General features: G+C 46.8%; 32 protein-coding genes and 1 pseudogene (2 of these 33 running past the window's edge). 11 read left to right on the top strand and 22 right to left on the bottom strand.

The genetic code is table 11. The annotated features are described in order from the left end of the window. The 6 genes in view from asnB to CBR65_RS12980 are tightly spaced (at most 40 nt apart) and all read right to left on the bottom strand, a layout consistent with a single transcriptional unit that may run on beyond the window. Positions 1-1682 carry the 5' portion of an asparagine synthase (glutamine-hydrolyzing) gene (gene asnB, locus CBR65_RS13005; protein ID WP_087467245.1) on the bottom strand. Its footprint begins 265 nt before the window's first position, so 1682 of the gene's 1947 nt are visible here — the first part of the coding sequence; its start codon is at positions 1680-1682; its stop codon lies beyond the left edge, outside the window. An 11-nt stretch (positions 1683-1693) separates the two neighbouring features. Beyond that, positions 1694-2953 carry a glycosyltransferase gene (locus CBR65_RS13000; RefSeq protein WP_087467244.1) on the bottom strand — a complete coding sequence of 420 codons (1260 nt, stop codon included), beginning with the start codon at positions 2951-2953 and terminating at the stop codon, positions 1694-1696. Then, positions 2950-4293, bottom strand: a complete 1344-nt coding sequence (locus CBR65_RS12995) for a glycosyltransferase (RefSeq protein ID WP_087467243.1) — start codon at positions 4291-4293, stop codon at positions 2950-2952. Before CBR65_RS12995 ends, CBR65_RS13000 begins: the two co-directional genes overlap by 4 nt. Then, positions 4293-5567, bottom strand: a complete 1275-nt coding sequence (locus CBR65_RS12990) for an O-antigen ligase (protein WP_087467242.1) — start codon at positions 5565-5567, stop codon at positions 4293-4295. Before CBR65_RS12990 ends, CBR65_RS12995 begins: the two co-directional genes overlap by 1 nt. After that, positions 5554-6129 carry a low molecular weight phosphatase family protein gene (locus CBR65_RS12985; protein ID WP_157672069.1) on the bottom strand — a complete coding sequence of 192 codons (576 nt, stop codon included), beginning with the start codon at positions 6127-6129 and terminating at the stop codon, positions 5554-5556. Before CBR65_RS12985 ends, CBR65_RS12990 begins: the two co-directional genes overlap by 14 nt. Positions 6130-6169: 40 nt before the next feature. Then, positions 6170-7300: a glycosyltransferase family 4 protein gene (locus CBR65_RS12980; protein WP_087467240.1), complete on the bottom strand. Its 1131-nt coding sequence runs from the start codon at positions 7298-7300 to the stop codon at positions 6170-6172. Between the two features lie 135 nt (positions 7301-7435). Here CBR65_RS12980 and CBR65_RS12975 point away from each other — a divergent pair, with 135 nt between their 5' ends. The 4 genes from CBR65_RS12975 (at position 7436) to CBR65_RS12960 (ending at position 12201) form a co-directional block, all read left to right on the top strand. Continuing rightward, positions 7436-8626: an ATP-grasp domain-containing protein gene (locus CBR65_RS12975; protein ID WP_087467239.1), complete on the top strand. Its 1191-nt coding sequence runs from the start codon at positions 7436-7438 to the stop codon at positions 8624-8626. Between the two features lies 1 nt (position 8627). Then, a complete protein-coding gene (locus CBR65_RS12970; RefSeq protein WP_087467238.1) occupies positions 8628-9641 on the top strand; it encodes a polysaccharide deacetylase family protein in 1014 nt (337 codons plus the stop codon). Between the two features lie 132 nt (positions 9642-9773). Continuing rightward, complete coding sequence (locus tag CBR65_RS12965; protein ID WP_157672068.1) at positions 9774-10727, top strand: polysaccharide deacetylase family protein; 954 nt, start codon at positions 9774-9776, stop codon at positions 10725-10727. A 76-nt stretch (positions 10728-10803) separates the two neighbouring features. After that, complete coding sequence (locus tag CBR65_RS12960; protein WP_087467236.1) at positions 10804-12201, top strand: FemAB family XrtA/PEP-CTERM system-associated protein; 1398 nt, start codon at positions 10804-10806, stop codon at positions 12199-12201. 5 nt (positions 12202-12206) lie between these two features. Here CBR65_RS12960 and CBR65_RS12955 read toward each other — a convergent pair whose 3' ends face one another. From CBR65_RS12955 to prsK, 4 genes are all read right to left on the bottom strand, one after another. Further along, the gene (locus CBR65_RS12955; RefSeq protein ID WP_157672067.1) at positions 12207-13271 is read right to left on the bottom strand and encodes a GNAT family N-acetyltransferase; all 1065 of its coding nucleotides are present in this window, start codon (positions 13269-13271) and stop codon (positions 12207-12209) included. An 87-nt stretch (positions 13272-13358) separates the two neighbouring features. Continuing rightward, positions 13359-15977 carry a tetratricopeptide repeat protein gene (locus tag CBR65_RS12950; protein WP_198300737.1) on the bottom strand — a complete coding sequence of 873 codons (2619 nt, stop codon included), beginning with the start codon at positions 15975-15977 and terminating at the stop codon, positions 13359-13361. 69 nt (positions 15978-16046) lie between these two features. Further along, positions 16047-17432 carry a PEP-CTERM-box response regulator transcription factor gene (prsR, locus tag CBR65_RS12945; RefSeq protein ID WP_087467233.1) on the bottom strand — a complete coding sequence of 462 codons (1386 nt, stop codon included), beginning with the start codon at positions 17430-17432 and terminating at the stop codon, positions 16047-16049. After that, positions 17413-19500, bottom strand: coding sequence for an XrtA/PEP-CTERM system histidine kinase PrsK (prsK, locus tag CBR65_RS12940; RefSeq protein ID WP_087467232.1), 2088 nt, complete (start codon positions 19498-19500; stop codon positions 17413-17415). The genes prsR and prsK overlap by 20 nt, the downstream gene beginning before the upstream one ends. A 168-nt stretch (positions 19501-19668) precedes the next feature. On the opposite strand from prsK, the gene CBR65_RS12935 reads away from it, so the two are divergent. The 6 genes from CBR65_RS12935 to CBR65_RS12910 all read left to right on the top strand — a co-directional run bounded on the left by CBR65_RS12935 (position 19669) and on the right by CBR65_RS12910 (position 28634). Beyond that, positions 19669-20148 (top strand): cytochrome c5 family protein, encoded by a 480-nt coding sequence (locus CBR65_RS12935; RefSeq protein WP_232461443.1) that lies wholly within the window; start codon positions 19669-19671, stop codon positions 20146-20148. 496 nt (positions 20149-20644) lie between these two features. Continuing rightward, entirely contained in the window at positions 20645-23569 is a 2925-nt protein-coding gene (locus CBR65_RS12930; protein WP_087467231.1) for a TonB-dependent receptor, read from the top strand. A gap of 131 nt (positions 23570-23700) precedes the next feature. Continuing rightward, positions 23701-25269: a tryptophan halogenase family protein gene (locus CBR65_RS12925; protein ID WP_087467230.1), complete on the top strand. Its 1569-nt coding sequence runs from the start codon at positions 23701-23703 to the stop codon at positions 25267-25269. 35 nt (positions 25270-25304) lie between these two features. After that, entirely contained in the window at positions 25305-26045 is a 741-nt protein-coding gene (locus CBR65_RS12920; RefSeq protein WP_087467229.1) for a SapC family protein, read from the top strand. 33 nt (positions 26046-26078) lie between these two features. Further along, positions 26079-27092, top strand: a complete 1014-nt coding sequence (locus CBR65_RS12915) for a cupin-like domain-containing protein (protein WP_087467228.1) — start codon at positions 26079-26081, stop codon at positions 27090-27092. Positions 27093-27137: 45 nt separating this feature from the next. Further along, positions 27138-28634, top strand: coding sequence for a tryptophan halogenase family protein (locus CBR65_RS12910; protein WP_087467227.1), 1497 nt, complete (start codon positions 27138-27140; stop codon positions 28632-28634). 17 nt (positions 28635-28651) lie between these two features. Here CBR65_RS12910 and CBR65_RS12905 read toward each other — a convergent pair whose 3' ends face one another. Together CBR65_RS12905 and rep are read right to left on the bottom strand one after the other, a co-directional pair. Beyond that, positions 28652-29362 (bottom strand): DUF6445 family protein, encoded by a 711-nt coding sequence (locus CBR65_RS12905; RefSeq protein ID WP_087467226.1) that lies wholly within the window; start codon positions 29360-29362, stop codon positions 28652-28654. Positions 29363-29515: 153 nt separating this feature from the next. Then, a pseudogene (rep, locus tag CBR65_RS12900) lies at positions 29516-31533 on the bottom strand (DNA helicase Rep). A 297-nt stretch (positions 31534-31830) separates the two neighbouring features. Here rep and CBR65_RS12895 point away from each other — a divergent pair. Continuing rightward, positions 31831-33531, top strand: a complete 1701-nt coding sequence (locus CBR65_RS12895) for a bifunctional diguanylate cyclase/phosphodiesterase (RefSeq protein WP_087467225.1) — start codon at positions 31831-31833, stop codon at positions 33529-33531. A 48-nt stretch (positions 33532-33579) separates the two neighbouring features. On the opposite strand, the gene CBR65_RS12890 is transcribed toward CBR65_RS12895, so the two are convergent. From CBR65_RS12890 to CBR65_RS12845, 10 genes are all read right to left on the bottom strand, one after another. After that, the gene (locus tag CBR65_RS12890) at positions 33580-35349 is read right to left on the bottom strand and encodes an amidohydrolase (protein ID WP_087467224.1); all 1770 of its coding nucleotides are present in this window, start codon (positions 35347-35349) and stop codon (positions 33580-33582) included. Positions 35350-35436: 87 nt separating this feature from the next. Next, positions 35437-36030, bottom strand: coding sequence for a flavodoxin family protein (locus CBR65_RS12885; protein ID WP_157672066.1), 594 nt, complete (start codon positions 36028-36030; stop codon positions 35437-35439). A 29-nt stretch (positions 36031-36059) separates the two neighbouring features. Further along, on the bottom strand, positions 36060-36752 hold the full coding sequence (locus CBR65_RS12880) for an MBL fold metallo-hydrolase (protein ID WP_087467222.1): 693 nt from the start codon (positions 36750-36752) through the stop codon (positions 36060-36062). Between the two features lie 6 nt (positions 36753-36758). Then, positions 36759-40034, bottom strand: coding sequence for an ACP S-malonyltransferase (fabD, locus tag CBR65_RS12875; protein ID WP_198300736.1), 3276 nt, complete (start codon positions 40032-40034; stop codon positions 36759-36761). Positions 40035-40062: 28 nt separating this feature from the next. After that, positions 40063-41181, bottom strand: a complete 1119-nt coding sequence (locus tag CBR65_RS22115) for a phosphopantetheine-binding protein (RefSeq protein WP_157672065.1) — start codon at positions 41179-41181, stop codon at positions 40063-40065. Then, positions 41130-43760, bottom strand: coding sequence for a type I polyketide synthase (locus tag CBR65_RS12865; RefSeq protein ID WP_087467220.1), 2631 nt, complete (start codon positions 43758-43760; stop codon positions 41130-41132). The genes CBR65_RS22115 and CBR65_RS12865 overlap by 52 nt, the downstream gene beginning before the upstream one ends. A gap of 58 nt (positions 43761-43818) precedes the next feature. Next, the gene (locus tag CBR65_RS12860; RefSeq protein WP_087467219.1) at positions 43819-50076 is read right to left on the bottom strand and encodes an HAD-IIIC family phosphatase; all 6258 of its coding nucleotides are present in this window, start codon (positions 50074-50076) and stop codon (positions 43819-43821) included. Between the two features lie 111 nt (positions 50077-50187). Further along, positions 50188-51354: a hypothetical protein gene (locus tag CBR65_RS12855; protein WP_157672064.1), complete on the bottom strand. Its 1167-nt coding sequence runs from the start codon at positions 51352-51354 to the stop codon at positions 50188-50190. Positions 51355-51368: 14 nt separating this feature from the next. Beyond that, complete coding sequence (locus CBR65_RS12850; RefSeq protein WP_157672063.1) at positions 51369-54539, bottom strand: outer membrane lipoprotein-sorting protein; 3171 nt, start codon at positions 54537-54539, stop codon at positions 51369-51371. Between the two features lie 47 nt (positions 54540-54586). Further along, positions 54587-57671 carry the final stretch of an amino acid adenylation domain-containing protein gene (locus CBR65_RS12845; protein WP_087467217.1) on the bottom strand. Its footprint extends 8177 nt past the window's final position, so only the last 3085 of its 11262 coding nucleotides appear in the window; the start codon falls outside the window, past its right edge; its stop codon occupies positions 54587-54589.

Genomic DNA, 57671 nt, shown 5'->3' with positions numbered 1-57671 from the left:
CGTAATATCCATTTAGAAACGCCGTCTTTTATTTTCAGAGAGTTATCTACTTCCCAGGAAAATTCAATAAGTCTGGAGTCGAGGAGGGGTACACGCATCTCCAGGCTAACCCCCATACTTGCCCTATCAGTCTTAACAAGATTGTCTCCAGGCAGGTACCATTTTTGATCCCAAAGCATTGCAGACGTCAGGAAATCACCTTCGCACTCGAAGCCACTCATAAGATCAGGTTCATTTACGCTACCCGTAAGTAGCGCAGCAGGTGACTGCCAATAACTACAAAGATATTTGTATGCATCCGCATAATTGTCCATCTGCATAAGCGCCGCTAGCTTATGTAGCTTCATACCAGTATTCGCTCCACCCTTTCTTCCTGATAAGGAGTTAAAGCGATTATAAAGATGATCCCAACTTTGCGGAGAGATACCGGTTATCCCTTTTGCCAAAAGATATTTTATTGGGCCGGGAATGGCATTGCCTCTATCAATAGCATTCTTTGTGTAAAGGTATCGGTTGTAGCCACCAAATAATTCGTCTCCGCCATCTCCGGATAAACAAACAGTGACATGTTGCTTGGCTAATTTGCTGACGAGAAACATCGGAATTTGTGACGCGTCAGAGAAAGGCTCATCATAGAGTTCGGCTAATAATGGAACCGTATTTAATGTATCGGAGGAATTGATATAAAGTTCATGGTGTGAGGAGCCTATGTGTTTGGCCACATCTCGCGCATGAATAGCTTCGTCAAATGCTTTTTCATGAAAGCCGATAGTAAAGGTATCAATGGCTATATTGGATTGAGCCTGCAGAACACCTGCAACGACGGAGGAATCTATACCACCAGATAAAAATGCTCCAAGCGGAACATCCGCGATCGACTGTTCAGAAATAATTTGATTGAGTAAATTATCCAGACGGGTTTTGGCTGTGCGCGCGTCAACAACTAGCGCGTTGACATTGCTTTTGGAGATGCTATCCAGATTCCAATATTGATAAGTCTGGAGCTGATCAAGATGAAATGGAAATGCCTTGACATCAATCTTCAAGTAACTTCCAGGCTCAAGCTTTTTTATATCTTTATAAATAGAATAGGGTGCACTGACATATCCATATCGCAGATATGAGGCTAACGCCGATCGGTCGATATCGGGCTTGCCGCCGGATATTACAGCAAGCAAAGCTTTCAACTCGGAACCAAAGATTAATCTCCCGTTGTTGACTCCATAATATAAGGGTTTCTCACCTATTCTGTCCCGAACTAAGGTTAATGATGAATTGAGTCTATCAAACAAGGCAAAAGCAAACATCCCTTTGCATTCTGACAGTGTCTGGTCTAGTCCCCATTCATCAATGGCAGCTAATAGCACTTCTGTATCCGAATGACCCCGGAAAGAATGTCCCAGTTTCTTTAGACGATCCAGGATATCTTTATAGTTATATATCTCACCGTTAAACACGATTACAAAGCGGTTGGACGCTGACTCCATGGGTTGATGACCCAGCGGGCTCAAATCCAGAATGGCGAGTCTTCGATGTGCAAGAACCAGCGATAGATTTGGATCGCACCATATGCCGCTGCTATCCGGCCCCCTGTGGGTTAATGCATCAGACATCTTTTTGCCGTTTAACAACAATTCTGGCTCTGTTAAACCAATCCCGATTAGCCCGGATATACCACACATTGTTATAGTCCTTATTTAATTACTGTCATTTGCGTGTGAAGTAGGTCGAAATGCTCGGCAAGCTCCTTCCCAATAGCACTAAATGAGAAATGACTTTCAACATGTTTTCTTGCGTTGGTTTCAAGTTTATTCCTAAGGTCAGGGTTGTTGATGATCTTTTCAATTTGCGTGACAAATTCATCGGGTGTACTTGCGAAGAGAACGTTATGCTCATCCTGAACATTCAATCCCTCGCAAGCAATGGGATCTGCAATTACCGCCTTTCCTGAGGAAAAAGCGTCAAGAATTTTTAACTTGGTACCCCCACCGTCATTGATGGGACAGACGTACACTGTGGCACCATCCAAATATGTCTGAATCTCATCGACGAAACCATGGACTTTAAAGTTCGCGTCCATCCGGGAGATGTCTACAATGTCAGAAGGTGGTCTGGAACCTATGATATCGATTTGTATATCGGGTATCTTCGATCTAATACGGGGCCAAATTTCTCTGGCAATAAATCTGACTGCTCTGGTGTTAGGGTACCAATCAAGGGTCCCAATAAATATCAGGCGCTTTGATTCAGGTGGTGTATGTGATGGCTTGAAGAAATCTATATCTACGCCATTTGGAATGGATTTAAATCTAGCGTCTTTAATAAATTGTAAAAAGCGGACGCTGTCAAGTTCTGAGCAGGTGATGTTGCTATGAAACATTGGACAATATTTCTTCTCAACCCAAGCTAATCTCCAACCTTCTTGGTAAAAATAGAACTTCTTTAAAATATTAGCTTCTTGTTGCGCCCGGCGAATCAACATGTGAGATTCGACATTATGATGGTCCAGGGTTAATACCAACAGATTGCTCGAGGTCACATATTTAATATAGGGTGCCAGGCTAATCGTATCAAAGTGAATTGCGTCGTAATCAGTTTCCTTGCACATCTCAATAAGTGCTTGAGCAAAAGCTTTACTTTTTAACCAGTTTACTGAATAGGGGGTTCTGGAAAACAGGCTTGAAAGAGCACAGAAAAATTTGGATAGTTTATGCTTATCCGTAGGGCAATCAATAAAGCGAATTTTATTGCAAATGCTCGATAGAACTTTATAGGATTGCATGGTTCCTTGTTCATAGCTCTCAAAGTAAGGAGAGATTAGGCCCCTCTGGTTGAACGCCAACAAATCAACTTGGTGATGTTTGGAAAGCTCCTTAACCAAGTTGTGGCTACGTAGCAGAACCCCAGCTTTGGGTGGGTTAGGAACCAGGTGCGAGACCCACAGTATTTTCACTGCACTTTCTCCTGAAGATTATTATTTAATTCATTCTTCATTGTTAATAGGACACTGTTAACTTCTTCTGGAGCAGGCGTTTCGGCGCGTGAAAAAATATCTAGAAGATGGCGATTAAAGAACCTTAAATTAATCTTCGGCGCGTTCAGGTATTGAGCCTCAGGAGCATTAACCTTCACGTGCATTGTTTCACTTGATAAGTTTTGATAGGCCCTGGCTTTTGATACTTCAAATAAACAGTCAGTTGTTTTTTCAGCTGAGATATTCTCCAGGGCCCACTTTCTCGGATGAAACTCCTGATAACTGCTTTGCATCCACTGTAGCCCGTCCTCTAGTTGAGCATCAGGTATTAACAGACCGGTAAACTCATTGATATAGGCTTTATTGACACCAATATTTTCGCTCAGGCATATTACGGGTACATCGCAAAACATTGACTCGAACAGGCTTCTGTTGCTGCCCTCTTTATATGAAAGAAGGATATTGGTTTTGCTTTGTCCCACGAGATCTACAACTTCTTCTTTAGGAAGAGAAAATTTTAAAGTGATAAAAGCATCCATCCCAACAGATTGCACAAGTTGACGGATAATTTTTTCATTGTCACCCCAAGCTGCACATACAAGACAGCCCCGGTATTGATCATGACCTTTAGCAACGAGATTTTTTACCGCATCTACATATCTTTTGACCCGTTTGATCGGGTTGGTGTTTGCTATATATATTGAATCAAAAATTTTTTCTTTACTATGAGGCATGAATTCATGACTATTCACCCAGTTTCCTGATCCAAAGCTCACTGGAACAAAGGATTTGGGTAAGCAATTTAGAAAAACTCTATCCTGCAGTTCGGAAGATTGAACAATTACTCTTTCAGTCTTGCTCATCCAGGCCAGTATGTCAGGGTCCGCGTATCCAGCCCAGCTCGGTTCAAGAACAAAGATAAAATATTTTTGCATTTCTTCAATGTGAGTGTTGCGCAAAAAGTATGAAAAAGTTCTGGTAAACTTTAATAACACGATGCCCTTTTTTACCTCATTGTGAGTGATTTCAGGCCATAACAGAATGATAGTTCTGCTAGCAGCTTCTTCAATAGTTACGCCTTGTGAAACCAGCTGGGTCAAACCATATGCATCAGTGACAACATACTTATTAAAGAAAGCAACTCCTGAAGAAGATAACCTATAGCGGAGAGATGCTAGACAACAACTCATCATAAGGCGTTTAGCACCCAAAAATCTGCAAAAATGGCTCGCCAAAAGCAGGAAAAGGGATATAAAGCTGCGGCAGTGTATGAACCAGAAATCATTAATCCATGCTTTAAACAGGTATTTGTAATACATCAACGTGGTCCTTGATTTAGAGGGTTGTTTCCATCGTCCAAAACTCTATGAAGGCTTACAATGAATGCCAAGCTGATCCACAAAAAAGGATAATACGTGACAGTCACAAATTGTCCTGCCAGCACAAATCCCAGTACGCCATAGCCAAGTCCAGCGGCAATACTGGGCCATGTTTTTTCAAGATGCTTTGCTCTAATAATTTTTCTTACAGTGAAAAAACAGTTTCCAATTATCATAATAAAAAAGAAAAGGCCAATGAATCCTGTGTCGGTCCCAACTTGAATAAAGATATTGTGAGGTAATTCGGCGCGGGGATATAACATGTCTTGTGGGTAATGGATTTCATAATAGGGAATAAAATTAAAATAACCGACGCCTAAAAAGGGGTGCTCTTTCATCATCTCCCAGCCGTTTTCCCAGTATAACAACCGTTGCTGTGATGTTTTGTCGTTGCCGGCTGATGAAAAGCGATTTTTTTGCTCTTCTGGAAGTAAGAAAAATAGCCCAAAACAAAGTACTAAAATTCCGATTAATTGTTTCGGCTTAAATAAGTTCTTTCGAAAAATAAAGGCCAGCTGGATGGCGAGTGCTAGCTGTGCCCCACGACTGCTTGCCCCGAGGATGGTTAATATAGGGCATACCCAGCAAATTATGAGAAAAAACCTCTCCCATTTTTTGATTCGATCTTTTAGGGCTGTGTACAAGAAAAATGACAGGGGAAACAGGACTAGCATCAGGATGGCAAGCTCTCCAGAGTTTTGGAAATATCCACGAGGTCCCATAAGTCCCCAGCCAGTAAATGTAAACCCACGCAAAGCCCAGGTTTTGGATGTTCCTATTGCAATCTTGGCAGCTGCAAAAAGAAGAACAAGAAGAAAAATATAGAATCTTTCTTTCGTGTTAATAATATTGATTATTAAAAAATAAATAACGAACCAGCCAAAAAAATCCATAAAAAAACGTTTTGAGAAAGCCGGGTCAAAAGCAGTATAAATGGAGGCTATTATGGCTATTAAAAAGAATATTAACCATTTATTAACAGGGCTCGAAGTCCACTTTACTGTCGGGTCAAGAATTGCGCCTATTAGTGAAAGAATTAGTAGAAGCTGTGCCCAAGGTAGAAAGTCTATGATAGGAAATATTGCTTGGGGGCGGACAAACTCGAAAAAAAGGTAGCTACAGATCATCCAGAAAGAAAAGTGTTCTGTCTTAAAATGTTGCCACAGAGCTCCGATTCTGAATGCAAAAAAGTCATCAACCTTATGTGGTTTCATAGCCTTGTCTTAGTTGCTTAATTAAGTTTTCTGTTGCTTCGGCCACTTCAGTTTCGCAGAAGTCGAAGAAAATTTCATTTGTATTAAATGGGTCATGTATATAAGCCGTTTGCTTGTTGAGCCAAAGACCAGAAAGCGTAATCATTATTTGACGGCTAAGTATCCTTTTCAATTCTTTTAGATGACTGGGTTCCATTCCAATTAAGAGATCGCCTGGGCGGGCCTCGTAATCCTTTATATTTCTCGTTCTATGTTGCTCTAGGGAAATACCTTTTCTTCGTCCAAAAGCTATTGCTCTGGGATCGGCCTTATCTCCGCCTCTACAATGCAGTCCATAGGAAGTGCTCAGTATCCCTCGTTGAGTAGCAACAGCCTCTGCTAACGGGCTTCGGCATATGTTTCCGGAACAAATAAAAACTAATCTCTTAACGGCTTGAGTGTCGATATTTCGGTAAGATTTGAACACGCCAAGTTGACTAATAACTAAATACCTGTAGCGGTTAATGAGTCCAGTCTTGGAGCCATAATTGTCTTTAATGTAAGTAGAAATTCGACGAAGCACAAATTCAACCTTTATTGATTCTTGAGATTATGAATGGATTCTATTGATAGGCTTCAACCAATAATTCTTCATATAAGGTTTGATACTGTTTAATAAGAAAATCTAATGAAAAATTTTCGGTGATGTGTAGTTGTCCTTTTTGGGCTAAGCTGCATTGCAAATTGGGATCATTGAGTACTGTTAAGATGCCTGATGCCAGCGCCTGCGGATCATTAACAGGCACAAGCCAACCAGTTGTTTTGTGAGTAATTATCTCCTCCGGTCCTCCACAGCACGTCACAACAGCTGCCAGTCCGGTTGCCATAGCTTCTATTGTCGAAATGGAAAATCCTTCAGAGCTGGAGGATAGGGTAAACAGGTCCATCTGACTGAAGAATGCTGCGCTTGGCTGTTGGAATCCAATGAAATGTACATGTTGGCTGACTCCAACTTTATCCATCAGGTCTTCCAACTGCTGCATCAGTTCAGGTTTTTTATGGCCAGCGATAACAAAATGAATGTTTCGATTATGGGTAATAACTTCTTTTGCAGCTTTTATCAGGACATCATATGCTTTTGCCGGACGTATGTTGCCGACACTTCCTACGAGGATAGCCTGCTTGTCCAGTTTAAGTAATAGTCGAATTTCGTTTAAATTGCTCTTTCTATAGTCTTTAACGTCGACGCCGTTATATATCACGCGAATGTTGCCTTTGTTAAAGAGTCCACGTGTTTCAATATAATTGGCGAGATCCCGGCTTACGGCTATCAATCGTTTGACCCCCAGCTTCATAATCAGGTTCTTTATAAAGATCAGGCGTTCGTTCGGATTAACGTCAACCTTTCCGTGCAGGGTGGCTACCAACGGAATGCGCAGAAGCAAGGCAATAATAGAATAAGTCAGTGTAGAGCCAAGCAGGTGTGCCTGAATGAGTTTTACATTGTTCTCCCGGATGATGCGAAATAATTTCCGATAGTAGGAGAATGAAAAGCTGCCTTTGGGTTTAACAATGTAATACTGCATACCACGAGCTTTGAGTTGGTCCTCGACCCAGCCCGGCCCCTTAATAACAGCGAAAGAACGATAACCCTCAAGTGTTAAATTTTCCGTCAGGTCGAGAAAGACTGTTTCCGCCCCACCGGGTCCGGTGGTATCGATTGCGTGTAAAATACTAGGCAAGCTGGTGTCCATTTGTGCGAACCTGGAGAGAGAAATTGGGCTGCGACAATCTACTAAAATCAACGCGTTATTACCAGTTTAAAAGCGGCATAATTCATATGATCGCGGTATCATCGGTGGTAGAAAATTATGGTAAGGAATGACTAAATGGCTTTTCATATCCTGGTATTGGATGCACATCAACGCAGTGCGCTAGCCGTAACGCGTGCGCTGGGGTCGTTGCCCGATGTGACGGTGACAACAGCTGATTCCGCAGTCGATACTCTTGCCGGTTCTTCAAAATTCTCAAGTGGGAATTTGCTTAGCCCTAGTTCAGAGTTGGAACCTGGAAAATATCTCGACTGGTTGGCGCAGTATCTTGAGGCGCAGCGGGTTGATCTGGTCGTGCCGGTAACTGAAATTACCAGCCAGTTACTGTTGATGAATCAACACCGTTTTGCGCATTTACCTTTGCCTTTTGCTGATTACTTGACTGTCATGTCTTTGGCGGACAAAGGAAAACTGGTTGCACTGGCTGAACAAAACAATGTGCCCTGTCCCGCATCGCAATGGTTCGCGTCGTCGGCGGAGCTGGATGTCGACACGCAGAGCTTCCCGATCGTGCTTAAGCCTTGTTTATCAAAAATTTACACGGGTACAGCTTGGGTGGCTACCCGTGTGAGAGTACTCTACTCAAAAGAAGAATTGATGGAAGAATTGCAACAATCGCAATACTTGCATAAAACACCTTTCATGCTGCAGGAATTTATCCCGGGCCACGGTGCAGGCATTTTTTGCTTATACGATCATGGCAAACCCCACGTATTTTTTGCGCATCGTCGGTTGCGTGAAAAGCCCCCCCAAGGCGGCGTGAGTGTATTAAGCGAAAGTGTAATGGTAGACCCTGTATTAAGAGATTACGCCGATAGGCTATTAAGTGCTGTCCAATGGCATGGTGTGGCAATGGTGGAATTTCGCATTAATCCGGAGAGTGGTCAGGCTTATCTAATGGAGGTCAATACTCGTTTCTGGGGCTCTTTGCAATTGGCGATAGACGCGGGGGTGAACTTCCCCCGTTTGTTGTGGTTGGCGGAGCTGGCTCGAAGCGGACAGGGTGAGCCTGCACTGCCGATAGACAGTTATCGCATTGGGCAGCGGTTGCGCTGGCTGTTGGGTGATCTGGATAGTTTGTATTTGTATCTCAAGGGAAGTTACTCCTGGGCACAAAAACTGCAAAGGATTTGTCAGTTCCTTACCCCCAGCCTGGGTTATACCCGGCATGAAATCAATCGCTGGGGAGATTTGGGGCCAGCACGCCATGAGTTATCGCTGTACATTAAACATTTAACGAGACGTTGAGATGAAGGCGGTCTTAAAACAATTCATCAAGCCGGCACTGGTTTCTTTGGCTAGCCGTGTTGGGCCGCATGCCAGAACAGGTAAGCATCCACGGTTATGGTTGCTGATGTACCACCGCATCCTGCCCAATCATGACGAACGGTATGGTCAGGAAGAGCCGGGCATGCTGGTCCGGCCCGAAACGCTTGAAATGCATATTCAAGAAATGAAACGGCAGTTTGATCTCATGCCTTTTGCAGAATGGGTAGGTTTGAGTCAAGCAGGTTTACCTGTTCCGAAACGAGCCTGCGCCATTACGTTTGATGATGGATGGCTCGATAATTATGAATACGCTTTCCCTGTCTTGCGCGCGCACTCGGCACCAGCAACCCTCTTCGCCGTAGCAGAAAAAATCGGAACAGATTTTCAGTTTTGGCCCAATATCCTCGCTGTCTTGTTGCTTCATGGCGCTAAAAAAGAGCTGGAACTACACCCCTTGTTGCAAGCCTATGTCCAAAACTTGACGGACAAGGTTACCGCAGATCAAGTAGCTGAAGTCATTAAACATTTAAAAGACCACAGCGATGTAGACATTTTTGCTGCGCTAGAGCAAATAGGCTGGCGAGACTTGTGTGAAAAATATGCTGGAGGTATGTCGCCAGCACTGATGAGTTGGGATCAGCTGCGCGAAATGCAGCAATCTGGTCTGGTCGATATTGGTTCACACACCTGTACGCATCGGCGTTTAACCGACGCGCTTTCTCCAGCTGAATTGGAATATGAAATTATTCACAGTAAAGATGTATTGGAACGGCGTTTGCAGTCATCGGTAGACTTATTCTGCTTTCCCAACGGCGACTATAATGACCTTGCGTTATCATTGGTGAAGCAGCACTATCGTGCTTCTGTGACGACCCAACGCGGAATCAACCGGACTGACAACCTGAACATCCATGAGCTAACGCGTATTGGCCTGCACGATGAGGTGAGTTCCAGCCGACGGTTATTCCGCGCACGGTTGTCCGGCTGGGTTTGATAAAAATAACTGCCGATAAAAAGATTACAAACAGTTGAACGCGAAAGATTTTCCCCTAGAGTTGCAGAAGACAGAGGTGCGATGAACCACTTATTGTTACAGGCAATGACCAATAGATACGTTGATCGTTGGATGACGAAGCTCGTAGGGCCGTTTGTGACGATTTATACTTTGCATCGCCCTAACCCTGCCAATCATTCCTTTCATGGTGTAGATGAAGAGTTGCTGGATCGAAGCCTGCAATTTGCCGTTGAGCGTGGTTATCAGTTCGCATCAATAGATGAGTTGGTCGAGTCCGCCGTCAAACAACAGGAGCTATCCCATCCCACCTTATGTTTTACCCTGGATGATGGTTATGCTGATCAGGTAGCTCGGCTGGTGCCTGTGCTCCTTAAGCACCAGGCAAAGCCGACCCTATTTACCATTACAGATTTTGTTGACCGGGTGGATTGGCCATGGGATGCAAAAGTATCCTATGTTATCTGGAACACGCATGTAACCCGGTTCACATTGGAAAGTGCTGGTAAACGGCTTGAGTTAAATTGCTCCAGTCCAGGTCACCGGGTCAATACTCGAAGGGCATTGTCGCAACATGCCAAAACACTTAATAAACAAGCCTTACATAACTTCCTGCAAGAGTTGCAATATGTATGCGGCGTGAATGTTCCCGAAAGCGCTCCCGAGGAGTATGCACCGGCAACCTGGGAGGAGCTGCGTACCTGTGAGCAACGAGGCCTACGCGTGGGTGCACACTCTCGTTCACACCTGGTTTTAAGTGCGTTAAGCGACGAAGAAATTTTACAAGAGCTGACATATTCCAAACATCGTATCGAGAGTGAGCTCAATAACCCATCGCGGGTGTTTTGTTATCCTTCCGGTACCGCTCGAGATTTTTCAGCTACGCACCCGCGTCTGGTGGAGCAAGTTGGTTTTTCATCGGCTATTACGACAATATCCAAACCTACAAATCTGCACATGATTCGCAATAATCTCTACCGGATTGATAGAATTGGCTTTCCGGAAACTTTTGATAAATTCGTTCGCTATTCATCCTGGATCGAAGTGCTCAGGAACAAGCTGTCCTGAGTCCAACGCTTATTAACATCACCTTCTTATCTCTGCATATCAATACCGAGCAAGGTGTATTGATTAAGGTAAAACAATGGATGTAAAAACATTTATAGCTGCGCCGGAGTCGGGCCTGACTTCACTTGGTATTTCAATCCTGGATACCCGGGGGCGTGAGCTGTTGACACTTGCCGAACAATTGACAGAGCTAAAATCCTGCTTAAAAGAAGCAAAAAAAAACAAGGCCGAGGTTGCGCGTCAGTTCAAGACACTGGAGCAATCATCAGATCAGCGCGAACCTTTAATTGCTGCTATGCAGTCGGTATCTGCTGACATTAAAGATATAGAGGAAAAGCTCAAGAAAACTGAAAAGTCTTTGGCGAGTGCGTTACTGACAGGTCAGGCGCAAGAGGTACCAATACCCTCTTTTGTAACCATTCCTCCGGAACAATCTTATGCTGGGAGCTACACCGTTCGTGAGCTAGAGATGGCGGAGTGGCAACTGTGGCTGAATTTTTTATCGACTAGGTGTACTTCGGCATATCATCAACCTGTATGGGCCGAGCTCATAAGAAAATCCTTCTCTCACCCGACCCGCGTATGGATTGCTGTAGCATCTGATGGAAAAGTTATCGGTGGCATACCATTGACCTTTTTTTCCAGCCGATTGTTTGGACGATTTGCTGTCTCTATTCCTTACTTTAATTACGGCGGCGTCATTACGAATTGGATTAATGTGGCCCGAGAGATTATCAAGCATCTGGAAACTGTATGCATTAATGAAAAGTTAACGCACATAGAGATTCGTAGTATGCAGCCGGAGCTTGCGGAACAGTGCTCCAACAAAAAAGCATCCATGATATTGGCCTTGCCTGACAGCGAAGAGACGCTTGACGAGCAGCTGGGGGCAAAGGTGCGGGCGCAATATAAGAAAACAGAAGAATATCGGCCAAACGTACTGTTTGGGAAGCTGGAACTGCTAGACGATTTTTATAAAGTCTTCGCTCAAAATATGCGTGATCTCGGTACGCCAGTTTATGCCAAACAGTGGTTTGCTAATATCTTGTCCGAAGCAAAAATAAACGCACTTCTTGTTGTTGTATATGTAGACCAAAAGCCTGTAGCTACCGGCTTTTTAGTCGGTTATAAGGGGATGCTGGAAATTCCCTGGGCGTCCACTATCAAACAAGCCAACACCATGAATGCCAACATGTGGATGTATCGGCAGATTTTAGGTTATGCCATTCGTGAAGGTTATCAATTTTTTGACTTTGGTCGCTCTACTCGCGATGCGGGTACCTATAAATTCAAGAAACAGTGGGGTGCTAAACCCCACACGCATTACTGGTATTATCTGTTTCCAGAAGGCGGCGCTATACCGGAATTAAATCCCGATAATCCTAAATATAAATTGATGATCAATGTATGGAAGAGGATGCCTGTTTGGTTGACCAAAATTATTGGCCCGCCGATCGTGGCCAATCTTCCCTGATCCAATCAGGTTCTTCTGAGTAGCGACTGCAATTTATAAGCCTGTTTCAGCCAGTGGCTTCTCACCAACAGCAAGGTCGCAAATTCATCGGTCCGATTAACCAGTTTTTTCTTATAGTCGCAGTTCTTCCCTTTGCCGGCCATAAAATCATAGAACTGAATAGCGGGATTATTGAATGCTGCTTCAATCTGATAGCCAAAATGTAAGGTTCCCAACGCAACAGATTTACAGTAGTTTTCCTGATAGCCGCTTTGAAAATTATATTGCCTTCCCTGATAACGAATGTCGAAGACAACAGAAACAGGTGTGTCAGATACACTCATGACGGAGAAATCTACTTCATAGCCTTGGGCTGTTGAGCGATCTAAAAGCAAGTTAATAAAGTCACGGTTTCTGCCACGATAGCAAGCTTTCCCCCAGCGTCGTTGATGAAAGTCATTAAGCAGTTGAAAAAAAGCCGTGCGATCAGGCCAGATATTCTGAACTTTCACGGGGCCTTGTTTTTTAAGGTGTTGTCGACGATTGAATAATCGCAAGCGAGTATGCTTGCCCAGGTTACCTAAGTAAGTTGTGAAATCCTGCTGGCGTAAATCAATTGCATAGGTGGGTTCAATTTCTGCATGGATGATACCTAGCTGCCGGGCCTTCGCTGCCTGTAGTAATAAATGATAAGTAGGTGATGAGCGCAATACATCGGCAATGTAGAATTGATCCCAGGATTGTTGGAGAGCATTATCCAGGTAGCGTGTAATAGTTTTGGATAAATGATCATCTTCGTTGCAAAAAAAGAAATACTCGCTGCGAATACTGGGCATTTCTCTTGTGGAAAGTCCTAAGGGAAACGCAGTGGTAATTGGCAGAATACTACCTTTGTAAGTGCGCGTGCGAACGATCATTTCTTCAAGCGTTGTGCCAGAGCTCAATGAAACAGCATCGCCGGATGGTCGTGTAGAGGGATGTGTGCCCCAGGTTTCGTTCCACGCCGTTAGCCAGGCGGATGAACGAAACAATCCGGGCTGATGACTGGCAGGGAAAAAATCGGAAGGAGCTTGCTTCATATGGATATCCACAGGTTATTGCTCAATTGCCATCAGCTTGCATATTAGTAAGAGCAACAACACCTTGATTCTGTTTATCCAGATCGACCCCCAAGACAGTTAACGTCGCGCTTTAGCCTCCGCAAGATGCCCCTGAATCTCCTGGTTATCCGGTGCCGCCTGCGCAGCCTTTTCCAGAATATCGTGGCCTTGTTGCACATCACCACTCTCAACCAATAACCATCCGTAAGTATCGAGAATGGCGGCGCTATTAGGTGCAAGTTCATAGGCGCGCTTGGCTAGTTCGAGAGCCCGAGGATCTTTTTTTTCGTAATAAATCCAGGCGAGGTTGTTGAGTGCGGCGGGCATTTGCGGGGCCAGTTCCAGGGTTTTTTCATACCATTTGACTGCGTCGGCCATATTTTTAGTGCGCTGTGCGGCCATGGCTTTGATTAATGTGGGCTTGGCACTCTCCGGGAGTTTTTGTAGCCATTCGTCTACAAACGTATCGGCTTGTTGAGGTTCACTTTTTTGGTAGTGATTAAACAGTGCTTCAGCGGCGGTGTCGTTAGGTGCAGATTGCCAGGATTGTCGATAGAGCTGTAGCGCTTCTTCAGGTTTTTTTTCTGCAATGCGAATCATGGCTTGTAAATTAAAACGCTGAGCCTGGTTGGTTTGTGTTGCCGCCAGTTGATCTAATAATTTTTGTGCTTCAGAGATATCTCCAGTAACCAATTCAGCTTGAACCATACTGGCCACATAGCGAATGTTGTCAGGAAACAATTTCAACGCACGTAACAAAAAGGTTTTGGCTTCATCAAAACGCTTTTGTGCCATTAAGCTTGCGCCTTGCTGGTGATATAAATTGGCAGCCAGTTGTTTGACCGGCATGCTGTTGCCGCTACGCGCCAGGGCAGTTTCTATATGGGTAATGGCCTGTTGAATATTATTTTGCGCTACATGAATGCGCGCCAGCATTACCGACGGTTGCCATTGCTGGCTTCCTTCTTCGAGTTCATTCAGAAACGTAATCGCCTCCCGGTTACGTTTTAGCGCTTGCATTAACTTCAACCAGTGACCATAGGCGGGGATCATGGCCGGGTCGGCCTTCAAGGCGGACTGCCAGGATTCCGCTGCTTGCTGTGGTTGTTGTTGATCGGTGTAGATCTGCGCGAGGCCCGCGTAGGCGAATTGTTTTTCGCGGTTGTCCGGGTGGGCAATGGCTTTTTCGAAAGCGCGCTGTGCTTCGGTGAAGTTTTTCTCTTCATAGGCTAACCAGCCGGCGAGAAAATCGCCGCGCGGGTTGTCAGGAAATTGCTGTTGAAACGCGTTGATTAAGCGCTTGACTTCCGCTTGTTGACCATTGGCGATCAATGCATGGAAATAACTTTGTTGGATGATGATATCGAGCGGCATTTCGGCATAGGCTTTTTGTAATTGCGCCAGCGCCTGTTCCGTATTTTCCAGAGCGAAGTAACGTTTGGCCAAAGCGATGCGCAAGCGTTGTTGCGAGGTATCCAGAGCCAGGCTCTTTTCCAGTGCCAATGCGCCTTCATTACTTTTGGCATCCCGATCCAGCAAGGCAAGGCCGTAACTGGCAAGGAGTGCAGGATTTTGTGGCTGATTATCGCTGGCCATCTTGAGCAAGGTCAGCGCTTCGTCGTCCTGATCGGCGCGCAGTTTCGTCAGTACAGCGGTTTGGATCAAGCTGGTCGACGCGGTCTCAGGATCAATGTACTGATCAAATAATTCTGCGGCACTTTCATCGCGGCCAAGCTGATGGTGGACCAGGCCCAACAGTGTTCCGGTGGTGGAGTTCTGTGGGAATTCTTCGTGCAGTTTTGTTAAAACGGCTTCGGCGTCCGCATAATTACCGTCTTGATAAAGTGCCAGTGCTTCATTAAAGCGCTGTTGTGCGGAATGACTTTCGGGATTGGCTTCGGATAATAATTTTTGATAAGCATAAGCCTCACTGGTGCGTCCTTCGCGAATCAACACATCGGTTAATTGATTCAATACCATGATGCGTTGCGCTGTCATGATATCGGTATTGCCAAGGGTCGTCAGGGCGCGCGTGAAATGCTTTTCGGCTTTTGGCAGGTCGTTCTGGTAAAGCGCGATTTCGCCTTGCAAAATCAATGCGTCGAAATGATCGGGGTTTTGATTGAGCAGTTGGGTAAGGCTTTTTTCTGCAGTTTCACTTTCTCCGTTAGCTAACGCCCAACGCGCCCGCAACAGTTCTACATCGAGTTGGCTATTTTCATGTTGTGCCAGCTGCGTGAGTGTGGTGTCAAAGCCGCTGCGATCACCGAGCGGGATTTGCGCGCGCCCACGCAGTATCCACTGCTGATATTGCTCGGCCGGGTCTTGTGCCGTGTGCTTGTTCAGGACATCAAGCGTTGAACGATATTTTTGGGTATTCAGATAAGCTTCAGCAAGTAAGGTGCTGGTTTCCGGATGGCGGGCCACGACGTTTTCAAGCAAGTCCTGGGTCGCACCATAAGCGCCCATGTGATTGTAGATGCGAGCCAGCGCCTTATAGCCGGCAGCATTCTCCGGCTGTAATTGGATAGCGTTCTTGGCTTCGATCATAGCTGCGCGCAATTGACCTTGTTGGGTATAGGCATCGGCCGCGCGTAAATGTCGCTCAACATTAGCGGCCTGTTCGGCCTCTTTGTTTCCACAGCCGGCTATTAATAAAGCCAACCCTATGCCGGCGATGATGTTGAGACATTTCATGATGATTCTGTTCCGTGATGAGGTTCGCAGTAACGGCTGCAGTCGCGAATACATGAGGCGCTAAACCGCTTAATCGTTGTCGTGATTGTTCTGATTATGCGCTACCGGTATGTCATATTTTTTAATCAGATCGTAAAAGGTGGGGCGCGTGATGCCTAGCAGTTTGGCTGCTGCAGAGATATTGTTATCGGTCATCACCAGCGCGCGCATGATGGCGGATTGCTCCGCTGCCTGGCGCACATGGCGTAGATTGAGCGACAGTTCGCCGGCATCGGCAAGGCCCATATCTTCGCGGGTAATATATTTCCCCTCAGCCATGATGACCGCGCGTTTAACTTTATTTTCCATCTCGCGAATATTGCCTGGCCAGTTATAACTTTCAATCGCAGCGATGGCATCCGGTGTAAAACCACTGATGTTTTGTGAATGTTCCGCCGCATACTTCAACTTGAAGTGACGCGCGAGCAATACCTTGTCGCCGTGACGCATCCGCAGCGGTGGAATATCCACCGTCATCTCACAGATGCGATAAAAAAGATCCTCACGAAACGTACCTTCGCTCACCATCTTTTGCAGATCTTTGTTGGTGGCGCAGATGACGCGCACATCGACCGGAATTTCACTGCGGCCACCCACGCGTTCAATCACCCGCTCTTGCAGGAAACGCAACAATTTGGATTGCAGGTTGAGCGGCATATCGCCGATTTCATCCAGGAACAAGGTACCTTCGTTAGCCGTTTCCACCTTGCCGATGGTTGTTTTATTAGCGCCGGTGAAAGCGCCTTTTTCGTAACCGAATAATTCACTTTCAATTAAATTCTCGGGCACTGCAGCGCAGTTAATCGCAACGAAGCGTTTGTTGCGTCGCGGGCTTAATTGATGAATGGCACGCGCCATGACTTCCTTACCAGTGCCGCTTTCGCCTAACAAGGTGCAGGTCACGGTGGTAGGAGAAATTTTTTCCAGCTGCCGACAAATTTTTAACATCTTCGGGTCGTTGGTAATCAGACCTTCCAGAGGTTCCTGCTGGGTAATGTGCAGCCGGCGATTATCTTCTTCCAGCTCATAAATATGAAACGCGCGCTGCACAATCAGATCGAGCGTGCCGGGATCAACGGGCTTCTGGTAATAATCGTAAGCGCCCATGGCAATCGCACTGATTGCGTGCTCGTGACCGGTTTTGCCGGTCATGACAATAATCTTGCTGGTGGGGGAGATACGCAGAATATCCTGGATACATTTGAAGCCTTCATCAACACCGTCTTCATCCGGCGGAAGCCCTAAATCCTGAATGATTACCGAGGCTTCGTGTAAGCGTAACGCGGCAATAGCGTCCTGACGATTTTCCGCAATGATGGTTTCATATTGGTCGAAGTGCCAACGCAATTGGCTTTGTAGGCCGCGATCATCTTCGATAATGAGAAGTGTAGGTTTGTTACTGGACTGTCTGCTCATGGAAGCTCATAAATCCTTGTTGATGTGTCTCGTTGAGGGGCAAGGTCATGGTGATCGTTGTGCCTTCGCCGACGGCGCTGATCACATTCAATGTGCCGCCCAGTTCACTGATATATTCGCGCGAGAGGTAAACACCGATACCCATCCCTTTACCGGATTTGGTGGTGTCAAAAGGCTTAAATAAACGATTGTGAATAAAATCCCAGTCCATGCCGGAACCATTATCTTCGATGGTTATAGTGGCATTGTTGCCTGAGCAGCGCAATGTAAGGTGTACGCGGCCATCGTCCGGTGTGGCTTCCTGGGCGTTTTTGATGAAGTTGGTAATGGTCATCACCAATCGGACCTGGTCAGCATTGATGGTTTTGTCTGTGTCCTGGATATCGGCTGTCAACAGCGGTGTGCTGCGATGGCTCTCTGCCAATGCCTGTTCGATCACATCTTTTACATGCAATCGCTTAATCAAATCGCTCTCATCGCGGCGCAATTTTCTCAACAGATTGTTCATGCGATCCACTGAGTTGCTGATGGTTTCGATGGCATCTTCAATAAACGCGGGATTGTCCTTATGGCGTTCAGCATTGCGCACCACTAACGCCTGTTGCGCAATCAGGTTGTTGAGATCGTGAATGATAAAGGCCACCAATTTGTTATAGGTGTCAAACTGACGCACTTCGACCAACTGTTCCGCTTGCTGATGACGTTTCAGGTAGCTCGCCAGCTGTCGTCCCATAGTTTTCAGCATATCCAGATCCTCCCAGGTAAGCGAGGCATCAGAGGTGGGCTTGGTCAATGCCATAAAACCGACCAGCTCATCGGCCACGATCAACGGAAAGATCAGCCAGAGTTCGGGAATATTACGCGCCCAATGTGGCAGGAGTTCGTTGTTCTGACTCAAGGCTTCGTTGTCGCCGGAATCGGGAAAGAAAACCCATTCGGATTGCAGGAAGGTATCGCAGAAAGGACTGTCCACCGCTTCTTCTTGCAGGTCGACAAAACCCGGAATACCCGATTGAAATACCGGTTCGTAGTAGCCCTGTTTACGCAGCCAGATGGCACCGCCGGGTGCCTTGGTGATGGAGGCCACCGCGTAAAACGCCCGCTGATTCACTTCATTATTTTCCGCCGGTTGGGCGAGGTAATTGATCAGCCCCAGCCATTCGCTGCGGTAATCATATTTGTGGCGGAAAAGGTGTTTGTTGATCAATACCGACAACTGCGAACGGATGCTGCTGGAGAGAAACACCGTTGCGATTGCGAGGATGGCGCCGATCAAAACAAAGCTGTAAACCACCGTGCCCCAGTTGCCGCCATACAGGCGGACATAATAGCCGCCCAGTGCCAGAGCGCTGATGAGCACGCCGACGCCGACCAGCGAGGTGGTATAGAACGCGATAGGGCGAGAGAGGTTGAAATGGGCCGGGCGGTCATTCTGTTGCATCAACAACAGGCCGCCCAACGCCATAAACAGACAGGTGCCAATCGATACCGCCGCCCTGGATTGCCATAGCAAAGGGTCAAGCCCCTGAAAGATCAGGCTGTGGGTATAAAGATAGATGTCATAGAGAAACAGCACGCCCAGATTCATACACATCAGTTTGATCTGGCGATCATTGGCGGCGGCGTAACGAAATAGTTGCTCAATACTCACCAGCCCGATGACGGCCAGCGTCAAGGCAAACCAGGAAGACAGGCGCAATAGCGGTTCAAAATTCGCCAGGCTGGCGACCAGGGCAACAGCGGTTAGCGGCCAGCCGATATTGAACAGGATCTTCAGGCTGCGGGGCAGGCGCTGTTTATTGGTCGCTGCCAGCAGGATCAGGGCAATGCACAGCACCCACACGTTGTAATGCAGGCATTCATAGACCAGCAGCGTAAGCGCAGAATAATCCCGCTCGCCAAAGGAAAGCGCAATGATCAGCAGGTTCAGTGTGTGGGTCGCAGCTGCAATAGCAAAAACATAGGTGCGCTGTTGCTTGAAGAATTGATAACAGTAGGTAACCGTCAACAGGGCCGCCACGATGGCAGCGCTCAGATAAGCGGTAAAGGTGACACTGTTATATTCCATGGTTTATGGATTTTTCCGAAAAAATTGAGGTTTAAGCATAACAGCAGATGGGAGCAGAGCAAATCAACGGCTGTGACCCAAGCATAAATTTAACCGCGCGAGTCTGCTATTACATGATCTTGCAGGCGGTAGAGCGTCAGTTCACGTTGGTGCATATTTGTGGCTATAATGGCCGCCGACTTTGCCCAGCGGGGCGCTATGTATAAAGAAGAGGAAAAAACCGTGAGCCAAATGAAGAAGATATTCAGTCTGGTGCTGGTCGTGGGCCTTGGTGCTGTTTCCGGTCTCGCCTACAGCCAGTCAGCAGCCCTGACTGAAGAGATGAAAGCGCGCATCGCCCCGGTCGGCAGTGTTTGTAAATCCGGTGAAAGCTGTGCCGCCGCCCCGGTAGCCGTCAGCAGCGGCCCCAAGTCCGGTGAAGATGTGTACAAGAGCGCCTGTACGACATGTCACTCTATCGGTGTGGCCGGCGCGCCCAAAACCGGTAGTGCGGATGACTGGGCTCCGCGTATCGCCAAAGGTATCGACACCCTTTATACCCACGCTATCGATGGCTTCAACGGCATGCCAGCTATGGGGTTGTGTGGCAGCTGTTCCGAAGATGAAGTTAAAGCGGCGGTTGATTACCTCGTCGAAGGTGCCCAGTAATCCCGTTGTGGGCTAATTGATTCACTGTCAGTTAGCCCACCGGTTCTCTCCTCGCTCCACCCTGCATCGCTTCCCCCATTTTCATTTTTTATCGCTTCCCTGGCGGGAGGGTGTCTTTGTATTTCCTTGCCGGTAATCTTCCGTTCCAGTGCCTTGATCCACGAGTTGTTGAAAGTGGGACAGGCGCAAAATTGCTGATTTTTTTCTTCTTCGCTCTCCCAGCCGAAAATCCATAACTTATTGTTTTTAAATAAAAAATAGTGCGGCCGAGTAAAGCTCTTCCATTCGAACGTACGGCACAGCCGTGCCTGACCCTACTCGGACGCCCACCTCAATGGTTTTTGTGAATATGCATTCGGATCAACAGCTTCCGCCGAGGCTTTTGATCTGTGAGGCAAGGCCACTCGGGCAATGCGGTAAGGGTTGCAGTGTTCCTTCGGAGTGCGGCTTCTCTTATAGCAGTCACGATAACAATAACGTTTGAGGAAAAACCATCATGAACAAAACCACTATATTTAGAAAAAAACTCCTGGCGAGTGCGATCGCCGCATCCGCCTTGGCGGGACTTGGCAGCAATACCGTTCTGGCGCAGGACGAAGGTGTTGTTGAAGAAGTCGTCGTTACCGGTATCCGCGCGAGTTTGACGCGGTCGATGGACGTCAAGCGCAATGCGGTCGGCGTGGTCGACGCCATCTCCGCTGAAGATATCGGCAAGATGCCGGATACCAACCTGGCTGAATCCCTGCAACGTATCCCCGGTGTCTCTATCGACCGTGTAAACGGTGAAGGTAGTAAGGTCACCGTGCGCGGTTTGGCCGGTGATTACAACCTGGTGACCTTGAATAACCGTCAGATGCCCGCTTCATCGTTTGGCACCAGCCGCTCTTTCGACTTTGCCAACCTGGCCTCTGAAGGCGTTGCAGGCGTAGAAGTTTATAAAAGTGGCCGTGCCGACCTGCAATCGGGCGGTATGGGTGCATTGATCAACATCATCACCCCGCGCCCGCTTAAAAACCCGGGCCTGAAAGCCGTCGTAGGGGCCAAAGCGGTCTACGATGATTCTTCGGTGATGGAAGATGACCTGACGCCGGAAGTGTCTGGTCTGTTCAGTAATACCTTTGCTGATGACACTATCGGGGTTGCTTTAACCGGTAGCTACCAGGAGCGTAACAGTGGTGACCGCAATGCCAGTGTCAGCGACTGGTTTGTTCATGCGCCGGATGGTGGTGATTGGGCGAATATCCCGGAAGAAAATCAACCGGGCGATGGCAGAACCTACGGTATTCCGTCAGAGGTTATGTACTCAGTTAATGAAGTAAACCGCAAGCGCTTGAACGGCCAGCTGACCCTTCAATACCAACCGGTAGAACAACTCACGGTTACGGCGGATTACCTGTACGTACAGCAAGAGAATGAAACCAATAACTTTGGTACCGGTATGTGGTTTACCCGCACCAGTGGTCTGGATATTGAGTGGAGTGACACCAACCCGGCGTATCCACTGTCCTACACGGAAAACACCGGTTGGCATGAAATTAACGGCATCATCAAGTACAACAAAACCAAATCCGACCTGAAATCCGCCGGCTTGAATATCAAGTGGGATGCGACAGATAACCTGGCGTTGGAACTGGATGCGCACAACTCGGATTCCTACTCCGGGCCGGACGGTAAGTGGGGCGGCAACAATCAATTCAACATTGGTACTATCGATAACTATCGTGCATCGATGGATTTCTCCGGGGAGTTCCCGATCCTGCACGTGGGTTACGAAGATGGTCGCACCACGCCAACACCGGATGTTGCTATCCAGCAACTGACCAACAACATCTTCCGTATTCAGGAGCAGGATTCGTCAGTTGATGAATACCAGTTAAAAGGTACCTATACCTTTGATGACAGTTTCATCCACAACATTAAAGCCGGTATAGGCACCAACGAAATCACCAACGAATACTTCTTCCTCGGCCTTCAACAGCAAAACCAGGGTAGCTGGAGTGGTGTGCAGGGTGAAGATGGTGTTGGCGATATTCCGCAGTCTTACTGGATTGTTGATCAACTATCCAACTACTTTGATCACGGTGCGGTAAACAACCCGAACTTCCAGAATACGTTTGTGCGCGGCAACTGGAACGAGCTGTTGGCGATCGGTGCCGAGCTTTACGGTTCTGATACCGGCTTCTGCCCAAGGGCCTACTGTACCACCAGAGATCCAGCCCGAGCGAATGACGGGTTCGATGAGCAGGTAACGGTAGAAACCTCTGATTTTGCTTATTTGCAATTTGGTTTCAAACCTGAGATTGCCGGTAGGCCAGCTAACCTGGCGGTAGGTGTTCGCCATGAATCAACCGAGGTAGAGTCAACCGCTAACGTTTCTGCTTACACACCGTATATCCGTTGGAATAGCGGAAATGAATACTCTTTGCTGTCCACGGGCGGATTTGAATATGCCACAACTACGGGTAGTTACTCAAAAACCCTACCAAGTGTGGATTTTGATATCGCCCTGACCGATGACATTAAACTCCGTGCGTCTTTCAGCAAAACGATTGCCCGCCCGAACTACAATGACCTTAAAGGCGGCTTTATCTGGGGCACAGCGCCGCGTATCAGCATGGGTTCTGCCTCGGCTGGTGATCCGGACCTGAACCCCATGGAGTCAACCAACTACGATATATCGGCAGAGTGGTACTACGCGGATTCCAGTTATGTGTCGGTCGGCTACTTCAAGAAAGACGTGGTTGATTTCGTCGGCAGCAGTGCGCCTCAAGTGATCGAAGACAGTGGTTTCCATACCCCGGTTAACGGCCCAAGATGGCAGGCTGCTGTTGCCGCAGTAGGCAACGACTTGGTGGCAATCAACCAATACATTGTTGACAACTATCCGGATAGCTCAGACGCTGCAACAGGCTTTGTTTATGCGCTGCCTGAAGATCCAATCCTGCCCTTTGAAGTGACTCGGCCAATAAACAACGAGGACGTATCGATTGATGGTATTGAGCTCATTGTGCAGCACACCTTTGGTGAGTCGGGTTTTGGTTTCCAGGCTAATGCAACCAAAGCAGATTCCGATACCGAGTACAACAACATCTCCAAGGCTGCTCAATTTGCTATTTATGGGTTGAGCGACTCAGCTAACTTTATCGGTTTCTATGATAAAGATGGCTTGCAGGTGCGTATTGCTTACAACTGGCGTGATGACTTCCTGGCCAGTGGCGGTGGGAACCCACGTTACACCGAAGCCTATGGCCAGGTGGATGCGAGTGTAAGTTACGAGCTCACTGACAACCTGACGGTTTCACTTGAGGGGCTGAATATTACCGATGAAACCACCCGTCAATACGGTCGTCACAAGGATATGACGTTTAACTACATTGAAACCGGTGCTCGGTACAACCTGGGTGTTCGTTACAACTTCTAATTTGCGTTAGTTGTTGTGCTACAACTAAAAAGCCGCTGGAGACAGCGGCTTTTTAGGCGCTTTACGCTAGCGTTGTTTTCTGTTCATACTGCGTGTTAATCAAATAATTATTAGAAATCTGTAGGTCGTTTATGACAGATCAAATAACCCGGGTTGTCATCGTGGGTGGTGGTTCCGCAGGTTGGTTATCGGCAGGTATTATTGCGGCATCAGGTCCTGCCCATGTTCAGGTTACGCTTATCGAATCGCCCGATGTACATCCTATCGGTGTAGGCGAGGGTACCTGGCCTACCATGCGTGCAACCTTACAAACTATCGGTGTATCGGAAACGGATTTTTTTAGCGAGTGTGATGCCAGTTTCAAACAAGGCTCCAAATTTTCCTGTTGGACAAGCGTGTCAAAAGAAGATGATTATTACCATCCGTTTACGCCACCGGTTAAATATCACGACATAAATCTGGCGCCTTTCTGGTTGCCCTTCAAAGACAAAATTCCTTTTGCCAATGCTGTTTGCCCGCAAGCGGCGATATGCGATTTGGGTTACGCGCCCAAACAAATTACAACGGCTGAATTCGGTGCGGTATTAAATTATGGCTACCATCTGGATGCCGGAAAATTTGCCCCGTTTTTACACAAACATTGTGTAGAAAAACTCGATGTAAACTACATCAGTGCGAATGTGGTCCACATAAACTCGCAAGACAATGGTGATATAGCATCAGTAATGACTGATAGCCACGGCGAGGTTTCCGGCGATTTATTTATCGATTGTACGGGTTTGTCATCCTTGCTAATGGAAAAACATTACAAGATTCCTTTTGTTTCCCAGAAGGCTATTTTATTTAATGACTCTGCCCTTGCTGTGCAAATTCCCTATGCAGAGGATCAAACGGCTATTGCCTCGCACACACTCTCCACCGCGCAAACGAATGGTTGGATCTGGGATATTGGTTTGCAATCCCGACGTGGCATTGGCCATGTATTTTCCAGCGCTTACACGACAGATGAAGCTGCCGAACGCGAGCTGCGTAGTTACCTTGTCCCTTCGGTGGGCAATAAATCAGTTGAAGACCTGGCTGTCAGAAAAATTACGTTCAACCCCGGGCACAGGAAAACCTTCTGGCATAAAAACTGTGTCGCCATTGGTTTGTCCGCCGGCTTTATCGAGCCACTTGAGGCAACGGCGCTGGTATTGATTGAGCTCTCGGCAAAGATGATTGCGCAACAGTTTCCGGCTAATCGCACTGCTATGGATACAATAGCCAAACGCTTTAATAAGGCGTTGACTCATCACTGGGAGCAGATTATCGACTTTCTAAAATTACACTATGTGCTGACCAAGCGAACCGATTCAGCCTACTGGCGTGATAACTGCTCTGCCAATACCACTCCTGATAGCTTGAATGAGTTGCTGGAATTATGGAAAGTACAGTCTCCCTGGTTGCATGATGAAATCTTGCGGGAAGAGATGTTTCCCTCTGCCAGTTATCAGTATGTCTATTACGGTATGAAAGGTACCACCAATATTGCCGTTAGCAGTGGTACCCATAATCGAAAAAATCTGTATGAAAAACAATGGAAAAAAGCAGAAACACTGTTTATGGAAAATGTGCAGCATATCCAGCAACTGAAAAAAATATTGCAACCTAATCGCGAGCTGATAGAAAAAATAAAGCAGCATGGGATGCAGACGATTTAATTTCCCTATTGGAGGCATTTCCTCCAGGAGACTATATGCCTAATTTTGCCCTGTTAAATAATATTGCCCATAAAGCATTGCGCGTTATTCGGGAACACTCAATGCGCTACGGCGATAACGATATGTCAGTGGTGACCTTTCCACAGGAATTTCGTGCAATACAAAATGAATACCCCATTTTTTTCCAGAAAAATGCAGAGACAGGTAAATTTATTCCTATTGCGCTAATGGGCTTGCGCCAGAATGAAAACCTGTTTCTGTCAGAGCAGGGATGGGATGCACAATATATTCCTGTGTCAGTAAAAAGAAGACCTTTCCTGATCGGTATCCAACCGCCACAGCCCGGCCAGGAATCCAGTCAGCCCACCAAGATGGTGTATGTGGATATGGATAGCCCGCGTGTCAGCGAGACCCAGGGCGAGCCGGTCTTTTTACCCCATGGCGGCTATTCGCCCTATCTGGAATCGGTGGTGGATTTGCTGGAGTACATCCAATACGGTACAGAGTTGAATGAACAATTTGTTGATGCGTTGTTAGCTCAGGAGTTATTGGAGGTGGTAGTGCTGGAAATTACTCTTAAAAATGGTGAGCGTCATAACCTGGCAGGGCTTTATACCATCAACGAAGATAAACTGGCTGCTTTACAAGGTAGCGCAGTAACAGCATTACACAGTAAAGGTTTTATGGAATGCATCTACATGGTGTTGGCGTCTCATGCCAACGTTGTGAAGTTGATCGCCCGCGTTGAGAAAAAATTAGCAAATCAGGCATCCTGAGTTATTTCCAACAAATGAACACTAGCGGCATTTATGATCAGCGTTGATAAAAAAGTTAAAGTGATTGATGGCTGTACGCCAGGCCAGATTCCTGATGAGGTCTTGTCCTCACCTGAACCATTGATCCTGAAGGGGTTGGTGTCGTCCTGGCCGATCGTGCAAGCGGGTCTGGCTTCAGATGAAGATGCAGTGCGTTATTTATTGCAATTCTATCAAGGTCAGGAGGTGGCGGCCTTTTTAGGTAAGCCGGAGAACAATGGGCGTATTTTTTACGATGAGAATCTGACAGGATTTAACTACGATACTGTCAGCACCAAGCTGGATTTCGCGCTACGGCAATTTGCTACCCAGGCTGACAACCCTCAACCACCGACGATTTATATTGGCTCTACAGTGATCGATAATTATTTGCCAGGCTTTCGTGCAGATAATGATCTTGATTTGAGTCAGCATAATCCGCTCGTCAGTATCTGGTTGTCCAATAAATGCCGTATCGCCGCACATTGGGACAGTCCGTTGAATATTGCCTGTTCGGTCGTCGGACACAGGCGCTTTACCTTGTTTCCCTTTGAGCAAATGGAAAATCTCTATGTTGGCCCGCTGGATAAAACCCCGGCCGGACAAGCGATCAGCCTGGTGGATTTTTATAATCCCGATTTTGAAAAATTCCCCAAATTTAAACAGGCTTTAGAACACGCCCAGGTTGCTGATCTGGAAGCGGGTGATGGCATCTTTATTCCCAGCATGTGGTGGCACCATGTGGAAAGCCTGAGCCCGCTGAATATCCTGGTGAATTATTGGTTTAAAGGTTCGCCCGCATTGTATGGTAAGCCGGTCAATGCATTGCTTCATTCGCTCTTGTCCATTCGCGATTTGCCACCCGCGCAGCGGGCAGCCTGGAAGATGATGTTTGATCATTATATTTTTGACTATTGCAAAGATAATTTTTCGCATATCCCGGAACAAGCTCAAGGTGCGATTGGTGAATTGACGGACGATAGCGCGCGGAAAATTCGGGCGAAGCTACTGAACCAGTTAAACCGCTAGGCGCATTAACCAGGCAGCCTGATAATAAAAACTCTTGGTATCAATATGATCGGCAATCAAACCGTTAAACATCTGGTCATCGTGGGTGGCGGCACGGCGGGCTGGATGGCCGCAGCGGCTTTTTCCAAACTATTGGGCAAAAGTATTTCTGTGACCCTGGTTGAATCCGATGAAATTTCCACTGTCGGTGTTGGCGAAGCGACGGTACCGCCATTGATCCTGTTTAATCGTTACCTTGGGATTAACGAGCAAGAATTGATGGCCTTTGTGAAAGGAACCATCAAGTTAGGCATATCGTTTGAAAACTGGAAAAATATAAACGAAAGCTACATCCACCCCTTTGGTCAAACGGGTAAGGATACCTGGGCAGCCAGTTTCCAACATTTCTGGCGTAAAGGTCTGGAGTTAGGCGTGGACTACCCGCTGGGTGAATACACTGTTGAGTATCAAGCTGCGGTGCAGAGTAAATTCTCTCATATGCCGGGATCACCTTTGACTTATGCATACCATATCGACGCCGGTCTCTATGCAAAATTTTTACGCGGCATTGCTGAAAAAGCCGGTGCGACACGTATAGAAGGAACAGTGCAGGATGTAGTTCTCGATGACGGCGGGTACATCAGGTCGATTCAACTGGCTTCCGGCGAAATTATTGATGGCGATTTTTTTATCGATTGCTCCGGTTTCCGCGCGCTACTCATCGAGCAGGCATTGCACAGCGGTTTTGAGGACTGGTCACACTGGTTGCCTTGCGATAGTGCGCTGGCGGTGCAAACGGAATCGGTTCGTGAGCCGGTGCCCTATACCCGATCCATCGCACACACGGCTGGCTGGCGCTGGCAAATTCCTTTACAGCACCGGGTCGGTAATGGCCTGGTGTATTGCAGCCGGTATATGTCCGATGATGAGGCCAGAAAAACCCTGCTAGACAACCTTGAGGGGCGTGTGATTTCCGAGCCAAAGATCATCCGCTTTAAAGCAGGTCAGCGCCTTAAGCATTGGAATAAAAATTGTGTCGCTTTAGGTTTGGCAAGTGGGTTTATTGAGCCACTGGAATCCACCAGTATTCATTTGATTCAGCGCGGTATAACGCGACTATTGCAAATGTTTCCTTCTAATGGAATTTTCAGCGGCGATATCGATGAATACAATGCGCAGATGAAAACGGAAATACTGTCCATAAGGGATTTCATTGTGATGCATTATCATTTGACCGAAAGGGAAGATAGCGATTTCTGGCGTTATTGTAAAAATATGCCGATACCGGCATCGCTTGTGCATCGCATTAATTTATTCAAGGAAACCGGAAAGCTCTTTGTGGAATCACCCTATAAGCTTTTTGCCGAACCATCCTGGCTGCATGTGATGGTAGGTCAGGGCGTTGTTCCTGAGCGTTATCATGCGGTGGCAAATGAAATGACCGATGCTGAATTGAAGCAGTTTCTGGAAGGTATCAGAAGCTCGGTACAGAAAGCGGTTCAGAAGATGCCGTCGCATCACGATTACTTGCAATATTATTGCAAGGCGCCAGAGTGGAGTTGACCTCCGGCTTTGCGAGGTTATTTTAAATAAATAAAACTGTTTAACGTCAGTCGCCCGATGATCGGATTGGGGACAAACTGGAATTTCTCAGGAATGGATGCGGAGTGCAATACATCACTGGGGTACATAATCAAACGGTTGAAATTCGCCTCGTAACGGGCTATCTCTTCATAATATTGATTGGAGCCATTGATGTATTTGTTATGCCAGCTGGTATCCAGCGCTTCTTTGGCAAGATGCTCTCCATACGCATCCATTCGCTCTGGTGAAAGCTGTTCAAAACCGGTTGCTCTATGGCGATAGATGGATGTGCCACCTTTGTCAGGCGTACAAAGATAATGTACACAGGCCAGCTTTTCTTTCTTGATGGTATCCACATGCGGTCGTGATTGCGGCAGCGCCAATCGTGCGGGCGGGGTAAGCACAAGAGAATAGGTGGACTGGGAATAATGTATGTTGTCTTTTGCGAGATTAAACGCTTTGCAAATAATATCGGGTAAGTAAGTTTGCAGTGCCTGGCTATAAAACTCCGGAACCTTTGATTGAATGCCGGGATAATAATCTGTCCCATCGCGGAATTCACCAAATTTTACGGCAAAGCCCAAGAGTGCTTCCGCTTCATGTAAAAAATTATCTATCACCAGCACGGGCGTTTTTTCTTTGCCCACAGTATCAACACGGTAGCGAAATTGAGGGTGTAGTGGTGGTAGAAAATTTTCACTCGACATGATGCTTTGCTCGGGAATTTTTATAGCATTTATTATTGCTTATTCTGAGGCCCGGTTCCATCTCCAACATTTGAAAGCCGAGGAATAGTACGACGTCATCCCCAAACTTTTTCAACGCAGTATAAGGCAGCCAGGTGATTTTTGAGACGGCATCTAGTCGAACAGGTTCATCAAAGAAGCCAGCGTCTCTTCACCTTTGGCAAAATTCTTTTCCGGACTGAGTTCGCCAAAGCCTTCTCGCTCGACATCTTCGGCCGGCAGTTCATCCAGAAAGCGGCTGGGGTGGTTTCGCTGATATCGCCGAATTGTTTGCGCTTGCCCGCGAGGGTCATGGTCAGTGTTTTTTGCGCGCGGGTAATCCCCACGTAGGTGAGCCGCCGCTCTTCTTCGATGTTGTTGTCTTCAATGCTGTTGCGGTGGGGTAACAGGTCTTCTTCCATGCCGACCATAAACACGTGAGGGAACTCCAGTCCTTTGGACGCGTGCAGTGTCATCAACTGCACCTGATCGCTCAGGTCTTCCTCTTCCTGCCGTTCCAGCAGGTCGCGCAATACCAGCTTGGCGATGGCATCTTCTATGCGCGCTTCTTCCTCTTCGTCATCGTTCGCGCTTTTATCCAGGGTTTTCTGTAAGGATTCCACCAGGTAAAACACGTTCTCCAGGCGCTTCTCGGCCGCTTTGCTGCTGGATGCATTTTGATGCAGCCAACCTTCGTAATCGATATCGTTGAGCATCTCGCGAATCGCCGACACAGGGTCAGCGGTGCGGCAGTTGTTTGCCACCTGATTCAGCCAGTGCGTAAAGCGTTGCAGACGCTCGAGATTTTTCTCGGGAATGTGACTTTGAATGCCCATTTCCTGAGCGGCAGCGAACAGACTGATGTGGCGCTCGCCTGCATAGTGACCGAGCGCTTCGAGGGTATTGGTGCCGATCTGGCGGCGGGGTGTGTTGATAATGCGCAAGAAGGCGTTGTCGTCATCCGGGTTGATAATCAGGCGCAGGTAGGCCATGACATCTTTGATTTCTGTCTTGGCGAAAAAGGAAGAGCCACCGCTGATCTTGTATGGAATCTGATGATGCTGCAGCTTGAGCTCCAGCAGTCGGGCCTGGTGATTGCCCCGATACAGAATGGCGTAATCGCGAAATTTATTCTGTTGGCGCAAACGTTGCGTGAGAATTTCAGTGGCAATGCGTTCGGCCTCGCCATCTTCATTAGGACAGCGCACCACGCGAATGGGATCGCCCAGACCCATTTCGCTCCAGAGCGCCTTGTCGAATTCGTGCGGGTTGTTGGCAATGAGATGGTTGGCCACGCGTAGAATACGGCTGGTTGAGCGATAATTCTGTTCGAGTTTAATGACTTTAAGTGATGGAAAGTCTTGCTTGAGCAGCGACATGTTTTCCGGGCGAGCCCCGCGCCAGGCGTAGATGGACTGGTCATCATCACCCACCACGGTCAGCGCGCAGCGGTCGCCGACCAGCAACTTTACCAGCAGGTATTGGCTGGAGTTGGTGTCCTGGTATTCGTCGACCAACAGGTAGCGGATCTTGCGTTGCCAGCGCGCCAGCACGTCTGCATGTTGCTGGAACAGGTGAACCGGGATCAAAATCAAATCATCGAAATCCACCGCGTTGTACGCGCGCAGCGCTTGATTGTAACGCTGGTAGATCAACGCGATGGCTTGTTCGCCCGGACTTTGGGCATGGCTCAGGGCATGTTCGGGTGAGGTGAGATCATTCTTCCAGTTGGAGATCTGATGCTGGGCCAGGTCGAGGTGATCGCTGTCCAGGTCGCCGTCGCGCAGCATCAACTCTTTCAGCAGGGAACGTGCATCTTCAGCATCGAAGATGGAGAAACCCGGTTTGAAACCCAGGGTCTTGTACTCGCGGCGAATGATATTGAGCCCGAGGTTGTGAAAGGTAGAGACGGTTAAACCCTTGGCGGCGGCACCCTTAACCAGGCCGGTGACCCGCTCTTTCATTTCGCGTGCGGCTTTGTTGGTAAAGGTTAACGCAGCGATGTGGCGCGCTGGCAGGTCGCACTGTTGGATCAGATAGGCAATCTTGCGTGTGATGACGCTGGTCTTGCCGCTCCCTGCGCCGGCCAGCACCAGACAGGGACCGTCGATGTAAAGCACGGCTTCGCGTTGGCGGGCATTGAGTTGCGTCACAGAACCTCGATGTTCGTCAGATCCGAACAGGAAACAATTGCGTAAAAAGCAGGTTACGGGAAAAGGGTGTGCATTGTAACAAGGGATAATTGCCTTGCAATGTGCAAAGGTGTTTTTTCACTGAGCTATAACTGTTCCAGTAACTAATAGCGATGAATAACGCGCCTGACTTTTGACTTGGTTATAAACCAACGATAGTTATTTATTCCGCTGTGCGGCTGGTGTAGAGTCTTCGCCCTAATGTGAAGGGGTTCTTCAAAAGTGGTCACACTCCTCGCATCCAGGGAGTCCGGTGGTATGGATAAAAAAATAAAGATCTTGTTTATTGATCGCGAGCATGGCGAGTATTTGCTTATCGCAGATATTCTCTCGCAAGTTCGTCATGTCGAATATCAGTTGACCTGGTGCAATCAACTGGAAGCCGCTTTACCCAAAATTCTCTCCCAGGATTACGATGTCGTACTGCTCGATTACTATTGGGGCGGTAGCAGTGCCCGTGACCTGCTCAATGCGGCGCGGGTGCAAGCCTGCCAAACCCCCATCGTGGTGATGACCGACGAGATGGAAACCGAAGTGGATCGCGAAGCTATCCGTGCCGGTGCATCTGACTATTTGATCAAGGGCCAGATCGATTGTGAACTCCTTGAGCGCACCTTGCGCTATGCCATCGAACGCAAACTGACAGAGCAACACCTCGCGCGGCTGGCCCACTATGATCCATTAACGGATATTCCCAACCGTATTTTATTTCGCGACCGCCTTGAACATGCGATTCGCCTGGCGGAGCGTGACAACACATTTTTTACCTTGATGTTCATCGACCTCAACGGCTTCAAGCAGGTTAATGATAATTTCGGCCATGATGCCGGTGATGCCGTTATCCGAATCTGTGCCGAGCGCCTGAGTAATTGCATGCGGCGCAGCGATTCGGTGGCGCGTATGGGCGGCGATGAATTTACCTTGCTGTTGCAAAATATCGAAAACAACACCGACGTGGCGCACATCGCGCAAAAGGTTATCGATTCCATCTCCATACCGTCCCAAATCGGCGGTTATGAAGTCGTGGTGGGGTGCAGCATCGGCATCGCCATGTACCCCCAGGCAGGTCGCGATGCGGATACCTTACTTAAAAATGCCGACCTCGCCATGTACAAGGCCAAACAGGAAGATGGCAGCAGCTACTGTTTCTTCACCGATGCGATGAACCAGGATGTGCGGCGCCAGTTGCGCCTTGAATCCGATTTGCGCAAAGCACTCAAGAAAGAGCAATTCTTTCTTGAATATCAGCCGCGTATCGACGTGAACACGGGGCGCATCATTGCGTTGGAATCCATGCTGCGTTGGGATCATCCAGAGCGCGGCGTACTCAGCGCGAACGAGTTCGTCGCCATCGCCGAAGACACCGGTTTGATAACTGCCATCGGCTATTGGGCCATTCGTCAGGCATGTTCTGATCTGAAAAAACTGCATGCCGTTTTCGGTGAAGAATTGGTGATGTCCATCAGCCTGTCGGTGCGTCAGTTCAAGGATGACCGGCTGGTGCAGGAGATCGCCACGATCTTTTCCGACACTGGTATCCAGGCTGGCGACATTGAGTTGGAATTGACCGAGACCTCATTTATGGAAAATATTGATTTGGTCAGTTTATGCATGCGGCCACTGTCGTTCTTCGGTATTAATTTTTCACTGGGTAATTTCGGTACGGGCAGCTCATCGTTTTTGCATTTGCAACGCTTACCAATAACGGCCGTGAAGATCGATTCGCGTTTTATGGCGGAACTGCAACGCAGCCGCAACGACCGCCGGTTGGTAACCGCGATGATTACCCTGGCACGGAATCTCGGCAAGATTGTGATCGCTGACGGTGTCGAAAACACCGAACAAAAGGAGTGGCTGGTACAGAGTGGCTGTGACCATATGCAGGGGAACTACTTTGCCGAGCCGCAACGATTGGACGATATATTTACGACGTTGCGTGATAATCTTGCGCCGAACTAGCAGGCTGTTTCCCAACAGCTTGCCAGTTTTGCGGTCCAGTGCTGCGCTTTATTGATGGTCCTTTTGGTTATAAACCTCCGCACCCTCAAAGATAGTGCGTAGCACTTGCGTGGAGTGAATTTCATCCTGGGCGATTTCAAGCAGGTTGTGATTCAGCACAATAAAATCGGCATCCTTCCCCGCTTCCAATGATCCGGTTCTGTCCTCATTGTTCATTGCGTAAGCGCCGCGTATGGTGAGTGCTCGAATGGCCTCCTCTATGGATAGACCCATATTCTCGCCCATCGAGTAATCAAATTCGGGATCTTTATTTGGATTTCGACGGGTCACCATGGCCTCAATAGCATTCCACCATTGCAGCCCGTGTACCGGCCAATCGCTACCGAAACAATAAAATGCGTTCTCGTCTTCTGCTTCGCGGAACGGCCAGTAACGATCCGCTTTTTCCTTATCATAGAGGCGCCATAACGCAGCGGTAATCTGGCTGGGCCACCACATCTGCGGTGAAAACTCGATAATCATATTTGCATCGCGTGCACGTTTGATGTCTTTGTTGAGAATACTGTTACTGTGAGCGATCTGATGTCGAGGTCCTTGATTTCCATTAATTTTTCGAGCGCGTTCAACGGCGCTCACGTACCAGTGGGCTGCCTGATCACCGATGGCATGAGCAACGACACGGATGCCGCGACGGTCCATATCTTCCACCATGACACACAGTTCTGCAAAGGTGAAATTCACCACACCGAAGCCACCGCTTAAACAGCATGAGCTGTGTTCACTCATGGCTGCATGATCATGATCACGATGGTCATGAACTTCAAATTTGTTGCCTTTAATCCTCGGAAGAGTTCCACCAAGATTGAACTGGGATTTTTCAAATGTAGTACGATTTGGAGGAATACCATCAAGATAAAATTTCACGCTATTTGCGTTAATGTGATCGCTCATAAATTCAAAGCGTTTTCCGGCCATAAGTTCCCATCTGTCTGGAACACAGACCACGTCGTCCTTCCAGCTAATACTGGCTTCAATCTTCAAATTTAAACGTTGTTGTCGGTCCAGCTCACGCAGGGCAGTGAGTCGCGGCGTGTTTAGATGAAGGAACTTGGCGGATGTAATACCTTGCGCATGTAATAATTTTGCACCCTTGGCAAACATTCCCATAAAATCTTTTACCGGAATTTCGGGCATCACAGCTTTAATTAATGTTTGTGCGCCTTCCTGAAACAGTCCGTTGGGTTTGCCGTCCTCAAAGCGGATAATGCAACCATTGGACGGGTCCAGGGAATCCTCAGTTATTCCCGCCAGCGTTAACGTTGTGGAGTTGGTAAGCAAGGTGTGATGACCGCCATCAATTAACGCAATTTTACGGTGAGGCAATAACTTGTCGAGCCAATGGCAATCCATGCCAAGTCCTTCCTGCTGGAAGGCAAAAGGATTTATGGGGCCAGCGTAGATCCAATCATCTTCAGGTAGCTCCTTGTCCAATGCCAGTAACTTATCTTCCATTTCCTTTACGGACTGGGGAAACTGAGGCCAGTGTTGGTAATAACTGAATTCACCAGCCAATGCCCAATCAGGATGGCAATGCATATCATGGATGCCCGGCATTACGAACGCGCCATTGAGATTAATAACTTTTGTTGTCTCACCTTGATACGCCAGGATGCTTTCCCCATCCCCAACAGCCAGGATTTTATTGCCTCTGATTGCAATAGCTTCCGCCCAGGGAGATTCGGTATTCACGGTATAAATAGTTGCATTGCGATAAATGAGATCTGCGGTCTCGTGGGGTGTTTGATGTGTCGTATTCATAATGAGTTATCCGCGAGAAAAATGGGCGGCGAGTGATATTACCCGCACGCACATTGGTCCTATCCAGTTAGTAATTGAGAGATGCTATTAACCAAAAACCGGGGCGCCCAGCAGGTTTTGGCCTTGAGCGAGCTTCTCACCGAAATCAGCCGCGATAATTTCGTGTCCTGCATTGCGGCCAGTAGTAAAAGGCATTTTAGAAGAACATTCGATGCCGCCCAGCCATTGCATACCCAGGAATTCTGCTGTGCTGTCCATCGCCAGCTGTAGGATATTAGAAGCGTTAATTGCATTAACACCGGTATGGGTAGAAACCAAAGCCAAGCCCTTGCCGCGTAAATCAGAAGAAAAATCCGGATTTATTGTGTCGGTCCAACGATCAACAAAGGTTTTTAATTTTCCAGATAATTGATACCAATATATAGGCGACGCAAGGAGGATGATATCAGCGGAAGCCATCTTATCCTTAAGTAGTGGCATATCATCATCTTCTGCTTTTTCGAATTTCTTATATAAGGCATCACCAAAGTAGTTCTCCCATACATCGGTGACTTTATAGTCATAGATATTGACATAATCTATTTGTGCCCCTTTAGCTTTGGCCGCATCAAGAAGAATGCGTGTCAAAGTGGCAGAATTACCATCACGATTTGGGCTACCGTTAACTGCAAAGATTCTCATAATTATCTCCTTAATTGATGTAATAACTATTAAATAAAAACAAAGGCATTTTTTATACTTTCCGCCCTCATTCGAAAGTTTATGAATGTTTCTTCGTCTTTGATGTTGAGGTAAATATTCATTTTCTTCAGTGTGTCCCATTGAGCTCCCAGCTCAGTTAAATAGCGATGTCCGGGATAGACTTTGACGGGATCACGAATCTCTCTTTTAAGTCGACGCAAACTGATAAACAATTGTGCAGCGTCAGCTCCGCGCCCGACACACATTCCGCAGCCTTCATTAAAAACCGTATCGCCGGTAAATAGCGCATCGTCAATCAGAAAACATGTACTTCCTGCGGTGTGGCCGGGAGTCAGGATCGCTCTTATCTCCATCCCTGCGATTGATAAAATCTGACCATCTGTAAACGTTATGAACCCCTCTTTTGGCAGCGCATAAAAATCCATTTCACTTTTTGATATAAAGGCGGGGATTCTATATAAAGCTGAAACAGAATCTGCCAAATTAATATGATCATGATGATGGTGTGTGACCAAAACAGCTTTTAATTGCAGCGAATACTTATGAATAATTTTCGTTATCGTGGTTAGCTCCCAGGCAGGATCAATAATCACTGCCTGGCGCGTTAGTTTGTCGGCAACAATCCAGGAATAGTTAATTGACCTGCCGCTTGATACGCGACACCAATACACATTCACTGTATTAAGGTTATCGACCCGCATGGGGTATTATCCGAAAGCCTGTGAAGAAACCAGTTTCATATTCTGGTTAGTTACAACGACCGCCGCATCAATTAGGTTATTGACCGCACTGTAAGCGCCTCGGTTATTCCATGGCGATTCTCCATTTTTGTTTAACCACTGATTTAAGTCAGCAATTTCGCGATCCAGCTCGTTCACATGTAAAGGTGACCTGTTCCGTAATTTTTTTAAGTAATGCTTGAATAACAACGTCATCTTAATGCGCGAATTGGTATTTGCCGCGGCGATCTCCTCATTACTGAAGTAAATATTTTCTGATACCAGATTGTTCCAGGCAATCGCTAAACCTTCATGAAAAAAGTGAGTTTCCAGATAAACTTTTCCAGCGTCACTCATGGCATCAAGCGAAGGCTCCTTTTTCCATAACGAATATAAGCTGGTGGCGGCATGGATATAATCGGATTGGCTATTTATGACCGACAATTTCCTACCGAACTCGAAAAGGTCCGCATCAGGAATCTGTATAAAATTTGAATTATCAGCACTTTGCAGTAAATTTTTGGCCGTGGTATCCAGGCCGGACTCTTGCGTACAAAGAAAAATATCACCAGCGCAAACAAAATCCGCTCCGCAATTCATAGCGCGAGCAATAGATATAGGGGATCCAATGGAGCCCGTACTACCAATGTAAGGCTTCCTTTGGCTGGAGGGACTATCAGGCTTGAATAGATCGTCACGCATTTGAACAAGCGATTGAAGCTCTCGCCAGTCACCGTTGTAAACAATGGCGTCAGCAAGGTTGATATCCAATGCTTGAGCGGCTTCCTGAGGTGTGATTTCGCCGGAAGACAATAAGTTTTCTACAATCTTTCTTTCTGGTGGGCGTAGAAAATTTCTGGCTTCTTCCAGACTACCAACTTCAACCATCAGTGTTCCACGATCTTTGTCGCGTAGCGCTGTCTTAACACGCAGTTTGGTTAAGGCGGCGGAAACGCGATAGTAATGTTTCGCATAAAAATGTCGGACGGTGGAACGCAATAGGCTATTTATCAGTGAAGTTTCACGCTCGGGATAAATAATGTCCGCTGTGATACCGACACCCAGATTGGGGTATATCTTATTGAGTGATAAAATTTTATTTAAAGCATCTGCGTCGTTCACAATAGCGTCGTGCGTTATTGCTGCGAACGTCAGTGATCCTGACTTACTTAACTCGCTGATTAACTCATGCTGCTGACAGTCCAAGGGTCTGATTACATAATTGGACCGAACGTTGAAGAAATCAGACAAACCCTGATCATCCCCAATGACCTTCTTTTCATCAGCTGTCGGACTGATTTCGCTGGTATCGTTATTTCGTGAGGATGACGATAGACCGTGCGCTGATGCGTGCATCGGAGGATATTTGTGCAGGGGCTCATCACTCTGAATCGGTTCGCAGTGCTGCACGATACTGGTGATCAATTTTGTTAATACATCACCAGGGCCCAGCTCCAGATAATTGAAGTCGCCCTGGCCCATCAGGTAGCAAATAGTTTCCGTCCAACGAACAGGGTGACTTATTTGCTGTGCAAGCAAGTTTTTGATTGTAGAAGGGTCATGTGGACGTGCTGTCACGTTTGATATAACGGGTACACGCGGTGGTTTAAATGAAAATTGTTGTAAATAGTCGGAAAACTCGACTTCTATAGATTTCATATAGCGAGAATGGAATGGTGCACTGACATTCAAGGGAATAAAATTGGCGCCCGCTCGCTCAAACAAACGAGCGGCGGTGGCCAACTGATCTTTGGGTCCGGCAATCACTGTTTGGGTTGGTTTATTGAAATTGGCTACGTCGATTCCGCTAAGGTTTCCTTTGCGGAGGATGCCGGTAATTCGTTCGCTATCAATGTTAAGGACTGCCGCCATGCCGCCATCAACCTTTGCCGTACTCATTAATTCCCCACGGCGTTTAACCAGCTTAAGACCGGTAGCAAAATCAAATACACCAGCGGCAAAGAGCGCAGAGTATTCCCCCAGACTGTGCCCGGCAACGACATGCGGCTCACCGTGTTCGCGTGCCGCCTTCAGGTAAGACATGGCTTCAACTACATACAGTGCTGGCTGAGTATACTGGGTCAGGTTCAGCTTTTTTTCCTGATCTTGGGTGCACAAATTTTCTATGGAGTAGCCAAGGATCTGGTCTGCCGTGGCAACGATATCGGGGAATTCACGAAATAGATCTTTTCCCATACTAATAAACTGAGAGCCTTGACCAGGGAAAACATAAGCGTTCATAGGGCCACTACCTTGTTGTGTGTTGTGATTCAGGGCAGCTAACTCTTTCCCGAAATAGCCAAGTAGTTTTTCAAGGCGGTTAAGGTCGCTGCCAAAGGGGTCCATGACGGAAAAAAATTTGGATTGTGAATCATTGCCGATATTCATTTTGGCGAAATTGGTCAATGTGGAGGATGGGCCAAGATCCAGATAAATACAGGGACCTTCCCTTTCAATAAGTTGAATTGTCGAGCGAAAGTAAATAGGCTCGCGGATAACTCTCCAGAAGTGATCCTGGGGAATAGAAAGCATTTTTTCTTTTGTGGCGCACGAAAACAGAGGTTTGTTTAAGCCTGCATAATGATGCGCCAGGATAAATGGCAACAGCTTGTTCTTCTCTGTGTCCAGAAGGCTGCAATGAAATGCCTGGTTTACCGTAAGTGGTTGAAAGGGAATGTCTTCGGACTTAAATACTGCGTGACACATATCCAAAGCAGCTTTATAGCCGGCGATAACAAAGTGTGATGCACTGTGCTCGCCTGCAACTTCGCATCCGTATTTTTCTATGATGGGCAGTAGCCGATGTGCCTCTATTAATACAGATGTCATGCCCAGATTGCTCTTTTCTGTACCCAACTGCTCGCCTTGGTGTAGTACCAGATCGAACAATGTATCCAGAGATATTGCTTCGCCAAGTGCGGCTGCAGAAAACTCACCAAGACTGGCTCCGACAAAATAGTCTGGTGTAATTCCTGTTTCCATGATCGTTTTTGCTAGAGAGTATTCCACGAGCACGATTGCCGGGTGGGACCTGGCCAGATCTATAAAAGGTTTGCTTTTTCCGTGGCTTGTGTGGAATAAATCTTCAATGACGGAAAACCCAACGCGTTCCTGAACTTTTTTATCGAGTGTCTCCATCCAGTACCGAAACCGAGGCAGATGTTCATAAAGATCTCTTCCCATCTGATAATACTGGCTTCCCTGGCCCGGCAACATAAACACAACAGGTTTGGTAATCGCCGAGTGATTGCGCTGTATTGACATTGGCTGTCTCCCTATTCGCAGAACCGGATTAAACCGGTTCAATCTCAGCCGCGACATTATTCTCAGCTTGCAAGATCATCCCGAGCTTTTCCACAGTAGGACTCTCCAGCACATCTGAGATAGCCATATCAGCATTCAACGTGCTGCGCAGTTCGGTAATCAGCTGGGTCGCCAGCAGTGAATGTCCGCCCAGTTCAAAGAAGTTGTCATGACGCCCTACGGCATCAATATCCAGTAACTTCTCGAATGCAGAGGCCAGGGTTTTTTCTAATGCATTGATTGGTTCTGAAAAATCGGTACTGATGGCCGGACGTGGGTGTCGTTTTTGCGTTTTGGATGTATCGGCTTTGAAACCTTCCATGGTTTGTTTGTTCACCCACTTGTCGATACGTGCTTGTAAGTCTGTGGAGGAAATTGTTATGTGATAGCGAGAGTTGTAAGCCAGGCTGCGATGGAAACAATCCAACCCTTCGTCAACTGTCAATGCGATGGCCCGTAAGCGATCCGTAATGTTATCGTGAAGTGTGGTGTTTTTATAATCCACAATCTTCCATTCAATGTCCCACGAGTCCCAGCATTGCACGTTCCAGCGATACGGTTTAAATGCGTTGCTGTACTCAGCAAATGAAGCAGCCAGACAATTGGATGAACCATAGGAGACAAATAGAATTCCACCCAGGATCGAACCGAGGGAACTCATCACTAAGCGGAAATCCAGGTCTCGTTTTTCAAATACGCTATCCAGAGCCATCAATGCGTAGGGTACGGTGATAAAGTCACGCTCAGTGAGCTCATGAGAAGCTTTATTAACTGCACGTACATGGCCATTTGCGGAACCACCGGAACAATGGATCACACCGTTGAATCTACCGTATTGTTTTTCCGCTTTTGCGACAATTTCTGATAGTTGGGTGACATCATTGTCGTGCGGCATCGGTGCGAGGAAAATACCGCCGAGTTCGGCCAATTCCTTAAAGCCGTCGATCTTCACGGAAATATCTTCTTTGGGATCGTGGGTAGCCACCCAAGTATCCCAATCTTGCTGTGGTGGCATAGATACATCACCCAGAACCAGTACAGTAGCTTGGTAATCACTCAGTAACGTCTTGGATATTTCCAAGCCGATACCAACCAAACCGTCATACACCAGATAAATGCCCCCTTTTTGAGGGGACTATTTTTGCTGATCTCTGCATTGATCTCAATGCGCTCATAACTTTGGACCCAGCGACGGCTGTTGCGGAAAGCACAAATAATCTCTGCGTTGTCATTACGGATTTCTTTGCCAATCTGTTGCAGAAGCTCGTTTTCCTCTTCGGAATTTTTGGTTGGTAGATACAGGTCGATCGTTTGGCAAGAGATATTCTGAAATTCCTGCTGCAGAACCTTTACCAGGCCGATAATGGAGGCCTTTTCCGGGCGAATTTTTTCGCCGCCAGTGATGTCGTGCATGTCACTGGTCAGAACCTTAATGGAAAGATTGCTATTGAACTTGTGGCGATTTAGGGACTGCACTAAATTTAGCACGCTGTAATAGCACTTAAACTGCGTACTACGGAATGTCTCCATATTTGCCGATGAGGGTTCACGGTTACGGCTCTCCACAGCCCATAAGTGCAATACCCGACTGGGTAGCTCAAAGGAATCCTGCAGGTTTTGCACCAGTAAGTCGTATTCCGTGAAGCGGGATGGATTCAGCTTATAACGCCCCTCGCCAATTTTTTCAAAACTATCACCTTGGGTGACAACAACGACCGACTCACCAATATCGATCAGGGATTGAATCAACTTATTACAAAAATTGTTGTTATTGGAAAACACCAGCCATTGAGCACCGGTTATCAATTCTTCCGGTAAAAGCGGGCGTAGCGTTTTACGTTGCCAGGATTGTTCATAAAACCACTCGCCGGGTGCTCCGGTCTTGTTATTCAGCTTGAACTCCCGGGAGAGGTCTGTTTGTTTACGATCAAAATCGATCCAATATCTCTGCATTTCAAACGGATAGGTTGGCAAAGGGATACGATTGCCAATAGCGATGCCATCCTCCATCCAGTTGATCGTTTCCTGATTTAACCATCTTTTTATCGAGTCGAGTCTGGCATTTGCGATCTGGGATGGATACAAAAAGCTGGCATGGTTATCTGCATGGCAATAGGCATCACCCTCGCCGGCAGAGAGCTTATCCAGCTTGACGATAGCATCACCGATATTTTCGACAAATATAACGGCCCGCTTTTCAAAACTGTTCCGGCCAAACTGAAGCGTATAGGCGATATCCTCCAAAGCTGCATCATCCGTATTCAAACAATAGTTGGCGAGATTTGATGCTTGCTGCGCGAGAGCCGTATTAGTTCGAGCACTTAGGAGTAAGGCGATGTGGCCATTAACTGTTGACGGGGGTTGAACTCGCAGTGGCGCTTCTTCCATGACGATATGGCAATTGGTGCCGCCAACGGCAAGAGAACTCACACCAAGACGCCTTATGTCCTGAGTCCACTCGGTTAAGGCATTGTTAACCTTGAAGGGAGAGTTAGCGAAATCAATTTTAGTGTTGGGCCTTGAAAAATTGATGCTAGGTGGAATTTGCTTATTCTCAAGCGCGAGCACACCTTTGATAAAAGAAGCAATTCCAGCAGCAGCACCAAGATGGCCAATGTTTGGTTTTACAGAGCCTATCAAGCATGAACTATCAGATTGTTCGAATTCCTCAAAAACATTAACCAGTGCTGCCACTTCGATCGGGTCGCCCAGTTTAGTGCCAGTTCCATGAGCTTCAATATAAGAAATATCGCGCGGCTCCAGATCTGCCGAAGCCAATGCCTGTATGACGACCTCCGACTGTCCTTCAACACTTGGAGCGGTGTAACCGACTTTCTCATTGCCATCGTTATTGATAGCCGAACCGCGAATAATCGCGCGAATATTGTCATTGTCACGCAGAGCATCTTCAAGACGTTTTAACAACACCACGCCACAGCCACTTCCCCATAAAGTACCGGAGCCGTCCTCATCGAATGCGCGGCAATGTCCATCCCGTGATAGGATACTGTCTTCCACATACATATATCCCGCTTTGTGGGGAACCATCACTGACGCGCCACCAGCGATGGCCATGTCGCATTCTCCCAGTAACAAACTCATGCGAGCCAGATGCACTGCGACCAGGGATGATGAACATGCTGTGTTGACGTTGATACTCGGCCCTTTTAAATTCAATTTATAAGAGAGATGAGTCGGAAGATGATCTTTGTCATTGCTAATAAGAATCTGCTGCTCGCCAGCTGTTTTGTAGATTTCGTCATTACCGCATAGCTTTGCATTGTAATATTGGGTCACTCCTGCAGAGCCGTAGACTGCGACGGGAATATCCAGCGAATAAGGGTTGTAACCCGCATCTTCAAATACCTCCCAACCGCACATCAGAAATAAACGACGTTGTGGGTCAAGAATTTTTGCCTCTCCCGGACTGAAGCCAAAAAATCCAGCGTCAAACATCTCGACATTGTTTAATATCGGAGCAGATCGGACATAATTTGGATGGCCGTATATGTCTGCTGTGATACCACTTTCCCTTAAGTCCTGCTCATTCAAAATCTCAACGCTTTCCACACCATTTTTGAGGTTGTTCCAGAATTGGTCGATGTTATCGGCACCGGGAAAGCGACAGGACATACCAATGACAGCGATAGCTGTAGAGTCGGAGACTGGATTTGATTCATGTTTCATGACTTATCCCTATGTTTCATGTTGGGTCTGAGGGTTTAATTACCGTGGATGATTCTGATTATGCGACTTGAAGTCGTCGGATCATTTGTCGTTGACGTTGAGCTCTCTCTCTGGCTTTACTCATTTTTCCTTTCTTATCGCCTGAGCCAGATAAGTGTCTGGCCAAAGCTGCAATAGATGGAAATTGAAACAACGCTGTAATGGGAATGTTCTTCTCCAGTTTCTCACTCACGCGACTTGCCAGTTCAACGAGCTGCAGCGATGTGCCGCCAAGATCAAAGAAGGAGGTTTCAGTATCCACCTGGCCTGTGCGTAATACCTCGGCATAAATGGCTGCTAGTATTGCCTCTAGCTCGTTGGCAGGTGTTGTTGGGGCTCGCGTGCTTGATACCGCAATGTCCTTGCTGTGCCAAACACGCACGGCCTCTGAAATTTTTTCCAGAGTGTTGAGCTCTCTGGCAATAAAGGCCATAGCTCGCGGTGATTTGGTGCTTTGATGGGCACGCTCGGTAGTTTCTTGTGATCGCCTTTCAGTGGGAGCCGGTGTAAAGCGTAAAACAGCCCCCTGCGTGCTACTCAGCGAGAAATAATTATTTTCTTCTTGCCAGATAGCCGCTTCAATTGATCGGTAGAAGCCGTGGATAGGCACATTCTTTTCACTGGGCAGGTATTCCAAATGCAAGGTCGGAATACCAGCTGCTTTTGCGCGTCGAGCCAGCTCGCTCAGCATATGATGCTCCACCCCCTTACCTAGAACCCGACAGCTGAGCAAGAAACTGTCCAGGCGAATATGGTCGGAATTAATCTGGTAGAAGAGCACACCTACCAAACCATAGTCGCCAAACCTGTCACGAACATGCACGGTCTTGCATTCGTAATTATTATGCTTGATGTTGTTACTGATATCGCTTGCACTATATCGCCGGGTAGTGGCATTAAACTGATTGGTACGTTGCATCAACTGCTCAACCCGCTCAAGCGAGCTTGCATCCATATCGGCAATATCTATCTGCAAATCAAGTTTGGCCAGGAAATCATCAAACGATGTGGATTCTGACTCCGCACGATTCCGTTCAATATTCTGGCGGTACATAGCCACGCGATTTTTATCTTCAGCAGTAACCGTATTGGTATCGAGATCCCAGATACTATTGCAAAGGTGCTCAATATCTTCTGCAGATTGTGGAAATTGGATTGTGAGTACTTGCGGTAATGCGGCTTCAACTTCCGCGCATTCAATCGGGTTGTCATCAATAAAGATAAAACTGTCCAGACCCAGCTTCAGTTCATCGCTGAGTTGTTGCAGATTTCGGGATTTTGGCTCCCAGTTAATCTTCCAGCTAAGAATGTCTTTCAGGCTCAAGGGGATATCGGAGCGACTGTTGAATACCGCGAGTACATCTTCTTCAACGTTCTTGCTGGCCAGACATAACAGAACGCCACGTTTTGACTGTTCAAGCAGGAAGTGATGGAACTTGCGTCGGGCTTCATCGACCATGACGCCATGCGCTCCGACTTCACCTACCACACCCTGCCATAGGGTGTTATCACAATCGAGCGCAATGACTTTATAGGGCAGGGTTGCGGTCGCTCTGACTTTGCGTATTAGCGATGTGCCCAGCGCGGTAAAGTAATGGGGCTTATAGGGGACATGTCCGGCGCTATCTGCTACTTCATCAAAAATATGTGTGGTCGGATAAGACCGTGTAACGGAATCTGAGGGCAGTATATGTACATTGTTTAATGTGTTAACCACATTAGCGAGCTCTCTGTCGAATTCCTGATGGAGTGCAAAATTCTCACCTGACGCGGGTAACACAGAGAGGACTAACGGGCTGCTCTGTATGCTGGCACTGAAACGCAAGGCATCTAAAAATTCAACAAAAATACGGCGTTTTCGTATTTCCGCTGATGGTTGCGCGTCTTTATCAAAACGTAGCCAATCATCATAACGGACTAATACCAGATTGATACCTTGATGATTCTGGTTTAACTGAGAGCCAGGGTCGAGTAGCTCCTGAAATACTTGATTGTAGGGAGCAAACTCCAATGTAAAATTCAATTGCGTTTTTTCGAGCCAGAACTGAATGGACTCCGTGAGTGGCTCGGCGGTAAAAGTGGATGCCACGATTAATCTGGGCTTCTCCGCCGTGCTAACAGCTGGCGCATTGAGCAATAGCGAAGTCGATGTCAGATCATAGGTTTTACCACTTGTTTGTGCGCTGCATATGTCACGCAAAATAAGATGAAATGATTCAAGGATATTTCTGGCAGTTTGACTGGTAAAGAGATCGGGATTGAAGTCCATGAAGGCGCGCAGGCTATGACCTCTCACATCAATGGTAAACAGAATGTCGAAATCCAGAGTAATTAGCGGAAGGTCCATTGGCGTTAGAGAAAGGTCATTCTGCGAAAATATCACCTCGTCACGCTCAATCATGTTGAAAAGAATTTGGAACAACGGATTGTGATTTTTGGGTGATGGGATATTCAGGCTACTTACCACGTCACCGTAGCCTACACTTTGATGATCAAACGCTTGAAAGATGCTGGATTTGGTATCTTCAATTAACGAATCCAGCGTGTTTTGAAGATCGACTTTGCTACGCAATACCAATGTATTGGAAAGAAAACCGATCATATTGTGTGTGTCAGGTAAGTTTCGATTCCCATTGGGCACGCCGATAAGAATATCCTCTTGCCGACAAATACGAGACATCAGTAAATTAAAGATCGCAAATAGCAAGGTAAAACGGGTTGCCTTGAACTGCTTCGCGACAGCATCCAATTGAGTGAAGACGTCACTGTCCAGCTCGAAAGATACCTGCTCCGCCCGAAAGGTTTGCTGTGCCTGTCGAGGAAAATCAAAAGGAAGATTCAGACTGGTGGGAGCATCCTTTAAGAAACCCTGCCAAAAGTGGATATCGTTTTTCTTGATGTTTTCATCCTGGCTGTTTAACCAGACCAGATAATCATTAAACTGACCACTCGATGATAAGCGGACATCAGGTTCGTTTCCTTCCGCAAGCAAGTTGTAAATCTGCAATAGCTCCCTGGCGATAATGTCGCATGAACTGATATCGGCAATAATATGGTGTACTACAATCGACAGCACGTACTCGCGGGTGTTGGTTTCAATCAGTGTGACTTTAAACAAGGGCCCTTTGGCAAGATCAAATATTGTTCCGGCAGCAAAATTAATAACGGAGTGTGTGGATTCGTCTTGGCCAAGTTGGTGAAGCTCCAGCGTGACATGCTGGTGATCAATGACCTTCTGCGCGGGTTCTCCCCGGTTGAGATCAAAAACAGTTCTCAGGGATGCATGACGTTCAATAAGTAAATCGAGCGCATTCTGTAACAGTGGTAGGTCCAGACTGCCCTTCAGGTGGTAAGCCGCTGAGATGTTATGGCGTGTGTTGTTCGGATACATTTGGGAGAGAACCCATAGGCGCAGCTGGTCAGAACTCAACGGAATGTCATCGTGACGTTTCGATTCGGGAATGACAAATTCAGTTGCGCCTGCTGTAACCTTCGTCCCCGTTTCCTGTTCAACCAAGGCGCAAAGATCGCCAAAATTATTACACCGACTGAAGGTACCAATAGTCAGGTCGAGCGAAAGTTTTCGGTTAATTTCAGTAACTACTTGAGTGGTGGTGATGGAGGTTCCACCTAAGGCGATAAAATTGTCTTCATTGTTTATCCCTTCTACGCTCAGATACTTCAACCAAATATTTGTAAGCAATGAACGAATGTTCGACGGCGGGTTAACTGGCTCAGCTTTTGCTGTGGGTGCTGTTAACGGCGGTGCGATTAATTTGTCCATATCGTCCGTATACCAATAACGTTGCTGTGCAAAAGGATAGTGCGGGAGGTTTGCTAATTTCGAATATCTGTTGGCGGGCAAATGTTGCCACGGAATATTGGCACCTTTCACCCAGAGTTTAGCTATTTGAGTTAAGCGACCTCCTTGAGCAAGTGCCTGAATAAAACTTTCACCTTCCGGACAGTCAAGAAAATCTTCAATGTCCTGATCTTCTGCGACAGCATTGAAATATCCAGGCTCGCTGGTTTCGCCGGTTTGGGAGAAGCTTTTAAGCCCTTCAATGAGTTCCAGCTTGTTATTCACCACCATGGCAAATCGGTAAGCCATCGACTCTCTACCTGTTTGCATGGTATAGGCCAGATCTTGCAAACTGAATTTAGCACGTTGACTATTGTTGACGCTGGTATGCAAGCCTTTCAATGTCTCTAGCCAGTCATTGACAGAGTGGTGCAATGCGATCAGGTGAGGCGTTACGGGTATTTGCCAGGTACTAACAATAGACTCACTGACCGCGATGTAATCGGCCAGGTTAAATCCGAGTTCGGCTATGAGCATATTTTGGTTGTGGATTTGAATCTTGCCGGTTGTAGCGTTAGCAACCAGCGTTGCCAGTGTTGGCAATGAAATTTCGTTATTCGGCAAGGAGTTTTGTGCCTCTATACTTAGCGCCAGATCGCCCGCATAAGTCATTAGTCGCTCCTTGGTGCGTGCGGATACAACAAATACAGAGGGACTGTCTTCAGACATGGTCTCTGCTTCTTGCGAGGTGTATTCTTCTACGATCACGTGGGCGTAAGCACCGCCAATACCAAAAGAACTGATACCTGCCCGACGTGGAAATTCAGGGTTAGGTTGCCAATGTTGATTGGATCGGTGAATTACAAAGGGTGTATCTTCCAAACTGACGTAGGGATTCAGGTCGCGTAGATGAGGCATAGCAGGAATGGTTTTGTGCTTCATGGAAAGAATCACTTTTAACAAACCGACAATTCCAGCTGCACCTTCCGCATGCCCAATATGAGCTTTAGCGGTAGTGAGTGCACAGGTATTTTTATGATGGTCTACGTTTTTGAATGCAAGCTTTAAACCGTTGACCTCAATGGGGTCGCCTAAAGACGTACCCGTGCCATGAGCTTCAATGTAGGAAATACTTTCTGCGGGAATATTGCCAGCTTTGAGTGCTTTCTCGATAACAGCAGCTTCCTGGGTTACATTGGGTGCTGTAAAGGAAGCGCTGTATCCTCCATGATTGACCGCCGCACTTTTGATGACTGCATGAATTCGGTCGCCGTCACGTTCTGCTTTGGACAACGGCTTCAATAACACCGCGCCTATGGCTTCACCGGGAAGGTAGCCATCGGCGCGGCTGTCGAATGGATAACTGCCACCCGATTTCGATAGCGCACCGATCGCACAAAAATAACGAAAATGTAAAGGGCTTAACACCAGATTGGTTCCAGCAACAAAAGCCATGTCGCACTCACCGCTACGCAGCGCACCTAGTGCCGTGTTAATAGCAACTAACGATGCTGAGCACGCAGTGTCCAAGGGTAAGCTTGGGCCTTTCAGGTTCAGGTAAAATGAAGGTCGGTTTGCAAGCATGGTCAACGCATTGCCAATGCCGAAATACGGGCTCATCTCACCCAGATGACGTACCAGTTCCAACTCATAATCGTGAAAACAGGCACCGACATACATGCCGGTATTGGTTCCGCGAATTTTATTGGCATATCCGGCATCTTCGAGGGTGTGATAAATGACTTCGAGAAGATGGCGTAGTTGGGGATCCAGGATGGCGGCTTCCTTGGGCGGAATATTAAAAAAAGCTGCATCAAACTTATCTACGTCCTTAATAAAACTGCCTCGCGTACAATACATAGCATCCGGCGCGTCGGGATTTTCTTCACGCCAACGCTTATATTCGAAGTGATCTTCGGGTATATCACTGAACAAATCCTGCTGCTCAACGAGGTTCTTCCAGAACTCGTCCAGATTTTTTGATCCAGGGAATTTTCCAGCCATGCCGATGACGGCTATATCTTCTTGTGATGTATTGTGATGGATCGGCTGGGTATGAGCGGACGGCTTGTCCGAAAACCGGTTAAATATTTGATCTACGGTAAAGTCAGCACAGGGTTTGTTGTGCTCCTCAGATGGGCTCCGCATCGACACGCTATGCTGGTTAAGTCCAGTTGTGAGCAGTTCATCTGATAGTTTGATGGCATCGCTATGGCAATCTTCCAGATAGCGAGATAGATCAGCAATGCTCTGGTACTCAAAGAAAACAGTCGGAGGTAGATCGATGCCAAAGTCTTGCTTAATGTTATCGGCAATTGATACCAAGCTAATTGAATCTACACCTAAATCCATAATATTACGTGTTTCGTCTGAACGTTTTATCGGATTTCCGCTAAATTTTTGAATACTTGCTTTCAGATAATCAGTAATACCTTTAAGTGTCTTATCGAGACCAATATTATTTGTCTTGTCCATAGAGTCGCTCCATGTATGAAAATTTACTGGATTAGAATCCAGACATTAATTCCGACTTGCGTAACGATTTCAGTTGCTTCTTTTAGTGAGTATGCTATGTGTTTCGGTTATTTAGAGATGCCAATCTAATCTTAGGCTGACCATACTGTCTTTTTCATAAGACAAAAAAGAATGGTTGGCTCTACTAAATAAAGATCCTTCCAGTTCCAAGGTAAATTGCCTCCCTAATCGTCGAGAAGCTTCCAGCTTGACCACGGTTTCTCGCGTTTCCTTATCGACAATTGCACCCAGTAAAATTGCGGTGTCTTGTTGGTCATTAAAAGCTACACGTGTACCCAAAAAAATATCGCGACTAAACACACTGCTTGTTTCGCCGCGATCGTCATAGATGTATTCAATCAAAATTCCGACATCTGCATTCGAATCGAAAGATTGAAAAAAGGTGTATTCAAATCCCCCTACCGACGCAACGTAGTTGTTATAAATATTTTTATTTGAAATGGCTTCGAGCTTCCATAGCCAGGCATCTGTGGTTAGCTGCACGTCAAGGCCAGCTTGACGAATTTCAGAGTAAACCGGAATTAAAGAGCTACTGTCATCACTGATCTGTAAAAAGGGCTCTCTACCAATTCCATCAAACCAGTGGAGGCCAATATCGACGTCGCCGATATAATGGCTGTATCTAATGGCATAGTCCCGGTTGCCATTTTTATCCGTATGTAGATAACGGGCGCTACCGTTATCTACCGGCGGCGAAGTTCTATTTCTACCCTCGGCTGCCGGATAAACTCGCTCGCGAAATAGAGGGAGCCAATAAAGAGAAACATTACCCCAGTCGCGAATAATCGAGGCATTGATCATCGGCTGTCCGAGTTTTTCGTCTTGGTAGATGTTTTCTACCAAATCCACCTGGTTTATTACATTAACCAAATGCCACGACTCGGTTACTCCCCAGTAGACGATATTGATTCCGGCATTGATGTCCGCGAAATCATTGTCGTATGACCAATGGAGTTCACGGATATCAGCATGATTTCGCTCTTCATCATCGCTCCCCGCCCGGCCAAAAGCTTTAAAAGAAAAAGCGTGATCACCTCCCCGCCATCTTATTTCTGGCTCAACTATCATCTCCGGTGAGTTATTGCTTTTCTGGTCGACGAACTTCGGCTCATCCCAGAAATAATTTTGTTGTAAACCAAGACTTCCCGAGAGTTGCATATCGGCTAGCCCCTGCGTTGACCACAGCAATAGTGCACTGGTCAGAGTAATTTTATTCATAGGAAATGGTTTTACTATTGAATTCGTTTCAAACGACTTTTATCAAAGTCCTGCTCTGTCAGGCCGGTCTTGAATACATAATCACCGTACAAAAGCGTTGTGCTTTTGTTGGTCTGGTGATTAACCATTTCCAGTGTATGAGCTCTCCAGTAGCCATTGGAATTTGCGTAATCATTGAGTGTAAGTGTTTTAAGTAAGTCGCCTTTTCGGTCATAAAACTCAACCTTGCGTACTTGGTAATCTTTTTGATCAATCCATACCATTAAATGGGAGTAGCCGGAGAACTCATACTGCGGTAATCGTTTTACAACATCGCAAGTCATATCTTCGCAGGCTTCTTCGCGCACCCACTCATGAGAATACTTATTTAATTCGAGCGATGTGAAGTCCTCAAAAGCGAATTCTGAGCCTACAAAGGGTCCGGATTTGTTTTTGGATGAAATGCGCTTAATACGTTTGAGTGATGGCAAATAAAGCCATTGATCGTCCGCATCCAAAATTTTTGCATGGGATAACAGTGCAGTACCGGATATGTCATTAGGTTCATTGAATACTACGATACTCTTATCTCCAAGATTTTCATTGGCAACCTCTAGCGTTTTTATGTGTAAGTTTCGTGATGCTTCATCTCCTGATGCATTTGTTAATACCATCTTTAATTGAACTTCGCTGCTGGTAAAGCCGCGATCCGTCCGATCAGAGCGAGCCGAAATTTCATAGCCCTTGGTTTCGTTCTCACTCGTTTTAGCGTTTGCATTATTCGAGGTCGCTATAAATAGCGCGCTAACTGCTATTACCAATATGCCTAGTGTACTTTCTGCTGCCATACTACGATTTTTTATCATATTAACCTCTGATGTTTTCACATTTTTCCTTCCATCTAGCAGGACAAGTAAAGCTGGCAATAGCAACAAATCGAGTAATAGTGCCAGCAGAATAGTTATCATGGTAAGTAATCCAAGATCGGAATTGATTTTGAAGGTGGACCCGGCCATAACGATAAAACCGATCACTAGAATTAGTGTGTTAATAACGATAGCGGGACCAACATTGTGAAATGCGTATGCCACCGCCGCTCGCGCATCTAGCATTTTTTCGCGGCGAGCAAGATCATATTTTGCGAGGAAATGAACGGTATCATCGACCACGATACCTAGCGAGATGGCGGCGACCGCAGCAACGGAGAAGCCAACGGTGCCGACCAGTAAAGCCCAAATACCAAATGCTGCAAGGATCGGTAAGCCATTGGGAATCAGGCTCAATAACCCTAGCTTAAAGCTACGTAGGGTGATGATGAGGATAAACGCAATAGCGAGAATCGCGATAATGGTTCCTGAAATCATACTCTGCACATTACGATCCGCTATATAAGTGAACATGACCTGGGCGCTGGTCGGCCTGGTTTGCTGCATATATGTCGGGAAATTTTTTTCGATCCACGCTTGGGTGTTATCAAGGAAGGCCTTGGTTTGTGTAGTAGATGTTTTACCTAGCGTAACTGTGATGCGCGTGGCGGACTTGTCGATGTTGATGCGATCGTTCAGATCCAGTCCATAAGGCAAAGACAGTTCGTACAGCAAAAGGTACTGCGCAGCTTCGGAATCGTCATCAGGTATTGTGTAAAACGACTGATCGTCACCATGCACGTTTTTGTTTAAGCGTTTCACAATATCGGTAATGGAAAATACATGAACAACATTCGGCTGCTGGCGCAGAAAATTTGTAAACTGTTCGAGTTTTGTCAGGTATTCGTTGTCGCTGATGCCGCCGGGACCCGCGGCAGGAACAGAGTATTCGACAGGATACATCCCAAATTTCTCTGTGGCTTGGTCCGTATCATTTCTGAATTCTATTTTTTGGGAAAAGTAATCGCTCCATTGATCATCGAATTCAATACTGGGTACAAATGCCACCAAGCCGAGACTCAGGATAATGCATAATGTGGCTAGCATCTTGGCATTGGCATTCACGAAACCGGCCAGCTTGTCCATCGATTTTTCGCCGAGGGTATCATTTCCGCTTTGCTTGATTCGCATCGGAATGATTGACATTAATGCCGGTAATAAGGTGATAGACAGCAGCCATCCGGCCGCAATTCCTGCAGAAGCCATATTGCCCAGATGCCAATAGGGGGGCGCATCCGAGAAATTCAAAGCCATAAAACCAACAATTGTCGTTAGGGATGTTACTGTGACGGGCATTAGGTTGACGCGGAGGGATTCGATTACGGCGTCATGACGCGACATACCTTTGCGAATCGCTTTCTTGAAGGACAACAGAATGTGAATAGAGTCTGCAATAGCCAGTGTGAGAATAATAATGGGAGCCGAGTTCGATATTGGCGTGAGTAATACACCCGTGAAGCCGCCCAATCCCATACCGACACCGATAGACAGGTACACGACTGCGATCGTCATTAGTGTGCCCACAATTGATCGTAAAGCAAGCAAGGTTAGCAAGACCAGAACGCCGTACATGAGCGGCACTAGCTGAATGGAATCCATATAACCTGCTTCAGCAAATGCATTGTTCAACATAGAAAAGCCAGTAAGTGAAACATTGATATCAGGAAATTCTTGCTCGATCAGTGCTTTATACTCACGGGCCTTCGCAGCGGCGGTTGGTACTTCATACAGACTTTGTCCGGGAAACTGCATCACTACGTTGATGGCAGTTGCTGAACCGTCAGCTTTGATTAATTGATCTAACAGTAGTGGCTCACTGATTGCGGTATCTCTGATCAGATTTATAGCTGCTGGCGATAGGTTCTCTGCATTGCTATACAGATCTTCAACCGTCAAGTCATCACCTTCTGCGTAGGAGTTCTGATAGTTACTGATGGAGTCTACGCGATTGGCAAAAGGAATAAGCCAAGCTTTATCCGTCAGTAGCTCTACCGCTTTTAAGGTCTCTTTAGTGAACACATTGCCATTTTTAGGTTCCAACACGAAGAAGAAGTTATCGTTCTTGACATAAGTTTTCTGAAAGCTCTCGAAGGCGTTTAACTCTGGGTTATCGCCTGAAAAGAACACGCGATAATCGGTTGAAAAGCTGAGTAACTTTCCGCCCGTTCCAATCGCCAGCGCTGCAGCTACGGTAACGGCTATTACGACAAACCGAAACCGAATGACTGACTTAGCCAGACCGATGGAAAACCGGTCAACTACGTCAAAATATTTAGACATGTCACACCTCTGTTGCTGTGATTAATTTATGTATATATGCGCATAAATCACGCACGTTCCAGATGTTGCTTGGTTCTTTTCCAGGCGCTATTACTTAATATTCTTTTGCAAACAATACCGGATGCTTCAATTACCACTTCTCCTCGCTCATTGCAGATGACCGCATCGCACTTCAATATTTGTTCATTGAGCAGAATCCGTTTAATGACACAATAAGAGCGATTGGCTGGTGGCTGGTGAATGACAACTTCGTCGACGCTAAAAGGAATATACACAGTGCTGGGATCATGCAGGAACGCAAACTTGGCGCTCACAATAGCCGCATCAAGCCAGACGGGATGCAGGAAGTAATTAACGGTATTTTCGCGTAACTCATGGCTTAGGTTGATCATAGAGAGAGCCTGGCTTTCTCCCACTAGTATCTTCTCCACGGTGGTTAACGAGCCTTGATAATCAACTCCCTGGGTACGAAGTAATTCGTAGATATCATTTTTCGTATGAGCGGCGGTTAAGTCTTGAGCAAGTGAAAGCAAGTCGACTTTTGATGTCTCTCTGTCAACAAAACAAATACTCCCAGTAGACGATTTTTCAATTCCGGTACGGTCACATATCTGATGTTGACTTTCGAAACTTATGTTGCTGGGGTTGCTGTGATTCAGGCGAATAAAAACACGCGCGTATTCTTCGTTAGTCAAGGATAGTGGTGAATAAAAAACGATGCGCCGTACGCAGTTAGCATGTTTCAATTCGGTGCGGGACCGCACTGCTTCCAGAGCCATGCTCGCGTAGGTCACGCCTAACAACACCTCGTCATCAAAAACTTTATGTTCTGTAAGATAAGGCTCTCCTTGACGAAAATCCTGATGCCACTCAGGCAGTTCATAACGTGTTGCTGACGCCTTTTGAGCATCTAATACGTCTGTTTTTCTGACAGGAGTTGGCTTGCGAACATCCACCCAATGGCGCGTGCGACTGAAGGGATAGCCGGGTAAGTCGATACGATTTAATTTCTCATGGGTGTAGAGTTGACGCCAATCAATAACCTCTCCTTTTATCCACCAGCCTTTCAAACTATCGAGATCGCGGTTTCGGAGTGCTTGATCAATCTCGGCGTCGGAAATATGTGTGTCGGAGTGTTGTATGACGTTATAGGTTACCGCTGTGCACTGACCTGTCTCGGCAAAGATGTTAAGTGCATTTGCCAAGCTGTCTTTGTTGTCAACGATAATTGCCAGGCGATGATCCAAAGCATCCCGTCCAACTTGTAGGGTATAGGCAATATCCGCGAGGCTGGCTGTGTGTTGGGTTATCGAATGACTCAATGATTTGGCATAAGTGCGAATATTCTGTTCAGTCTTTGCAGACAACAGAATAAGCACGGGAGTGGTTTCTCCTGAATCTTCATTGGTCAGGGAAAGGTCGGAGCCAGGTGAATATTCTTCAAGAATAACGTGAGCATTCACACCTCCAGCACCGAAAGCATTGACTCCTGCTCGGCGTGGTAAGGCGTATCCATTGATATCCGTTAATGCTTCCCAATTTTGGCGAGTATACAGTAGATAAAACGCCGACTTTTTTAAGTCAAGATAAGGGTTGACGTTATTTAGATGCAGCAAGCCGGGCAATTTCTTAAATTTAAGGCTAAGCAAAACTTTTATCACGCTGGCGATGCCGGATGCAGACTCCAGGTGGCCGATATTGGTTTTAACCGTACCAATCGCACAAGCTGGGCTGAGTACATTTGAATCCTGCACATCGAATTCGTTAAACGCTTTCTTTAGTGCACTGATTTCAATCGGGTCGCCCAACTTTGTCCCTGTACCATGCGCTTCAATGTAGGAAACCGTAGCCGGATGTACGCCAGAACGTGAATAAGCTTCCTTGATTAATTGATACTGGGCTTTTAAGTTAGGTGCAGTTAATGAGGCGGCGTGGCCGCCATGATTGGTATAACTGCCCTTGATTACGGCTAGAATATTATCTTTGTCTGCTTTCGCTTTTGATAGGGGTTTTAACACGATCGCTGCCCCCCCTTCACCGCGCACAAAGCCGTCGGCGCTTTCATCAAACGACTTACATCGGCCAGCGGCGCTTAACATATTTGCTTGTTCAAACACCGAACTTAAGCGGGGGCTCATCATAATACTGATGCCGCCAACAATCGCTTGGGAACAAATACCCGCCTTTAAATCCTGGGCGGCGCGATGAATGGCAACTAATGAGCTGGAGCACAAAGTATCAATAGGCTCGCTGGGGCCAGAAAAGTCAAACAAGTAAGATACACGGTTGACAAGAAACGCGTGGTTATTGCCAAAGCTCATCCCCGGCGAAAGCTCAATGCCATTATTATGCAGGTAATCAGCATAATCCCGATTGGATAAGCCCACATAAAGACCCGTTCTGGTACCAGAGAAATCAGAGACCTTGTAGCCAGCATTTTCAATGGCATGCCAGACTAATTGAATGAACAACCGTTGCTGAGGGTCCAGTAATGCAGCTTCGCTGGCGTCAATACCGAAAAAATCTGCATCGAATTTATCTATCTCCTTAATGAAAGAGCCCCAACGGGATTGAGTTTTACCATTTTGCTCGGATGCTTTGCCAAAGTAATCTTGCCAGGACCAACGATCTTCAGGTACTTCACGAATGAAATCCTGGCCTTCCCAAAGTTTTAACCAGAAATCATCCAGATCTTCGCTTTCCGGCATAAGGGCCTGCATGCCGATAATCGCAATGTCATCATCTACATCGTTGTTCTGTTTGAGTGGCGTATCAGTCGTTTCTGGTACAACTGCTTGTACTGCGTTTAGGGATATAGCTGGTTGTGTGACAACGGCTTTAACTATGTCGGACGGACCTGTGGTTAGCGGGTTGCCTAGCGCCGTCAGGATTTCCACCTTGAACTCGCTCAGTAGATATTCAGCAAACTCCGAAAGTGTGTTGTACTCGAAGAGTACCACCGGAGTAATATCTGTTTTATATTTGCTGTTTATTTCCGAAATAAACTCGGTGTTAGAGATGGAATCAAATCCGTAGTGGTTCAGATGAGTCTTATCTGAAATGTTATGAGCAGATACCTTGGTTATCGAAGACGCCAGCTCCTTTAAGTCGTGTAGCAGAAGCTCACGCACT

Origin of the sequence: Cellvibrio sp. PSBB006 (assembly GCF_002162135.1) — a bacterium.
GTDB lineage: Bacteria > Pseudomonadota > Gammaproteobacteria > Pseudomonadales > Cellvibrionaceae > Cellvibrio.
Note: the sequence above shows the minus strand (reverse complement) of the source record. Positions and strands in the feature narration are given on the sequence as shown.

Bases quoted from the DNA above. Each gene is read 5' to 3' on its own strand.
- fabD (WP_198300736.1), bottom strand. From the start codon at position 40,034: ATGTCAATACAGCGCAATCACTCGGCGATTACCAAACCTGTTGTGTTT.
- CBR65_RS12890 (WP_087467224.1), bottom strand. From the start codon at position 35,349: ATGAATACGACACATCAAACACCCCACGAGACCGCAGATCTCATTTAT.
- CBR65_RS12865 (WP_087467220.1), bottom strand. From the start codon at position 43,760: ATGAAACATGAATCAAATCCAGTCTCCGACTCTACAGCTATCGCTGTC.
- CBR65_RS12950 (WP_198300737.1), bottom strand. From the start codon at position 15,977: ATGAAATGTCTCAACATCATCGCCGGCATAGGGTTGGCTTTATTAATA.
- CBR65_RS12860 (WP_087467219.1), bottom strand. From the start codon at position 50,076: ATGGACAAGACAAATAATATTGGTCTCGATAAGACACTTAAAGGTATT.
- CBR65_RS12935 (WP_232461443.1), top strand. From the start codon at position 19,669: ATGGCCGCCGACTTTGCCCAGCGGGGCGCTATGTATAAAGAAGAGGAA.
- CBR65_RS12975 (WP_087467239.1), top strand. From the start codon at position 7,436: ATGGCTTTTCATATCCTGGTATTGGATGCACATCAACGCAGTGCGCTA.
- CBR65_RS12885 (WP_157672066.1), bottom strand. From the start codon at position 36,030: ATGAGAATCTTTGCAGTTAACGGTAGCCCAAATCGTGATGGTAATTCT.
- CBR65_RS12850 (WP_157672063.1), bottom strand. From the start codon at position 54,539: ATGTCTAAATATTTTGACGTAGTTGACCGGTTTTCCATCGGTCTGGCT.
- CBR65_RS12995 (WP_087467243.1), bottom strand. From the start codon at position 4,293: ATGTATTACAAATACCTGTTTAAAGCATGGATTAATGATTTCTGGTTC.
- prsK (WP_087467232.1), bottom strand. From the start codon at position 19,500: ATGGAATATAACAGTGTCACCTTTACCGCTTATCTGAGCGCTGCCATC.
- CBR65_RS12920 (WP_087467229.1), top strand. From the start codon at position 25,305: ATGCCTAATTTTGCCCTGTTAAATAATATTGCCCATAAAGCATTGCGC.
- CBR65_RS12895 (WP_087467225.1), top strand. From the start codon at position 31,831: ATGGATAAAAAAATAAAGATCTTGTTTATTGATCGCGAGCATGGCGAG.
- CBR65_RS12915 (WP_087467228.1), top strand. From the start codon at position 26,079: ATGATCAGCGTTGATAAAAAAGTTAAAGTGATTGATGGCTGTACGCCA.
- CBR65_RS12930 (WP_087467231.1), top strand. From the start codon at position 20,645: ATGAACAAAACCACTATATTTAGAAAAAAACTCCTGGCGAGTGCGATC.
- CBR65_RS12880 (WP_087467222.1), bottom strand. From the start codon at position 36,752: ATGCGGGTCGATAACCTTAATACAGTGAATGTGTATTGGTGTCGCGTA.
- CBR65_RS12990 (WP_087467242.1), bottom strand. From the start codon at position 5,567: ATGAAACCACATAAGGTTGATGACTTTTTTGCATTCAGAATCGGAGCT.
- CBR65_RS12965 (WP_157672068.1), top strand. From the start codon at position 9,774: ATGACGAAGCTCGTAGGGCCGTTTGTGACGATTTATACTTTGCATCGC.
- CBR65_RS12905 (WP_087467226.1), bottom strand. From the start codon at position 29,362: ATGTCGAGTGAAAATTTTCTACCACCACTACACCCTCAATTTCGCTAC.
- CBR65_RS12960 (WP_087467236.1), top strand. From the start codon at position 10,804: ATGGATGTAAAAACATTTATAGCTGCGCCGGAGTCGGGCCTGACTTCA.
- prsR (WP_087467233.1), bottom strand. From the start codon at position 17,432: ATGAGCAGACAGTCCAGTAACAAACCTACACTTCTCATTATCGAAGAT.
- CBR65_RS12910 (WP_087467227.1), top strand. From the start codon at position 27,138: ATGATCGGCAATCAAACCGTTAAACATCTGGTCATCGTGGGTGGCGGC.
- CBR65_RS12970 (WP_087467238.1), top strand. From the start codon at position 8,628: ATGAAGGCGGTCTTAAAACAATTCATCAAGCCGGCACTGGTTTCTTTG.
- CBR65_RS12980 (WP_087467240.1), bottom strand. From the start codon at position 7,300: ATGGACACCAGCTTGCCTAGTATTTTACACGCAATCGATACCACCGGA.
- CBR65_RS12855 (WP_157672064.1), bottom strand. From the start codon at position 51,354: ATGAATAAAATTACTCTGACCAGTGCACTATTGCTGTGGTCAACGCAG.
- CBR65_RS12925 (WP_087467230.1), top strand. From the start codon at position 23,701: ATGACAGATCAAATAACCCGGGTTGTCATCGTGGGTGGTGGTTCCGCA.